This is a genomic window from Burkholderia sp. BKH01 (genome assembly GCF_025685725.1).
GTDB classification, from domain to species: Bacteria; Pseudomonadota; Gammaproteobacteria; order Burkholderiales; family Burkholderiaceae; genus Burkholderia; species Burkholderia pyrrocinia_C.
Genome location: NZ_JAOTQT010000006.1, coordinates 112,237 through 169,907, shown reverse-complemented (window position 1 = coordinate 169,907; position 57,671 = coordinate 112,237). Strand labels below are relative to the sequence as shown.

Genomic DNA, 57,671 nt, shown 5'->3' with positions numbered 1-57,671 from the left:
GTTCAGTCCCGAAATCGCACGCACCGTCTATCTCGACACAAATAAAATGCCAGACGCCCGTCTTGCAATGGGTCACTTTTCCCGAAGTACACTGGCAAACAGGTATCGAAATGCGCAATTACTGACCTTTCTTCGAGAGCCGCAGACTCGCCTCCTATCCCACTGGGTATACTGGCGAGCCACACCTGGCGAACATCTTGCGCTCTGGGGAGGCTGGCGCGACTGTGTCGAGATATCGCACGGATCCCTCAAAGCGTTTCTGACAGATCCACGCATTGCATGCCAAACAGACAACATCGTGACACGCATGCTGCTTTGGCCCGATCAACGCTTCGGCAATGACGCGTTTATCACGCCGAATCAGGACGCCTCACTCCTGAAAAGTGCACTCAAGCAACTCGATACCTTTGCTTATTGCGACATCATTGAAAACGCGTCATTTCGAGATGGTTTGAGTAAGTGGCTGGGCGCCGACTTACCCATGGAACATCTCAATTCCACTGAGCGTGTACCAAGCAACCTCAGATTGCGTCTCGACAAGGAACTCGATTCCGGGACAATGGCACTGCTTAACGCTCGATGCAGGCTGGATACATGTCTCTGGTCCGCTCTGGCCAAGCGACGGCTCAAAAGTATAGACATTCGCTCGCTTGAACGGCAGACCGCCATGCAAGCCATCGCACGATATGGGGCGTTGCTGGCGCCGTGATCGCAGTATCAGTGCGCGACCGCGTTGTTCCCAAAGGACAGTCCGCACGATGATCGACATGCGTTGGGATTGCACTATCTCCGCGCGACGCCCGTCGATGAGGATGATGCCGATACGCTTTGCAAGAGAGGCGCAACCGTCGACTGATACTCCGGCACCCAGCGCCGCAAGTCGCGCCGCACTTCGTCGTCGCTCAGCACGCGGTGCTGCATCAGCCATGGCAGCAATTCATCGAGCAGGTTGTCCGGCACTTCGCGCGCGCGCGCGATCCGCAGTTTCGGATGAGGCGTGCGCGTCGTCGCCTCGTCGTCCGCGAGCAGTTCCTCGTAAAGCTTCTCGCCCGGCCGCAACCCGGTGAACTCGATGCGGATCTGCTCTTCCGAGAAACCGTACAGGCGGATCAGGTCGCGCGCGAGATCGACGATCTTCACCGGTTCGCCCATGTCGAGAATGAAGATCTCGCCTCCATGCCCCATGCTCGACGCCTGCAGCACGAGCTGCGACGCTTCCGGGATCGTCATGAAGAAACGCGTGATCTCCGGGTGCGTGACCGTCACCGGGCCGCCCTTCGAGATCTGCTGCTGGAACTTCGGGATCACGCTGCCCGCGCTGCCGAGCACGTTGCCGAAGCGCACGGTCTCGAACTGCGTGCGCCCGCTCGTCTGCTGCAACGCCTGGCAGGCCATTTCGGCGAGGCGCTTGCTCGCGCCCATCACGTTGGTCGGATTGACGGCCTTGTCGGTCGAAATCAGCACGAAGTGACGCACGTCGTGACGGATCGCCGCGCGAGCCACGCGATACGTGCCGAGCACGTTGTTGCGCAGCGCCTGCCATGCGTTGTGCTCCTCCATCAGCGGCACGTGCTTGTAGGCGGCTGCATGGAACACGATATGCGGTGCATGGCGCGACATCACCTGGTCGAGCAGCAGCGAATCCTTCGCGTCGCCGATGATCGGCAGGACCGGCAGGTCGGGGAAGCGTTCGCGCAGTTCCTCGGTCAGCCGGTACATCGCGTACTCGGACAGGTCGAACGCGACAAGCTGCGCCGGTGCGAAGCGCAGGATCTGCCGGCACAGCTCGGAGCCGATCGAGCCACCCGCGCCCGTCACCATCACGACGCGGCCGCGCAGCAGCGCCTCGACGTGCGGCGTGTCGATCGTCACGGCGTCGCGGCCGAGCAGATCCTCGAGATCGATGTTCCGCACCTGCGACAGGAAGCCCTGCCCCGGCATCAGCGCGGTCAGCGAAGGCAGCACCATCGCCTTCACGCCGGCCCGCACGCACAGCGTCGCGACGCGACGCTGCGTTTCGACGGAGGCCGACGGAATCGCGATGATCGCGTACTCGACCTTCATCGCGTCGGTCCAGTACTTCAGGTCGTTGAACGAGCCCAGCACCTTGTAGCCGTAGATTTCGCGGCCCTGCTTCGTGACGTCGTCGTCGAGCAGGCCGACGAGGCGCCATTCGCCGGAGCGCGACAATTCGCGCGCGAGACTCGCACCGGCAGTACCGGCGCCGAGCACCAGCACCGGCTTGCCCTTCCCGACCAGGCCGCCGTAAAGGTAATACTCCTTCGTCGCGCGATACAGCGCACGCGCGCCGCCCATCGCCAGGAACAGCATCAGCGGCTGCAGGAGCAGTACCGAGCGCGGAATGATCGGCGCCGGCTGGAACATCACCGCGCCGATCATCACGATCACGCCGCCGCCGACCACCGCCTTCGCAATGCGCATAAGGTCGGGCAGGCTCGCGAACACCCACAGCCCACGATACAGGCCGAACCCGTGGAACATCAGCGCGTACACAGGCAGCACCCACGTCAGCGCCATCAGTGCGCCGCTCAGGAAATCATGCGGAACGCTGCCATTGAAACGAACGAGATAAGCGAACAACCATGCAGCGACAACCGCCGTCAGGTCGAACAGGAAAGCACTCAGTGACAGCCAGGATGCCTTGGATCGCAACATCTGCGGGAAACCTCAAGAGTTGTTTTCGGCGGCCGACTGAAACCGGCGCCAACGCATGTCGATCAACCATCCGAACCATGCCAGGACGCCATACCATGCGAAGAACGACAGCCATTGCTGCAGTTCGGGGCGGCCCTTTGCCCACACGGCGACAATTATGCCCGCGAGCATGATGAGGTACCAATAAAGAGCGGTCCGACGGTGACCTACGCCCGATCGGACCATCCTCTGATAATAGTGCTCGCGATGCGCCTGCCAGAACTTTTCTCCGCGTAACAAGCGTCTCGAAAGTGTTACAGATGCGTCGGCAATAAAGGGGGCGAACACCATCGCGGGAAACCAGATCGGCCAGACGCCGGTACGCCAGCCCCAGTAGCCCAGCGCGCCGGCCAGGAATCCCAGCGGAATCGAGCCCGCATCGCCCAGGAACAGCCGGGCCGGATGGAAATTGAGCAGCAGGAAGCCCAGCGCCGCGCCGGCGACCGCCGCGCCCGCCACGACGAGATCGGGCGACGCCTGCGCGCCATTCAGCGCCGCGACCGCGTACCCGCCGAAACCGAACAGCGCCATGCCGCCCGCGAGGCCGTCGGCACCGTCCATGAAGTTGTACAGGTTCGTCAGCCAGACCATCGCGAAGCCCACGCCGGCGAGCAGCCACCAGGGCGCGTCGGCCGGAAAGACGACGATCAGTGCGACGACTGCCGCGAGGTGTGCCGAGAACCGCACGCGGGCCGGCAGCCCGCGCCGGTCGTCGATCTGCGACATTGCGGCCAGCCCCGCGGCGGCGATGGCGATCAGCCACAGTCGCGGCGCCAGCGCCAACAGCGCAACGACACATACCGGCACGATGCCCCATCCGCCGACGCGCGGCGTCGGCAGCGAATGGAGCGAACGGTCGTTCGGAATGTCGGTGGCGAGGCGCCAGGCGAGGCCGGTCGCGAGCAGCATGCGCAGGATGGCCGTCGATGCGATGGCGGCGACCAGCGCCACCACGACCGCAGCAGGCCATGTGGAAATCGGGAAATGCATGTCGACTATTGTTGTGTATCGCGCGAACGATACCATGCGGCGGTCGCTTCGAGGCCCTGGCGGGTCGTATAGGGCGGATGCCAGTCGAGCACGCGCTTGATCCGGCCGGTATCGAGTTGAAGGCTGCCCGTCAGGCGATCGATCGCCGCGCGGCGGCCGGTCAGCTTCCCGAGCGCACGCAAGAAGGCCGGTGGTACCGCGATCAGCCGCGCCGGCCTACCGAGCGCGTCGCCGACGAGACGCAGCAGGCCCGTGACCGACGGCGCGTCGTCGTCGGCGACGTGAAAGCATTCGCCGGCCGCGCGCGGGTCGAATGCACAACGCAGCAGCGCATCGGCGAGGTTTTCGACGTAGACGATGCTGCGCCGCGCGGGGACGGAACCGAGCGGCAGCGGCATACCGCGCGCAACCGCGTCCATCATCCGCAGGAAATTCGCGCGCACAGCCGGGCCGTAGACGAGCGGCGGACGAACGACAACGACATCGAGCCCGGCCGATGCGCCGAATCGCGCGAGTTGCTGCTCCGCACGCAGCTTCGAGCGGCCGTAGGCATCCTGCGGATCGGGTTCGAAAGCTTCCGACAGCGGCACACCGCCGTCGCCCTCGCCGACCGCCTTGATGCTGCTCGCGAACACGATGCGGCGTACACCGTGGTTGCGCGCCGCCTCGGCGAGACGCAGCGTGCCCGTGACGTTGGTCGCGTCGAACGCCGCGTCGGGATCGGGCGACTCGTCGCGCATCACGTGCACGCGGGCGGCCAGATGAATGACGCAATCGGCAGCCAGGTCGGCAGGCCATCCTTCGTCGAGGCCATCGAAATCGGCGCCGCCGTGCACCCATTCGCGCACGCCGTCGACGCAGCCGCCCGGACGTCGCACCAGTGCGGTGACGGTGTGCCCGGCATCCAGCGCGCGACGGCAGACGGCACGGCCGACGAAGCCGTTCGCGCCGGTGACGACGAGATGACTCACCACAGCCTCCAGCCGAAGCGGTTGTAGAACTTGAAGGCCGATGCGGCGAACATGCGGATGTGCGCGAAACCCTTGCGGGAAGCACCGCCGCCGTGATGGATCACGCGGACCGACGGGACGTAGGCGACGCGGGCGACGTCATGGGTGCGCAGGCTGAGGTCGTAGTCTTCGAAGTACAGGAAGTAGCGCGGGTCGAAACCGCCGAGTTTCTTCAGGACGTCGGTGCGGAACAGCATGAAGCAGCCGCTGACGATGGGTGGATCCCAGACGATATCGCGGTCGTTGATGACGTCGCGCATTTCGTAGTTTGCAAGACGACCGGCAAACCATCGGCGCATGCGTGCGGGCAGGAAACCGCGGACGAGCAGGTCGAGCAACGCTGGATAGCGGCGACAGAGATATTGCTGATCGCCCGTGTCGTGGCCGATCCACGGCGCCACCAAACCGGTATCGGGGGACGTGTCGAAGAATTCGCAGCCGATAGCGAGCGCTTGCAGGTCCAGATCGATGTCCGGGTTCAGTATCAGATGGAAGCGCCCGGTAGTTTGCCTGATGGCGAGATTGTGCCCGCGACCGTAACCTATGTTGCCGTGCCCCGTCAGCAACCGGCAATCGATGCCATGCTCACGCAGCCGATCGGTCATCACGCGCACGTCGCCAAGGCCGCCATTGTCGACCAGGAACAATTCGACCGGGCGCCCTGCCGAGACGGCACGCATGCGTTCGCACGCGGCCCCCAGGCTCGCGAGCGTCTGCTCGAGCAAGGCGATATCGGGTTTATAGACGACGAGGGAAACCGACAGTCCGCAATTGGAAGGAGGCGACGCGCTTGTATGGTTCATGCAGGCTTCGATTGCGCGCTGGCGTTGGATTGGCCAACGTTAGAGATATCAGGGATTCGTTGCAGACCGATGTGACCCGGGTTCCGGCTCCGGATCACGCGGGCGCGCGCGCCAATTGTAACCTTCGCCGGCCCATCGCTGCGGAACAGCGCTTCTTGGGTGATAGAATTCGTCCGATGCTGCCGGCTGGACATTCGCTGTCCTGACGCAGGCGAGCGCCGGTCGCTGCTGTCGACTCGACGCGTTCCCGAAGCAGGTACGCGCTCCGGTATGTAGCGGTGTACCGAAACCTTAATACACGAACCAACCGAATATCAAATGACTGTTGCAATTATCACCGGCATTACAGGCCAGGATGGGGCTTACCTCGCACAGCTTCTCCTTGAGAAAGGCTATACCGTGTATGGCACTTATCGCCGTACGAGTTCGGTGAACACTTGGCGGATCGAAGAGATCGGCGTTGCCGGCCATCCCCAGCTTCACCTCGTCGAATACGATTTGACCGATCTCGGATCCAGCATCCGCCTGCTTCAGACCACGCAAGCAACGGAAGTCTATAACCTCGCGGCGCAAAGTTTCGTCGGCGTCTCGTTCGACCAACCCACGACCACCGCACAGATCACCGGCCTTGGTGCGCTGAACCTGCTCGAAGCAATTCGCATCGTCAATCCTGCGATTCGCTTCTACCAGGCCAGCACGTCCGAGATGTTCGGCAAGGTCCAAGCCGTCCCGCAGACGGAAACCACCCCGTTCTATCCCCGCAGCCCGTACGGTGTCGCCAAGCTTTATGCACACTGGATGACGGTCAATTACCGCGAAAGCTACAACATCTTCGGCGCCAGCGGCATCCTGTTCAATCACGAATCGCCTCTGCGCGGGCGGGAATTCGTCACGCGCAAGATCACGGACAGCCTTGCCAAGATTCGCCTCGGCAAACTCGACGTGCTGGAACTCGGCAACCTCGACGCCAAGCGCGATTGGGGGTATGCGAAGGAGTACGTCGAAGGCATGTGGCGCATGCTCCAGGCCGAACGCCCCGATACGTACGTGCTCGCCACGAATCGCACCGAGACCGTTCGCGACTTCGTGTCCATGGCTGCCCAAGCGGCGGGCTTCGAGCTTGCCTGGCAAGGTAGCGGCGAACAGGAAACCGGTGTCGACGCGCGGTCAGGCAAGACGATCGTCAGGATCAGCCCGAAGTTCTACCGGCCGGCCGAAGTCGATTTGCTGATCGGCGATCCGGCCAAGGCGCGCGAGGAACTCGGCTGGGAGCCGAAAACGACGCTTGAGCAGCTTTGCCAGATGATGGTCGAGGCGGATATTCGCCGGAACGAAGCCGGGTTCTCCTTTTAAGCAAGCATGGCAAAAGTCTTCGTAACAGGGCTGGATGGATTTACCGGCCGCTACCTGGCGGAAGAGTTGACTCAATTCGGCCACGACGTGTGTGGTGTCGTTCGGTCGAAGAAAGTGGATATGCCATGGCGAGCGCACGTATGTGATCTGCTCGACCGCGAAGGCCTTGCCCAGACGCTGTCCGCCGAAAAACCCGACGCGGTCGTGCATCTTGCGGCGATCGCATTCGTGCAGCATGGCGACGTCGGGGGGATCTACCAGACCAACGTCGTCGGCACCCGCAACCTGCTTGATGCGCTCGAGCATGCCGGGTGCCGCCCCCGGTCGGTATTGCTCGCGAGCAGTGCCAACGTCTATGGCAACAGCGATCGGGAAATACTCGATGAAAACGTCCCGCCAGCGCCGGTAAACGATTACGCGATCAGCAAGTACGCGATGGAACTGGTTGCGCGGATGTGGGCGGGAAAGCTTCCGATCGTCGTCGCAAGACCGTTCAATTACACGGGCGCCGGGCAGGACGACAAATTCGTGCTGCCGAAGATCGTTCGCCATTTCCGCGACAAGGCACCCCGAATCGAGTTGGGCAATCTACACGTCATTCGCGATTTCTCGGATGTTCGCTCGGTGGTGTCCGCGTACCGCCGGCTGATTGAAGGCGATTTTGCCGGACGCACTTTCAACGTTTGCTCCGGTGTCGGACATTCACTTCACGATGTTCTGTCCATCATGCAGGAGTTGACCGGACAGGCTCCGGAGATATGCGTCAACCCGCAGTTCGTGCGAGAAAACGAGGTTATCAAGCTGATCGGAAATTGCGCGGAGCTCGAGCGAGCGATCGGACGCGTCCAACCCATTCCGTTGAAGACGACGCTGGCATGGATGCTCGAGAATTCACCGGGATAATCCGGTAAGGGCTGCGGCGTCGACAAGGGGGTGAGCCGCATCCCGTGGCTCCGTCCCGGCATGCCACGTCGTGATCCCGCGCCATCCAGCCTTCGGCGCTTCCCCGCCAAGGCCGACGTCGGCCGGCCGGAGCGCGACGTTGGCGCCCGTCTCTTGAACTGCCTGGTGATCGCGGGCGCGACGACACACGCACCGCCCCGGGAAAACTTCAGGCATCCGCAGGATCGAAATGAGAAACACACAACTTGATGGCCTCAGAGGTTGGGCCGCGTTATCGGTGGCGATTTATCACGGCATCAATATTCCGTCGAAAGCCGCTCACGAAGCACTGATGCTGCCCATGCAGGCGCAAACTTCCGCCCATGCCGTTGCCACCAAGTTGCTCGTATCGACTTTCAACGGAAGCCTCGCCGTCGTCATCTTTTTTGTGTTGAGCGGTAAAGTATTGCTCGAGTCGCTGATGCGGTCTCGGAAAAGCATCCCCGAGAGTTCAATCGATTTTATGATCAAGCGAATTCTCCGCATCTATCCCCCGCTCTGGGTAGCACTCGCCGCCTATGTGCTCATGTTCTTCGTCATGGATAGATTCGCGGGTTGGGGGATGGGGCCGGACCTGCACCTCGTCCTGGTCAACGCGACTTTGACCAAGATCACGATGTACGGCGTGGCCTGGACATTGATTGTCGAACTATTGGCTGCCCCGCTGATCTTGATCGCCGCATGGTCTTACAGAAAACATGGAGCTCAGGCGCTCGTCATCCTGCTTGCCCTGCTCCTGCTATTCAAAGACAGCCCGATTCTCGGCTTTCTGCCATATTTTTCGACGTATGCGTTTCTTTTTGCACTGGGCTTCCTCACTTGCACCAATTTCGGAAAGCAACTGGCCAAGGACGTACCGGGTGTGAACGCTTCGATCGTCATGCTGCTGATGATCTACGGTGTCTTGTTTACTCAATACGATTCGCCCAATGTCGTCATCTTCCAGGGAATTACTGCGTTCCTGCTTATCGCCCTGATATCCGAAGACAAGGATACCTGGCCAAAGCGCTTCTTCAATCTGCCGGTATCTCAGTTCCTCGGAGATATTTCATTCAGTCTCTACCTGCTGCATCCGCTGGGCCTCGAACTGCTCGAGCATTGGGCTGACCGACTCACCGGAAACGGCTTCCGAGAGCACTATCTCGCCTCCGGCATTGTCATTGGAATCCTGACCCCCGTGCTCACGATCCCGATTGCCGCACTAATGCACCGATACGTCGAGACACCGAGCATAAAGCTCGGGAAATTCACATCGGAGAAGATTTGTGGCGTCTTGTTTGGAAACAGCATCAAGACGACAAACAACATGCAATGACTCCGGATACGGAACGCGCTGAATCGACTCTCCAGCAGAGCACGCTGCGATAATTCTGCAGAAGCGCGTTCCAGATCGCTATGCGTGCGACGGAGACGAGCATGCCGATCCAGCGCTGCTCTCTTCCCCACGCCGCCGTTCGCGATTCCAGGAAACGTGCCCTCAAGCCCGCCTGGATATCGTCATTGGGTTGAGGGTGATTACAATCGGCAACGCCTGCATACCTCGATCGACCACCTTACCCCGTCGACCAAGAGGCCAGGTTGATCGCGCATGAGTTGCTGTACGTGAAAACAAGGCAGGGACACCCAGCCCGTGGTCGACGCTGCGCAGAGCGACGACGAGCGCCGCTTGCCCCAGCCCCGACCATCAAGCCAGATCAACTCCTTAGCCGACGCACTCCGCGATTCGCGCCTCGATTGCCGAGCCGTAATCGGCCCAACCGAAGATCTTGCGATCGAGCGCAGCTCGCGTCAGGCGGCGACGCAACTCCGGCTGCGCGGCCAGCTGCTCCATCGCCGTTGCGAGCGCATGTTCGTCAAGCATGTTCACGGTCATGCAACCGCCCCCTTCCGCGAGTTCGGCCATGACCCCCTCGGAATGGCACAGACTGGGTGTGCCCATCCAAAGGCTCTCCATGATCGGCAACCCGTAGCCCTCCACAATCGACGGATAGACGGTAAAGGCGGCGCGACGAAACTCATCGGCGAGCGCCTCATCAGTCAGCAAGCCGGTCCATTTGATACTTGGATCTTCTTCCATCATATGCTGGAGCCATGCAATCAGGTCGTCCGCTTCGGCGAAACGATGACCGACCAGAACGAGTTGCAACGGCAGATCCGGGCGACGCGCTCGCAGCAACCGATAGGCCTCCACCAATGTACGGTGGTTCTTGCGAGGTTCGATGCTGCAGACACAGAGGATCGTCAGCACCCCGTCACCGGGCTCGTCGGCGAATGCCTGCACACGCGGCCTGGCGCCGAACTGGCCCGGCAGATAAACGGCGTCTCCCGACGGGCATGGAAGTCCGACCCGCGCGGCATAACCCTGGAATTCCTTGAGACTCTCGCGCGAAATCGACCAGATGGCATCGAACGAAGCCAGTGCCTCCAGGTAGCCGGGAAACTTCTCGACGACCTCTCGCGCACAAAACGGGGGATGCGAAATCGGGATGACATCGTACAAAATGCCACTGACAACGAAATTTCGCGCGCGCGCCCATAAAACCCGCTTGTGGACCGTACCGTCCAGCGCGACCTCGGGGAAAAAGAATACGGGCGCCGCCTTGCCTTCACCGTTACCGAACACCTTCAGGTAATTTTCGACAGTTCCGAACACGTCTCGCAACGAGACGTGCGCCGGGCCGTCGTAGGCCGCCAACGTTTCCCCCTCGCCATCGGTGAGCAGTCGATAGCCTTCGATGCCCGGATCCCAGCGCACGAATACCGGCATCACCCCGACTGAACCCTGAAGCGCTCGGCACAAACGCCGTGTGACGCGAATCACGCCAGGGTTGGCAGGATCGATCGAAGAATTGCTGCAATCCACCAGCACCAGTCTCGGCGTTGCCGCCGCGGCGGATTCCGCAGGACGCGTTTCGCCCGCCGGCTGATCCGCAATGCGCGCCAGTGCCGACAAGTATTGGTCAAGCGTCGCTTTCCAACCAAAGGACGCACGAAACCGCTCGAACCGCGCCTCGGTCAGATGAGACGGCACGCCCTGCGTCAAAATGCGCACGGCCTTGTAAACCATGTCGTCCGGTTGACCACAGAGTTGCCACGGATCCGCAATGACCTCCGGGTGGGCGCCCAGGCTGAATGCAAGTACCGGGCGACTCAACCACTGCATTTCCGCCAATGGCAAATTAAAGCCTTCCCAGAGCGACACGGTCATGCCCAATTCGCACTGGCGCATGATCTCGTTGAGTGCGGCATCACCGACGAAACCGAGAAATACAACCGCATCGGCGATTTTCTCGGGCACCGCGAATTCTCCCTCGCGCGCCAGCACCAGCAGCCTCGCTTCAGGAACGCTCTCGTGGATACGTTCGAATACCTGCAGACCGACCGGGCCATTCTTGTAGCCCAGCGCCTCGAAACGCCCAAGCAGCATCACCGGCTTGAAACCGGTCGCGACGAGCGTCCGTACGCGACTCAATGCCGCGTCATCGACATGACCGCCGTCAGGCGCGCCGAACAGGGAGCTCTGAAGGTGATCGGCGCCAAGCAGGATCGTCTCCACGCCCTCCGCGCTGCCCCTGTCCGGCAGGGTCTGGGTTTCGCGAATGAACGCGCTGATCGGCAGGACCGCGCTGAATCGGGGGAGTTCGCGCGCCCGGATGCGCCGCAGTTCGCGCTGCGTCGGCAGCGCGCCCTCCGGCATGCCGTCCTGAGGAACCGCGCCGGCGTCGATGAAGACGGACTTGGCGCCGCGCTCGGCACAAACCGACGCAGCCGAGAAAAAGGGCCAGCCGCCAACAATGACAACATCGGGACCCTGCTCGGCAAACATCTGATTCCAGCGTTCACGCAAATGCTCGGCCGCGCTCTCCTCCGCGGACACGATCGACAGACGCCCGACGTCGTCCCATACCTGCAACGCGGGCGAAACCTGTCGAACCGCGGCCTCGTCACAGCGCAGGCACACGAACGTAACAAGATGTCCTTGCCGCACCAGGCTTTGGCCCAGCACCAACAGGAGACGATCCACCCCGAAGCGCGGCAACAGGCGCTCGTTGCAGATAACGAAGTGGCGCCTCCGTACCTGATCTACTTTCGTCAAATTCATGGCCAAATGTCCGGGCAAGGGATATGGAAGGACGCTTGCGGCGCGATTGCCGCAAGCATGTCGGCGGCGCCTCGCGAATTCCACGCACGAGGCAATGCCGCAGGATCGACCGCGACGCTTGCCAGCAGGCCCCGGACGTCGGCAACGGACGCGACGGCACGAACGCCACCGAACTTGTGTCCTACCATCGCCAGGGGTTTGCATTCGGCGGAGACAATGATCGGCAATCCCCAGCGGATGGCCTGCAATGCCGCCGCAAACTCGATGTCCTCGCTCCAGTTCCAGAAGGCGGCAGCGTCGGCCCACGCGTCCGCCGGCAACCAGTCGTGCCACAGCAAGCGCACGCGTCGCCCTGCGCCAACCTCGTCTTCCGTCTGATGGAGCGACTGCACCGCATCGACGGTTTCACTGCCCGGCGCGCCACCCGCGCACAGCACCACCGGTTCGTCGGGCAATGAGCGCGGATTCGCCAGCACGTCCTCATAGACGTCAAGCAAGCGTGCGACTGCGGCTTCTTCCGCATATCCTTCGCGACGAGCCACGTTCCTTTGGCCCTCTTCGCGCGCGCGCTCGGGGGCGTCGATGTATGCCTGCATGGCTTCGGCAAGCCGGTCCGGAGCCGATGGCGGCACGAGCATCCCCGTCTTTCCCGGCTCGATCAACGCGCCGATGCCACCCACGTCCGTCGCCAGTTGCGCCATCCCTGCCGCCATCGCCTCAAGAAGCGATACAGGCTCGTTCTCGGGCCACCGCGAAGGCAACACGATCACGTCACTGGCGCCCATCAATTCAATGATCCGGTCGCGCGGCACGCGCCCCAGGCACTGGACGGTCTCGCTGAGCCCCAATTCGGCAATCTGACGCCTGATGTCTTCGAGCAAGTGGCCGTCACCCGCGATGGTGAGCGACCAGCGCCCTTTCAACGACACGTCACCAGCCAGACGTTTCGCCGCTTCGATGAGATCGGGAATCCCCTTGTGCTCCCCCATGTAGGCGACGCACAGAAAGCGGGTCGCCGCAGAAGGCACGCGCTTCATTTCCCGAAACGGGCGGAGATCGATGCCGTTCGAAATCACGAAGGTTCGCTCGCGCTGGGCCGCGCCCGCTCGCACGTATGCGTCGGCGAGGGAAACGCTCGGTGACACGAGCGCCGAAGCGTGCCCGAGACACCAGTTGACATAGTCACGCCGCAAACGCATCGGCACCGGGTGCGCCAGATCATGCGGGCGAATCGATGCGCTGCAATGGGTTCCGCACTCTTCCGTGTTGCCGCAGATCGAACCGTCGTCGCGAAGCTTCGTGCCGCGGTAGCAAACCCCCCACAGGTCGTGGAGCGTGACCACCACCGGAATGCCTCGACGACGCGCCAATGGAATGAGATGCATCCCGAGACCGGCCATATTGTGAAAGTGGACCAGGTCTGGCTGCTCCGAATTCAATATGGCCCTGAAGTGCTCAGCAACGCGGTCGTTCCTGAAATTGTCGTTGGCTTCGAACGATGTCACGCTGGTGCGCCACACCACCATCCCGTCGTCGTCCTCCCGATCGAGACGTCCCCGGGCATCTGCGTTTTCCGCAATTCTTCCCGCAAATACGACCACGTCGCAACCGCTCGCCGCAAGGCCGAGCGCCTGTCGCCGAGCCACGACCTCCGCGCCGCCCAACACGTGGGGCGGAAATAGATTGCTGACGATAAGGATTCGCCTGCGGCGCTTCTTGATATCTGAAAGCACGATTGGATCTTCTAATGACGGGTACGCATGCCGGTTGCGATTCAGCACGCCGGCTTCCCGTTGGCACTCATTGATGTTCGTCCATCGATCCCAAGCGGATCGCGGACAGCTCGAATTCGAAGCACTGGCCGTTGCGGCGACCACGAACAGGCACTTCGACCTGCCCGAATCCGGATTCTTCGAGCAATTTCGTGAGACTTTCGGGTGTCAACAGGTTGAAATGGAAATCGCCGTTGTAATCCTGACTTCCGAACAATACCTCGCGGAAGTCATCGAACGAGTAGCTTCCTGCCGCGACCCCCTTGAGCATCGCGTCGCCATCGGGCACGATCGCGCGCAAGCGTCCACCGGGTTTCAGCATGGACCGCCAGTGCGGCAACAATCGCCGACGCAATTCCTCTTGCGGAAAATGCTCGACGAGATGCGATGAAAACACTTCGTCGACACTCCCCTTGTCGAAAGGCAGGCCGCCGACATCGGCCACCACGTCCACGCCCGGAACCTCACGGGCGTCGACATTGATGTACTCCGGCATCGCGATGTGACCACACCCCAGATTGACCTTGAAGCTACCCGCGGCCCTGGCCTGTTCCACTTTGCCCGGCGCCAACACCTTCGCGACGACATCACTCGACACGGCGCCCGGGCTGGCGTTGCGTCCGGCGCCGTAACTCAGTTCGTACATCATTTCGCGACGCACGAATTCGACGCGATCGAGCAAGTAGCGCAAGGTCTCGTCGACTTGGGCACTGCGCTGCGCCATGTCTTGTCGAAGACCGTCGATCGACTTCGCAGAGCTGTTCGCCACTGATTCAAAGCGCTTTTCGACCGCCGTCGCGATAACCGGGTCGAGCCGCGCTTCGATGTCCGACAGATGCGTGAGCCGATTGTCGATTCCGCTCATGTCATTGCGCACCCGCAACCAGACCTTGGTCAGGTCGTCGATCGTCCGCTGGCTTCGGCCGCACTCCTGCTTCAGGCGATCCGTGGTCGCAAGCGACGATCGAAGTTCGTTCTCGATATGCTGGAGCCGAGGCTCGATCAAGATCAACGGCCGATTCAAGCGAAACAGCAACGGACCCAGTAAAGGTCGCGCAAAGCGTTTCACGGTTTGCTTCAGTTGGTCCACAGTCATAAGGTGCTCCGAATTGCGTTTGAGATGTTGGCAGGGTATCAATTTACCCCTTCAAGCGATCTCGACAGGAACTTCGCAAAATCAATTAAATGAACGTCATGCGTTCACGCGACGAGATGTTGAACCGACCGGTTCTCAATCTCGTGACGACCGTTCGGCTCGACGTTTCGCCCAAAGCACTTCAAGCCGGTCACGCATCGCCTCGCCTACAGGAACGGAACCGTAGCTGCGCAAGATGCGGTCGCGCGCAATCCTGCCACGCCGGCGCCCTTCCGACGGATCTGCAGCGACCTGCCGCATCACGTCAACCGCAGTATCCTGATCGGGTTCGGCCCAGTACTGCCCTTCAGACCACGGATATTCGTTTGGCGCCAACGGCCGCAACTGGTACGGAATCGGATAGCCTGTCTCGGCAGTCAGGAAATCGGTACAACCGGAATAATCGGTACCAATGACGATACGCTCGAACGTCATCGCTTCCGCCATGCCAAGACCGAAACCCTCGGCACGGTGCAACGACACGTAAGCGTCCGACGAACGGATCAGGCCAAGCATTTCGTTGCGCTCCATGTTTGAGTCGAACATAAGGATCCGGGGATCCTGTCGCATTGCATCGCTAACGACAGCCTTGATATCGGGGAAGTGATCGGGAGCCCCGGTCGACTTGATCACCAGCCCGACATTCTCATCGCCGAGCGGGAAGGCTTCCCGGAATGCATGCAGGACACCGAGCGGATTCTTCCGGAATGGCGACGAATAGTAATCGAAGCTGAACATGAAATAGAAACGCTTCTCGTCCATGCCGAAGTGCGCCCGTCCCGGATGGTCCCCGCCGGTATCGTCCATCGCGGGCGGCATGACGGTGATCGGTCCGTCGAAGATGTGCGCGAACGCGTCGGCGATGAACGTGTTGGGTGCCCATATTTCGTGAATGTGGGCAAGATTTCCACGCCAGGCCTCCGGAGCCTTCGAAAGCTCCCAATAAGGGCAAAGGATGTTGTAGGACTGCGCCAACAGTCGTGGGTCCAGCTCCCGAAACACGGCGGGGACCTGGTCGCAGGCGACCTCGATCACGTTGACGTCATACGGATGCTTCTTGTCGTACCGATGGGGCATGTATTCCCCGATCAAGCGGCTTTCGATCCCCACTCGGAACGGGTAGACGGCAAACGGCAAATCAACCGCTTCGGCCGCCGTCAGGTTTGCACGGAATGCCTGCCCCAATCCCAATGCGCCTTCGGCGTATCCGATAAACAGGACGCCATCCCGCAGTTCCAGCGGTTCGCTCGTGAAACGGATGGGGAGAACCGGCGCCTGCTGATCCGATGCCTGCCCTTCGCCCGTGATGCGCTGCCTGAGCCACTTCCCCCGTGTCCGGAAAAACGGAGCGACCAGTTGCTTCGAAGATGCGGCGAGCGCTTGCTTCCAACCCTGTTGCTCCAGACGATCCGCAAAGAAGGTCGCCAGAAAGCCGCCACGTCGGAGCCCTCGCACGACAACGCCTTTCCATCTCATGGACACGCCCGCACCGGCCGGCTGCCAGCCTGCCCCGCCAGGCGACGGCGTCCGTTTCATTCCGCCCACGCCACGCGCATTCGCCGACGTCTTCGATCGCGCTGTCGACGCCGCCAATTTTCCTTCGTTTTCCTCAATCAGCGCTCTACGGATCGACAGACTGCATTCGCGCCACGAAAACTTCGCGCGAATGGCTCGAACACCCGCCTCCGAAAGAAGCCGGTATCGCGCCGCATCCATGTCGTTTGCTTCCAGCAGCAACGTTGCCAGATGTTCAACGGAAGGCTCCCACCAGGTCCCGATCGTGCCGAAACCCTTGTCAGAGTAGTCAGCCGGGATCTCGGTGCCATTCAGCAACAACGCATCGGGAATCGCAAAGTCGGCCATTCCGCTGAAATTCCCGAAAATGGCTGGCGTACCGCACGCCATGGATTCGGCAACACCGAACCCGAACCCTTCCGAGCGGGACGAACAAACCGTGAAATCCACGCTGCGATAGAGGCTTGCCAAAAACTCCTCGTCCATGCCTGCGACGCTTTCGTAAACGGCGATCCCTTCCGAAAGATACTCGGCAATCCGAAAATTCCTCCAGATGCGCGAGCTGTCGGGGCTCGGCATGGCTTTCAATATACCCGTGCCCATCAGGATCAGCCTGGCGTCAGGCCGCATTCGATGAAAGGAGCGCCATGCCTTGACCATGACGTCGAGCCCCTTTCGATACTGATTGCTGGCAAACCACAGGAAGGTTTTCCCGTCCGCAAAGCGCATCGACGGCCCCCACGGCTGAAAGACATCGCTTTCGATGCCGAGAGGGGCGTAATGAACGCGATCGAAACCGGCACGCTTCAGTACCTCCACTCCCCAACGGGAAGAGGTCAGCACCATTTTGTAGTCCTCTTTGAATGCCAGCCACGGCTCGGGTAAACGCGTGGTTTCCCAAACCGTATAAAGACAGTCGAAAGGCTTTGCGCCCGGATGTGAAAAGACAAGCTCCGGCGCGGCCGGATGAACGAGGCCATAGCGCCTCAAATACGGATGAAGATTCTTGTTGACGATGTTCCAGGAATTCGTCTCTTTCGAGTGATGATTCCGGTGGGAAACATAGTGTCCAAGAAACTTCTGCGCGAACAGCTGCTTGTTCTTCGCGAGATAGTTGAGCTTGAATTCGCTCGGCTTCTCCGCAACGGTCGAACTCGTCCAGTGCTCGATCTGCGAGTAGGTCAGATACGCGCAGGTGTATCCGGCTTCCCGCACGCGAAAGCCAAAGTCCGCATCCTCGTGATAGAACCCATACTCGTTGTCGAGAAAACCGATCTTGTCGATGACCGACATGCGCACGCCCGCAAGGGTCAGCTCGCAAAAATCGGCTTCGAGACGTTTCGTATCGCCTGGAGGCAGGACGAAATCGTGAGTGAAAGTCAGCCTCTCGAGATCCCAGTAGGCCCGGTAAGCCAGCTTTCTCTGCGTGGCGGTCTTGTCGATGAGGATCTGCGCCGGCGCCACGATGCCGAGGTCGGGATCCGTCAAAAGCTCCGCGAGGAGCTCGCGCATCACGTCGGTCGTAAACGTGATGTCGTTGTTGGCGACAAAGACAAAATCACACCCGCGCTCCCTGGCCATTTCCGCGCCGATGTTGCACGCCTCGGTATAAGTGTGCGCTCGCCCAAGCTGTCGCAGGCCGACACCTGCCCTGCGACATACTTCTTCAGTATTGTCCGCACTCCCCTGATCCAGCACCACGACCAGTTCGCCAGGAATCCGAAGCGTAGGCAGCATCCGCTCCAGAAGCTTGGCGCCGTTGATCGACGGGATGACAAGCAGGGTTTTTCTCAGTGCAGTTTCAATAGTCATGTTTGCTTTACGTTGGCAGCCGGGGAAGACCCTCGTCCCAACCTTGGCTACGTTCATTTCCAGACCGGCGGACAGCGGCTCCGTTCATGGGCAGCATGCATGCCCGGACACCGCCTTTCCGCCTTCGCCACCGGGCTTTCGGTTACCGGCACGCGTCCATGACGAGCCTGCCGGAGGTTATCGAAAGCCTCAGCGATTCACGTGGCGTCTACGACGACGCAACAACTCGCCCGTAGTGATCCTCGAAGCGGACGATGTCGTCTTCGCCGAGATAGGACCCGGATTGGACCTCGATCAGTTCGAGCGGAATCTTCCCTGGGTTTTCCAGGCGATGCGTCACGCCGAGCGGAATGTAGGTCGACTGGTTTTCACTCAGCAGCGTCACCTGATCGCCATTGAAAACGCGTGCCGTACCACGCACGACGATCCAGTGTTCAGCGCGGTGATGATGCATTTGCAGACTCAGCGACGAGCCCGGATTCACGATGATGCGCTTGACCTGGAAGCGCTCGCCCTGGTCGATGCTTTCATAGGAGCCCCAGGGCCGAACGACTTTCCGGTGCGTGACCGATTCATGCCGGCCCATCGCGCTGAGCCGCTCGACGATCTTCTTCACGCGTTCCGACTCGTCGCGATGCGTGACGAGCACCGCGTCCGCGGTTTCGACGATGACGAGATCCTTGACGCCGATCGCCGCGACCATCCGGTGATCCGCGCGAATGTAGCTGTCGGTCACTTCGTCCGTCAGCACGTCGCCCAGCACGGTGTTGCCGTCCTCGTCCGAGGCGGAAATCTCCGCTAGCGCCGCCCACGAACCGATGTCGCTCCAGTTGAGGCCGGTCGTGGCAACCATCACTGCGCGATCGGTCTTCTCCATCACCGCATAGTCGATCGAGATGTTCGGGCTTTCCTGGAACGCGGCGGAATCGAGTCGCACGAAATCGTCGTCGCGCTTCGCCTGCGCGAGCGCCAGTTCGACCTGCTTGAGAACAGCGGGCTCGAAACGCGCCAGTTCCTCGAGGTACACGGACGCCTTGAGCATGAACATGCCGCTGTTCCAGTAGTAGCCTCCGTCCGCGAGAAACCGCTCCGCCGTGGCGCCATCCGGTTTCTCGATGAACGCGTCCACGCCGTAGGCGCCTTCATGCGATGCCAGTGCGCCGCTGCTGCGAATATAGCCGTAACCGGTGTGCGGCTTTGTCGGTTCGATACCGAAGGTCACCAGGTGACCTTCGTTCGCGATGTCGCGGGCGGTCGACGCGATTCGTGCAAAGACTGCGTCGTCGAGAATGACATGGTCCGAAGGCAGCACGAGCAGCAACGCATCCGGCGTCTGTTCCAGTGCGAGCAGCGCGGCGGCGGCCACCGCCGGCGCCGTATTCCTTCCCACCGGCTCGAGCACGACTGCCGAAGGCGCCACTTCAATGCTGCGCAACTGATCGGCAACGAGGAAGCGCTGCTCCGTATTGGTGATCACGATCGGAGGATTCACATCCGCCATACCGTGCAAACGCCGTACCGTTTGCTGCACGAGCGTGTGACTGCCCGTCAGCCTCAGATATTGCTTCGGGTACCCGCCACGTGACATCGGCCAGAGCCGGGTACCGCTGCCACCACACAAGACAACCGGATATACGTTCACGTCAACTCCGCAAAATGATGAATCTCTAAGAACTGCATGCACGAGAAGCTCGGCACCAGCGGCTATGCGGGCACTTCCACCCGCGGCGGCCATGCCAAGCCAAAGTCGTCACGCGCCAAAGTCAGATTTGGGCTGTAGCAAGGATCATGCTCCAAGCGGTCCTCCCAACGTCGCTTCATGTACTCGAATTCGCGATCGAAGCGCGCTTTCCTGACCGGATCGTCGTCACGTCCGCGCGTGGCCGACTCGTGGTGATACAACTCTGCAAATGGGGTCCAAACGTTTCGATACCCGGCCTCACCGACGCGAAGGCAAAAGTCGACATCGTTGTAGGCGATCGCCAGATCCTTCTCGTTCAACCCGCCCACCTCTCGATAGATCGACGTGCGCACGACAAGACAAGCCGCAGTGACCGCCGAGAAGGCGTTGATGAGGCCTGCCCTGCCGAAATATCCACGCGCCGCGCGTGGCAGATGTTTGTGGGCGTTCCCGGCTACGCCTAGAATGCCCAAGACTAATCCGGCATGCTGAATTGTATCGTCCGGGTAAAGAAGCTTCGCCCCCACTGCCCCGACGTCCGGTTGCAACGCCAGCGCGACCATTTCAGATAGCCAGTCCGGCGATATGACCTCGATATCGTTGTTCAGCAGCGCGATCAGCTCACCGTTCGCATGTTCGACGGCGGCATTGTTCAACGCGGAATAATTGAACGGCCTGTCGTCGCGCAAGACCCGAATACGGGGATCCCCGGCTATCGATTCAAAATAGCGCAATGCCTCCGGATCGTCGGAACCGTTGTCGATCAGGATGACTTCATAGTTCGCGTACGTGGTCTTCTCGAAAATGCTGCTGATGCACTGGCGCACCAGTTGGGCGGCATTGCGTGTGGGAATGATCAGGCTGACGAGCGGCTGCGTCGCCGGCAACGCGTACCGGGCACGATAGCCGTAGCCGATGTACTCGACCTTGCAGTCCACGCCCCGCCGCTCGAAATGCTCGTTGAGCGCCCGCTCTCCGGCGACCGCGGCATAAGGTTTCGCATCCGAGCTGAAGGCGGTGCTCCGCGAATGAACCCGCCAGTGATAAAGCACGTGTGGAATGTGATGGATCGCCGCGACATCCGTGCGTTCGCTGCAGCGCAGCGCCAGATCGTAGTCCTGCGACCCTTCATACCCGACGCGGAACCCTCCCACTTCATTCATCAGCGCTCTTTCGTAGACGCCAAGATGACTGAACATGTTGTGCGAATAGAACAAGTCGGGGTTCCATGCGCACTTGAAATAAGGGTCGTGGCGCACGCCCGACTCGTCGATCTTGTCCTCGTCGGAGTAGATCATCCGCACGGAAGGATTCTGCTCGATGACGTTCGCCACATGGTAAAGCGCATGTTCCGGCAGCAAGTCGTCGTGATCGAGAAGTGCGACCCATTCGCCCGTCGCCAGCGCCAGCGCGCTGTTCGAGGCGGCAGAAATATGCCCGTTCTCTTCGCGAAATACGGCCTTGATACGCCGGTCCTCGCTCATGTAGCGCTCGATCAACCGACGCACGGCCGGATCAGTCGATACGTCGTCGGCGATGCATAATTCCCAATGCGGATAAAGCTGGCCGCGTACCGAATCGATCGCCGCGGCAAACCATTCGGGCTTGGGGTTATAGACCGGCATGACCACGGAAATCAACGGCAAACGATTGAAACCGGCAATGTGCTGCCGAATGGCGTCCCGCGTCGCATCATCGACCTGGTCATAACGACGCACCCAATCGACATAGTCGTCGCGACCAATGATTCCGGGCGCGCCGGCCCGCAGCCAAACGAGCTTGTGCATCACGCCGGCGATGCCCTCGCGGCGATATACGCCATATGCCTTGCGCAGGACAGCGCGGAGGCCGCCACCTCCGGCTGCCCGCTTCGCCAGCGAATGTATCTCCAACAGTTTCAATTTGCCCCACACCTTGCCGTGTCTTCCGGCGCCCTCGTTGCAGCGCCCTCGACCCGACGATTCTCTATGTTGCGCCGGACCTTCCCGCAGCCGTCGCGCACGCATGCTTCACAACGAGCCCGCGAACGGCCGACGCGGCATGCACCGGCTCGGCCGCATATGGATGTTGCTCAGGCCGTTGTGGCCTCGTATGCCGACACGACCTCTTCCGTCGGCCCGAATGCCCGTACGCTTCCGCGCTCCATCCAGAGCACCTTGTTGCACACCTTACGAATTTCCGAGTTCGAATGCATAGCGAGCACGACGACTTCCGCACGACTGTGCAGATCCGCCAGTCGTGCCTCGGCCTTGTGCATGAACGATGCGTCGCCAACGCCCATCACTTCGTCGAGCAACAGGATTTCGGCGTCGACCGCGGTCGACACCGCAAACGCGAGTCGCACCTTCATCCCGCTGGAGTACGTGCGAATGGGCAGGTCGAGATAATCGCCGAGCTCGCAAAATTCGGCGATTTCGCGTTGCTTCGAGCGAACCTCCGAATCGGACATGCCGAGCAGCAGCCCCCGGAGCCGGATATTCTGCATACCAGTCGAGTTCTCGTCCATGCCGAGGCCAATATCGAGCAGCGGCACGACTTTCCCGTCGCGCGAGACCGTGCCGGCCGTCGGCGGATAGATGCCCGCCATCGCTCGCAGCAACGTCGATTTCCCCGCACCGTTATGCCCGATCAGGCCGACGCGGTCGCCACGCTCGAAACGCAGGTTCACGTTATCGAGCGCGCGCACGACGATCACACCGTCGTTATCCTCGGCGATCCGGTTGCGCCGCCCCATGCGGAGCACTTGTTTCTTGAGCGACCGCCCCTGCACGTCGAAGATCGGCAAATCGAGCGTTACGTTCTTCAGTTCAATGTATGCCATGTTACGCACCTCAAACCCAGTACGGAATGCGCTTGAGATAGCGCCCGGTCATGAACAGCGCGACAGGCCATCCAATCAGCGCCATGCCGATCGTGACTGCCCATGTCGTCGTGCTCGGCATCTGCCCGATCAGCGGGCTGCGCACCACGTCAATCAGGTATGCGAGCGGGTTCCATTCGACGATGAACGAAAAGCGGGTCAGCGAGTTGGGACGGAAAATAATCGGCGTCACGTAGAACGCAACCTGGAGCAATGCGCCGACGATCTGCGGGAGGTCGCGGAACCGTGCCGACAGCAAGCTGATCGTCATTGCGATCCACATCGCGTTGATGACATAAACAAAAAGCGCCGGAATGAAGATCGGCAACGTTTCCCAACGCTTTACGCCGAAGATCGCCAGCAAAATGATGACGATCACGAAGTTATGCGCGAGGACGATCAGGTTCCGCCAGACGACTTGCAGGATATAGATCAGCTTCGGGGTCGCCATCTGACGGATGTAGGACGCGCTATTGATGTATGCGACGCTACCTTCCTGGATGGTTGCCGAAAACATGCCCCACAGCACCAGACTGCACGCCAGGAACGGCAGATACTCATTCATCTTCTGCCCGAACAACGTGCCGTAGACCACGCCAAGCGATGAAATCATCACGCCCATACTGATCGTGAGCCAGAACGGCCCGACCCGCGAGCGCGCATAGCGCTGCCGGATTTCGAGCCAGCCGAGCAGCGTCCACAACCGCCATGACGCAATGCTCTGTTTGAGGTCAGCAAGTGAATGAGTCAGCATGCAAGCTTTCTAATTGAGTGAAAATTGAAAAACAGGCCGTTCCCGTGCGTCAGAGCGCGCCAGTCCGACCGGTCAGTCCGTGCCAGATCCCCAGCAGCGACAACCGCAGGTGTGCGACGCGAGGCCGCATGAACAATGCATAGATCACCAGCCGGACCGGCATCTTGACGAGTTCCGTCGACTTCCAGCTCCATGGCACATAGGCGCGCCGGATCAGCGCGATCGCATTGCGGAACAGATAATAATGCCGAACCGGGCTGTGCCCGGGGTAGCTTCGTCCGAAAACCTTCACCGGCTCGCCACCCAGTTCGTGCGTGAGTCGCAACGCCGGCGCGCCGAGCACCGAATAACCCTTCGAGCGAGCCCGGACGCACCATTCGAGATCGACGAAATCGATGAACAGCTCATCGTCCATCGGGCCGATGTCGCGCCAGACCTCGAGATTCACGCACGACCCCGACGTAATCAGAAAGTCGACGTCGACCGGCTTCACGCCGTCCGGCTGCACTCGGCGCAACTTCAGGTAACCGAAGCGAACGAACGGCGCGACTCCACCCAGCCGCGCATCCTCGTACGCCGGCCCGACGAGCGCCACGCGACGATTGCTCATGCGCTCGGCCGCCAGTGTCCGGGGCAGTTCGACCAGCAATTCGTCCGAGGGCTCGCTGTCCTGATCGAACAGCAATACCGACGTGCAGCCCGCCGCGATCAGCCGCTCGATACCCTGGTTGAGCGCCGTTGCGATACCGAAGTTGGCGCCGTTCGGGACATAGTCGATGCGCGAATCCAGCCCAAGCGCTTCCGGCGTGGACACGCTCTCCGTATTGTCGATCACCACGCACGGCCACACCGTGGCGAGCCGATTCGCGCGCGCCACGCAGCCGTGATCCGGTCGATAAAACACGATCACGACACCGGTTCGTTCCTGATGCGAGGGAGATGGGGTCAAGTTACTCACTCAGGCACAGCTTCAACGCATCGGCCCAGTCCGGCAACCGCAACCCGAATGCTGCGGTCAGCTTGTCGTGCGACAGTCGCGAATTGGAAGGACGCTTGGCAGGCACCGGATAGTCGCTCGCCGGGATCGGCACGACCTTCGGCGCACGCTCGCCCATCGCGTTCGCAAAGATGGCTTCGGCAAAGCCGTGCCATGACGTCGCGCCGGCCGACGTGAAGTGGTAGACGCCCGAATGCCGCGCCCACCAATCCGATCCATCGGCCGCCAGCGCTTGCGCGACGATGTGCGACGTAGCCGTGGCGATGGTCTTGGACCAGGTCGGCGCGCCGATCTGGTCCGCGACTACGCGCAGTTCCGGACGCTCGCTCCCGAGCTTCAGCATCGTCAGCAGAAAGTTCTTGCCGCGCCGCCCGTACACCCAGCTCGTGCGCAGGATCAGGTGCGCACATCCCGTCGCTGCGACAGCCTGCTCGCCTTCGAGCTTGGTCAGCCCATAGACGTTCTGCGGGTTGGTCGCATCCGTTTCGACATAGGCGCCCTCTTTGGTGCCGTCGAACACGTAATCGGTCGAGTAATGAACCAGCGCCGCGCCGGTGCGCGCCGCTTCCTCCGCGAAAACACGCGGCACCTCGGCATTCAGGCGACGCGCGGCGTCGACGTCCGTCTCCGCCTTGTCGACAGCCGTATAGGCAGCCGGATTCACGATGATCGACGGCTTCAACGCGCGCACGACACCGCGCACACGCTCGAGATCGGACAGATCGAGCATCGAGCGGTCGCACGCCACCACACGTCCCAGGCCTTGCAGCGAGCGCAGCAGTTCGAATCCGACCTGGCCGTTCACGCCCGTCACGAGGATCGTCGGTTCAGGTTTCACACCCACCTCACGCATAGACTTCGGCTTCGCTCAAACGCTTGCCGGCCGCATCCTTCGCCGCCAGCAGCGGCGCGAAATCGATCGGCCATTCGATCCCGATCGCCGGGTCGTTCCACACGATGCTGCGCTCGTGTTCGGGGAACCAGTAATCGGTCGTCTTGTACAGGAACTGCGCGGCATCCGACAGCACGACGAAACCGTGCGCGAACCCGGGCGGCACCCACAGCTGGCGATGATTGTCGTTCGACAGGACGACACCCACCCACTTGCCGAAGTTCGGCGAACTCTTGCGAATATCGACTGCAACATCGAACACTTCGCCTTCGACGACACGAACGAGCTTGCCCTGTGCGTGCTGCACCTGATAGTGCAACCCGCGCAGCACGCCCTTCGACGAGCGCGAATGATTGTCCTGCACGAATTCGATGCCCGGTTCGACCTGTTCGGCGAATTCATTCCCGTTGAAGCTTTCGTAGAAGAATCCGCGCGCATCGCCGAATACCTTCGGCTCGATGATCTTGACTTCGGGCAGCTCCGTCGCCGTTACTTGGATGGCCATGCGACTTGATCCGTGAGAATGTTCTTGAGGTACTGCCCGTACGCGTTCTTCGCGAGCGGCTGTGCAAGCTTCAGCACTTGCTCCGCGTCGATCCAGTTGCGGCGGTAGGCGATTTCCTCCGGGCACGCGACCACGAGCCCTTGTCGCCTCTGCAGTGTCGCGATGAAGCTGGCCGCCTCGATCAGCGAATCGTGCGTGCCGGTATCGAGCCATGCGTAACCGCGCCCCATGATCTCGACATTGAGCGCGCCATCCTTGAGATACCGCGAGTTGACGTCGGTGATTTCCAGTTCGCCGCGCGGCGACGGCTTGATGTCTGCCGCGATATCGCACACGCGATTGTCGTAGAAGTACAGGCCGGTCACCGCGTAGTTCGAACGCGGCTTCGCGGGCTTCTCTTCGATCGACAGCGCGCGGAACGACTTGTCGAACTCGACGACGCCATAACGCTCCGGGTCATGCACGTGGTACGCAAACACCGTTGCGCCGGTTTCCTGCGCATGCGCACGTTCGAGCTGCTTCGCGAGATCGTGGCCGTAGAAGATGTTGTCGCCGAGGATCAGCGCCGACGGATCGTTGCCGACGAATTCCTTGCCGATGATGAACGCCTGCGCGAGGCCGTCAGGCGACGGCTGCACCGCGTACTGGATGTTCATCCCCCACTGGCTGCCGTCGCCGAGCATCGCTTCGAAGCGCGGCGTGTCCTGCGGCGTCGAGATGATCAGCACATCCCGGATGCCCGAGATCATCAGCGTCGACAGCGGATAATAGATCATCGGCTTGTCGTACACCGGCAGCAGCTGCTTCGACACGACATGCGTGATCGGATACAGCCGCGTGCCGGAGCCGCCCGCGAGGATTATGCCTTTACGTGCCATCGCATCGCTCCTCAGGTACGTTTCGCGTAGTTGGTTTCGACCCACTTGCGGTACTCGCCCGACGCGACTTCGTCGGCCCAGGCCTGATTGTCGAGATACCAGTCGACCGTCTTCGCCAGCCCGGTCTCGAACGTTTCCGCAGGCTTCCAGCCGAGCTCGCGCTCGAGCTTGCGCGCATCGATCGCATAACGGCGATCGTGACCGGGACGATCCGTCACGTAGGTGATCTGATCGCGGTACGAACCCGCGGCCTTCGGGCGTGCCTTGTCGAGCAGATCGCACAGCGTATGCACGACTTCGAGGTTCTTCTTCTCGTTCCAGCCGCCGACGTTGTACGTCTCGCCGGGCACGCCGCGTGCGAGCACTTCGCGAATCGCGCTGCAGTGATCGCCGACATACAGCCAGTCGCGCACGTTCTGGCCGTCGCCGTACACGGGCAGCGGCTTGCCGCCGAGCGCATTCGCGATCATCAGCGGAATCAGCTTCTCGGGAAACTGGTACGGGCCGTAGTTGTTCGAACAGTTCGTTGTCAACGTCGGCAAACCATACGTATGGTGGTAAGCGCGCACCAGATGGTCCGAGCCGGCCTTCGTCGCGGAATACGGGCTGTTCGGCGCGTACGGCGTCGTCTCGGAGAATTGCGGGTCGGTGGCGGACAGCGAACCGAACACCTCGTCGGTCGACACGTGCAGGAAGCGGAATGCCGCCTTGTCCGCATCGTTCAGGCCGTTCCAGTATTGACGGGCTGCCTCGAGCAGCGTGAACGTGCCGACGACATTGGTCTGCACGAAATCCGCGGGGCCGTGAATGGAACGATCGACGTGGCTTTCAGCTGCGAAATGGAGCACCGCACGCGGCTTGTGCTCGGCGAACAGCGCATCGAGAGCATCACGGTCGCAGATATCGACACGCGCGAACACATGCTTCGGGTTCCCGTCCAACGACTGGAGCGTGCGGAGGTTCCCTGCATACGTCAGCTTGTCGACGTTCAGCACGGCCTCGTCGGAATTGCGCAGCCAGTCAAGTACAAAGTTGGCACCGATAAAACCTGCGCCGCCCGTAACCAGGATCATGAGGCTCCCTCTAGTAATGCGCGGCAGGCTCGTGGAACACCGGCCGCATCAGATTCGTAGCAAGCAACCATGGTCGCTGCGCCAAACCGGGAATTTTAACCGGTCAACATGGCCGCCAAAGTCATGAAATGCTAATTTTGTTCGGGAAAACGACAATTATAGGGAGCCGCCCGCCGCAAAAGCCATGCCGCTAACAACTTGATACAGCGCTCCGCACCCTTGGCGAGAATAAAATTTCTTGCCAGATCGATGGCATTTCGGGAAATTGCAGTTGCAGAATGCTGGCTGAAACCGATCATTTTTCTTGTTTGTTGGAAAACCGCAGGACTCGCCCTTCATGATCCGCCCCCCCATCGCCATCGGCGACATCCAAGGCTGTCATTCAGCTTTCCAGTCGCTGCTCGATCAGCTTTCGCCCGCCGCCGACACCCCGCTCTGGGTCGCCGGCGACATCGTCAACCGCGGGCCGGACTCCCTCGCCGCGCTGCGCGCGCTGGTCGACCTCGGCCCGCGTGCGACCGTGGTACTCGGCAATCACGATCTCCACCTGCTGGCCGTCTCCGCCGGCCTGCGCACCGAACGCCCGGGCGACACGATCGGCGAGATCCTCGACGCGCCGGACGCCGACGCGTTGCTCGACTGGGTCCGCCACCGCCCGTTCGCGCACTTCGAAGACGGAATGCTGCTCGTGCATGCGGGCGTGCTGCCGCAATGGGACGCCACGCTCGTGCTCGAGCTCGCCGACGAACTCCAGCGCGCGCTGCGCGCCCCCGACTGGCGCGAAACGCTGCAAGGCCTGTACGGAAACGAGCCGAACCAATGGAACCCGAACCTGAAGAAGCGCGACCGGATGCGCGTCGCGTTCAACGCGTTCACGCGCGTGCGCTTCTGCACGCCCGACGGCACGATGGAATTCAAGGCGAACGGCGGCCCGGACAGCGCGCCGCCCGGCTACCTGCCATGGTTCGACGTGCCGGGGCGCCGCACGGAGGACGTGACGGTCGTGTTCGGGCACTGGGCCGCGCTCGGCCTGATGCTGCGCGAGAACGTCGTCGCGCTCGATTCGGGATGCGTATGGGGAAACCAGTTGTCGGCCGTGCGGCTGACGGCCGACCCGGCGCAGCGCACGGTCACGCAGGTGCAATGCGAAGCGTGCCTCGCGCCGGGCGGCGAATGACCGCGCGCTGAGTCGTACGACCGGGAAGCACCTTACCCCTCGCGCCCCGGCACCGGCTCGTCGGCCGCCCCGTCGCCTGACGCGCCGGCGCCGAGCTCGGTCACCGGATACGCATGCTTCGCCAGCTCCGCGAGCGACTCGGCCGACGGCTTGCCGACCTTCTCCTGCAGCGATGCGAGCGCGGCCGCGATCGCGTCGCGCGCCGCCGCGGATGTCGCCCGCCGGTCGCCGCCCGGCGCGATCGGTTCGCACACGTACAGGTGCGCAACGAGCGGGCCGCCGCGCAGCACCATGTCGAGCGACTTGCCGAGCGAGAGCTCGCCCGTGTAGGCCGGCGCGACCGACTGCCGCCGCTGCGCGTCCTCGTACATCAGACAGATCGGCTGCACCGCGCAGCCGGCCGATACCGCAGCCTGGAACAGGTTCGCATGGAACGGCAGCAGTTCCTGCCCGTCGGACGTCGTGCCTTCCGGAAACACGCACATCAGCCCGCCGTTGCGCAGGCGTTCGGCCATCTCGTGCATGATCCGCATCGCCTCGGTGCGCTTCTCGCGCTGCAGGAACACGGTGTCGAGCTTCTCGGCGAGCCAGCCGACGACCGGCCACTGCCGCACCTCGGCCTTCGACACGAACGGCGTCGGCCGCCACGCGTTGACCGCGTAGATGTCGAGCCACGACACGTGGTTGCCGACGACGAGCGCGCTCGCGTCGAGCCGCGCGCCGTCGTTGTGGACGACGATGCGCATCCCGCAGATCCGCAGCATCTTGAGCGACCAGCGGCGCGTCATCTCGGCGCGGCGCGCGGGCGTGACGTGCGAAAAACGCAGCGCGACGATCGCCATGCCGCGCAACAGATGAAAGACGAGACGCAGCTTGCGAATGGCAGTCATGGCGAGGGTCCGGCGTGGTTCAGTTGCGCTCGAACGCGATCTGCCCGGCGACGAGCGTCGTACGCACGCAGGCGGGCAGTTCGTAGCCGAGGAATGGCGAGTTGTGGCCTTGGCTCTTCAACGCACGCGGCTCGACGCGCCAGTGCGCGCGCGGGTCGAACACGCACAGGTCGGCCGCACCGCCTTCGGCCAGGCGGCCCGCCGGCAGCTGCAGCACGTCGGCCGGCGCGGACGTGATGCGGCGCAGCGCCTGCGCGAGCGGCGTGCGCGTCTCGTCCGCCCACTTCAGCGTCAGCGACAGCAGCAGCTCGAGCCCCGTCGCGCCGGGCGTCGCTTCGCCGAACGGCAGCAGCTTCTCGTCGTCGTCGACGGGCGTGTGGTCGGAGCAGATCGCGTCGATCGTGCCGTCGGCAAGCGCCGCGCGGATCGCTTCGCGATCGCGTTCACTGCGCAGCGGCGGGTCGAGCCGGAACTGCGAATCGAAATAGCCGATGTCGACGTCGATCAGGTGCAGGTGGTTCACGCCGACGTCGCAGGTCACGGGCAGCCCCTCGGCCTTCGCCGCGCGCACGAGCGCGAGGCCGGCCGCCGACGACAGCCGTGCGAGGTGCACGCGCGCGCCCGTCACGCGTATCAGTTCGAAGATCGTGTGCAGCGCGATCGTCTCGGCTGCGACCGGCACGCCGGACAGCCCGAGCCGCGACGCGAGCGCGCCGCTCGCGGCGACGCCGCCGCGGCCGATGAACGCGTCGAGCGGGCGCAGCCACGTGGTGTAGCCGTAGGTGCTTGCGTACTGCAGCGCGCGAAGCAGCACCTGCGTGTCGCGCACCGGCACGTTGGCATGCGTGAAGCCGACGCAGCCGGACTCGGTCAGCGCGACCATCTCCGTGATCACTTCGCCCTTGAGGCCGACGGTCAGCGCGCCGAGCGGATGGACGTTCGCCTGGCGCAGGTTGCTCGCGCGGAACTTGAGCATCTCGACGAGGCCCGGCTCGTCGAGCACGGGATCGGTGTCCGGCGGGCACACGAGGGTCGTGACGCCGCCCGCGACGGCCGCGGCCATCTCGGATGCGAGCGTCGCCTTGTGCTCGTAGCCGGGCTCGCGCAGCCGCGCGCACAGGTCGACGAGGCCGGGCGCGACGATCAGGCCCGACGCGTCGATGGTCTTCGCGGCGTTGAAATCGGCCGGCGCCGCCGCGCCGGCTTCGGCGATCGCGGCGATCTTGCCGGCCGCGACGAATACGTCGGCCTGCCGCTCGGTGCCGGCGACCGGGTCGATCAGCGTGCCGCCTTTGATATGAATCTTCATGCGCTGTCTGTGAATGCGTTGATTGCGTGAATAAGGATGCGCGAAAGCGGGCTCAGTCGTTGTTGCCGGCGACGATGCCCATCACCGCCATCCGCACGGCGATGCCGAACGTGACCTGGTTGAGGATCACCGACTGCGGACCGTCTGCGACCTGCGAGTCGATCTCGACGCCGCGGTTCATCGGGCCCGGGTGCATCACGATCGCGTCGGGCGCGGCGAGCGCGAGGCGCTCGGGCGTCAGGCCCCAGGTCTTGAAGTACTCCTGCGCGGACGGCAGCAGCGCGCCGCTCATCCGCTCGTTCTGCAGGCGCAGCATGATGATCACGTCGACGCCCTTCAGCCCTTCGTCGAGGTTGTGGAACACCTTCACGCCCATCTGCTCGAGACCGCCCGGCAGCAGCGTGCGCGGGCCGATCGCGCGCACTTCCGGCACGCCGAGCGTGGTGAGCGCGTGGATGTCGGAGCGCGCGACGCGCGAATGGAGGATATCGCCGACGATCGCCACGCGCAGCTTCGTGAAGTCGCGCTTGTAGTGGCGGATCGTGTACATGTCGAGCAGGCCCTGCGTCGGGTGCGCATGGCGGCCGTCGCCGGCGTTGATCACGTGCACGTGCGGCGCGCAGTGCTCGGCGATCAGGTACGGCGCGCCGCTCGACGCGTGGCGCACGACGAACAGGTCGGCATGCATCGCCGACAGGTTGTTGATCGTGTCGAGCAGCGATTCGCCCTTGCTCGTCGACGATGCATTGATGTTCAGGTTCAGCACGTCGGCCGACAGGCGCGTCGCGGCGATCTCGAAGGTCGTGCGCGTACGCGTCGAGTTCTCGAAGAACAGGTTGAAGACGGACTTGCCGCGCAGCAGCGGCACCTTCTTCACCTCACGGTCCGTCACGCTGACGAACTGCTCGGCCGTATCGAGGATGTGGTTGACGATCGAGCGCGGCAGGCCCTCGATCGACAGCAGGTGCTTCAGCTCGCCGTTTTTCGTGAGCTGCGGGTTGCCCTTCAGGAAACCGTAGCGGAACCGGTCGGGGCTCGCGGCCGCAGCGGGATTGCCGGTGCGGCCAGTGGTGTCGGTGGTCATGGTGTGCGTGATTCCAACTATGCAAACGGGCCGCGGTGCAAACCAGCGGCCCGGGATACGGTTTCGCGTGTCGTTCAGGCGCCGTGCGCCTCGATGCGCAGCGTGAACTGCGCGGCATCATCGCGCGCGAGCACGAGCGTCGCGCCGGCCGGCACGTCGAGCGCGCCGCCCGCGAAGCGCGCGGCGACCGGCAGCTCGCGGCCGCCGCGATCGGCGAGCACCGCGAGCTCGACCGCGGCCGGACGGCCGTAGTCGAACAGCTCGTTGAGCGCCGCGCGCACGGTGCGCCCGGTGTACAGCACGTCGTCGACGAGCACGATGCGCGCGCCGTCGACATCGAACGGCAGCGACGTCGGGCTGGCCTGGCTGTGCAGCCCCTTTTTCGCGTAGTCGTCGCGATGCAGCGCGACGTTCACGACGCCGAACGCCGGCGCGCCGAGATCGCGCGCGAGGCGCTCGGCGAGCCACGCGCCGCCGCTGTAGATGCCGGCGAGCCGCGGGCCGCCCGGTTCGGCGAAAGCCGTGCCGTACGCGGCGCGGATCTGGTCGAGCAGGACGCGGTAAAGCGCCTCGGCGTCAATGGTGCTCATGGTCGGACAATTGATCGAGATACTGTTGAAGGATGACGCGCGCGGCCTCGGCATCGAGCATCTCGGCGCGTGCGCGGCCGCGCACGTTGCGCTCGCGCAGCCCGGCCTCGGCCTCGACCGACGAATAGCGCTCGTCGACCCACGTGACGGGCAGCCCGAAGCGGCCGTTCAGCTGGTTGCCGAAGCGCTTGGCCTGCTGCGTCATGTCGTGCGGCGTGCCGTCCGGATGCATCGGCAGGCCGACGACGAGCGCGTCCGGCCGCCATTCGGCCAGCAGGTCGCCGACTGCCTTGAAGCGGTGTTCGCGGTTCAGGTTCTGGATCACGACGAGCGCGCGGGCCGAGCGCGTCAGCGCATTGCCGATCGCGACCCCGATTCGCTTTTCGCCGTAGTCGAACGCCAGGAGCGTCGCATCGCGCGCGCTCGCGCCGCTCATGCGTGCCCTGCTTCGCCGGACAGCATCGACGAGCTGACGCCGAGCAGGCCCAGTGCGGCTTCGAAGCGCTCCTCGGCCGGCGTGTCGAACACGATGCGCGGATCGGCGGCGACCGTCAGCCAGCCGTTGCGGGAAATTTCTTCCTCGAGCTGCCCTGCGCCCCAGCCCGCATGGCCGAGCGTCAGCAGGAAGCGCTTCGGGCCGGTGCCCGTCGCGACCGCCTCGAGCACGTCCTTCGACGTTGTCATCTCCAGCCCGCCGTCGACGGACATCGACGAGTTGTAGCTCGCGCCCTCGACCGGCTCGTGCAGCACGAAGCCGCGCTCGGTCTGGACCGGGCCGCCGAAGTACACGGGGATGTGCAGCAGCGGCTCGATGTCGAGCTTCAGGTCGATGCGGTTGAACAGCGATTCGAGGTCGATGTCGGTGGGACGGTTGATGACGAGGCCGAGCGCACCGCGCTCGCTGTGATCGCAAAGGTAGACCACCGTTCCCGAGAACGTCGGATCGGCCATGTTCGGCATGGCGATCAGGAACTGGTTGGTGAGGTTGATGCGATCGGAAGGCTTTGACATGGTTTGAATTTTAGCAAAGACGCCGCGGCCTGACCGGGCCGCGATCAACAAGCAACGCCGCGCCGCGCTGGCAACGACGCGCGCGGATCACACGGCACTCTAACACGCGCGCGGGCACTGTCGGCAGCGTGTTGCGGGCCCGTGCGGCAAGGGCCGCCGCCGCGTGTCCGTCCCTTGTTCGTCAGGTCCGGCCGAGCGCCGCGCCGAGTGCTTCGGACGCCGCGGTCAGGTCCGGCGGCGCCACGCCGGCCGCGATCTTCAGCAGCGCCGCGCGCAACATGTCAGACGCGTGACCGTGCGCGTCGAGGCCGCCGTCGGCGAGCAGCACGCCGTGCGCGGCACGGCGCCACGCGAGGCCGAGCGTGTCGGCCAGCAGCGCCGCGTGGCCGAGCCCGAGCGCGCACGCGGCCGTACCGACCCGGTAGGCGGCGCCGGACGCGCGCCACGCGGCACTCGTGTCGGCCGCGGCCGGATCGGCCGCGAGGTCGGCCATCGACGCATCGGCGGTCTGCAGGAAATCCTCATACGCATGCGCATTGACGGTCACGACGCCGAGCGCGCGGGTCGGCGCGACGGCCACCGCGTCGTGCTCGGCCCGCGCGGCATCGGCCTCCCACAGCGCTTCGGATGCCGGCGTGCCGGCGACGTGCCAGTCGACCGTCAGCCCGTAGTCGTGCAGTACGTCGACGAGCGCGACGTCCTCGGCCGCGGCGCCGAACAGCGCGAAATCGCGCCACAGCAGCGCCACCGTCTCGCGCACGAGCTCGGGCGGCGCGCTGCGCCGGCCCTGCGCGTGCTCGCCGAGCAGCAGGTTCGTCCGTGCGAGAAAGCGCTTCAGTTCGGGCGCGCGGCTCGCGCGCAGCGCGCGCAGGCATGCGGCCGCGAGCCGCCAGAAATCGTACGGCGCGTCGTCGGCCAGCGCGGCCTGCATCGCATCGAGTTCATCGAACGCCGCGTCGGGCGCGCCGGGCTGCGCACGCAGCGCGGCGAGCAGCGCCTGCTCGTAGCGGGCGCGTACCCGGGTCGCGAACGCATCGGGCAACGCACGCAGCGTGGCCGGCGGCACCGCGCGGCCGACGAGCGCGAGCGCGTCGAGCGGCGTGTTCGCTCGCAGGTCGGCGGCGCTTTGTGCGCGCAATGCACGGAAATGCTCGAAGAGAACCGGCGAGCAGGCGAGCTCGCGCAGGTTGTGGCGCCCGACGGCCGCGCGGAAATCACGCAGCGCGGCACGCCAGCCGGCCGAAGTCGGCTCGACGGCGACGAGCGGCGCGGCGGCCGACAGTTGCCCGGCGAAACGCGCGGCCGGCAGCCAGCCGGCTTCCGCCAGCACGGCTGCCGCCGCGGACAGCGGCGCGACCGCGTCGTCGCGACGCTCGAATGCGTCGGCGGCCGCCGCGAGCCACGCGTCGGCCGCGCGCACGGCCCCGCCGCGCGGGTTGGGCAGTGCGTCAGGGAGGGGAACGTTCGCCGGATCGGACGTCATGGACACGCGCGCCTGTCATCGTCAAGCCGCTCGCACGAACCTCGGCGCGCGAGCGCCGGGCCGATGCGAGGCCGGAGCGGGGTGTCCGTGGGCTGAAGGTCCGGTCAGATCTGGACCATCTCGAAGTCTTCCTTGCGGGCGCCGCATTCGGGACACGTCCAGTTGATCGGGACGTCCTCCCAGCGCGTGCCCGGGGCAATGCCCTCTTCCGGCAGCCCGGCTTCTTCGTCGTAAATCCAGCCACAAATCAGGCACATCCAGCTCTTGTATTCCATCTTAAGCCGCGTCGGGAAAGTCGGTAAATTCGGGAGCCATGATGGTACCGTGTCGGGGCCGGACTGCCTAGCAATCGCGCTGGAGTACGACGACTACGTTGCGCTGCGCTAAAAAATCCGTCGTGCGGGCAGAATTCCGCCGCATAATGGCTGAAAAGTGCGGCCTGCCGGGCAACACAGGGCCGAAAAAGCCCATTTCGCCTCGCCGTCCGCATCTCCGTCGCTTTCCCGTTTTTCTCTTGCCCCATTTTTACATGTCCAGCAACGCCCCTCCGATCGTCCTCACCTTCGGCCTGTCCGATCCCACCGGCGGCTCCGGCCTCCAAGCCGATCTGATGACCCTGGCGAGCATGGGCTGCCACGGCGTGTCCGTCCTGACGGGCTACACCGTGCGCGACTCGGCCGCCTGCGACGAAGTGACCGGCCTCGATCCCGACGTCGTCGCCGCCCAGGCGCGCATGCTGCTCGAGGACATGCCGGTCGCCGCGTTCAAGATCGGCGCGGCGACGCGCGCGGAAGTCGTCAGCGCGATCGCCGAGGTCGTCGCCGACTACGACGGCGTGCCGCTCGTGCTCGCGCCGGACTTTACGCTCGACGACGAGCACGTGCTCGCGGCCGACGACCTGCGCGAGTCGATCGCCGACCTGCTGGCGCCGCAGACGACGCTGCTGGTCGCCGACTACGCGACGCTGATCGCGCTCGCGCAGCCGGACGGCGACGCCGAGGCGCCGAATCTCGATGCGGCCGTATCGCACCTGCTGTCGCAGGGCTGCGAGTACATCCTGTCGTCCGAAACGGGCTCGCACCGGCTCGTCAACACGCTGTACGGCGAGGAAGGCCAGCTCCGCGAGGACATGTGGGATCGCTCGCCGCACCGGTTGATGGGCATCACCGATACGCTCGGCGCGGCCATCGCGGCGCTGCTCGCGAACGGCCAGGAGCCGCCGGAGGCGGTCCGCGAAGCGCAGGAGTACCTGTACCAGGCCGTGCGCGACGCGTTCCGGCCCGGCATGGGCGCGTACCTGCCCGACCGGTTCTTCTGGGCGCGCAGCAACGACGACGCGGACACGCCGCCGGCCACGAAGGTCGAACCGGTGCCGAGGACGTCGCACCGGCACTGAGTCGGGCGTGGCGGGGATGCCCGCCGCCGCACGAGGCTCAGTCATCGGGTGCGCCGCCCGGCCGGCCTGCTCACGCTTCCGATTTCCGCGCGCACATAAAAAAAAACCCGCATCGCTGCGGGTCCTTTCTTTTGGCTGGAACGCGCATCGCTGCGCGTTCCGGACACCATCGACCGAAGTCGATTACATGTCCATGCCCATGCCGCCCATGCCGCCCGGCATGCCGCCCGGCATCGGTGCATCTTCCTTCGGCAGTTCTGCAACGGCTGCGTCCGTCGTCAGCAGCAGGCCTGCAACCGAAGCTGCGTTCTGCAGTGCGGTGCGCGTGACCTTGGTCGGGTCGACGACGCCGGCTTCGACCATGTCGACGTACTCGCCCGTCGCTGCGTTGTAGCCGTAGTTGCCCTTGCCTGCAGCAACTGCCGCCACCACGACGCTGGCTTCTTCGCCGCCGTTCGTGACGATCTGGCGCAGCGGCTCTTCCATTGCGCGCAGCACGATCTTGATGCCGGCGTTCTGGTCGGCGTTCAGGCCGGTCAGGCCTGCGATCGCGGTGCGAGCGCGGATCAGCGCGACGCCGCCGCCTGCCACGATGCCTTCTTCCACAGCTGCGCGCGTTGCGTGCAGTGCGTCTTCGACACGTGCCTTCTTTTCCTTCATTTCGACTTCGGTCGCAGCACCGACCTTGATCACTGCCACGCCGCCGGCCAGCTTGGCCACGCGCTCTTGCAGCTTTTCACGGTCGTAGTCCGACGTCGCTTCCTCGATTTGCGCGCGCACTTGCTTCACGCGTGCTTCGATGTTCACGGCTTCGCCTGCGCCGTCGATGATCGTCGTGTTTTCCTTGCCCACTTCGATGCGCTTCGCCTGGCCCAGTTCTGCCAGCGTTGCCTTCTCGAGCGTCAGGCCGGTTTCTTCCGCGACGACCTGACCGCCGGTCAGGATCGCGATGTCTTCCAGCATCGCCTTGCGACGATCGCCGAAGCCCGGCGCCTTGACCGCGACGGTCTTCAGGATGCCGCGGATGTTGTTGACGACCAGCGTTGCGAGCGCTTCGCCTTCGACGTCTTCAGCGATGATCAGCAGCGGACGGCCAGCCTTCGCGACTTGCTCGAGCACCGGCAGCAGATCACGGATGTTCGACACCTTCTTGTCGTGCAGCAGCACGAACGGGTTGTCGAGGACGGCGACTTGCTTGTCCGGGTTGTTGATGAAGTACGGCGACAGGTAGCCGCGGTCGAACTGCATGCCTTCGACGACGTCGAGTTCGTCGGCCAGCGACTTGCCGTCTTCGACGGTGATCACGCCTTCCTTGCCGACCTTGTCCATCGCTTCAGCGATGCGATCGCCGATCGACGAATCGCTGTTCGCCGAGATCGAGCCGACCTGTGCGATTTCCTTGTTCGTCGTGCACGGCTTGCTGATCTTCTTCAGCTCTTCGACAGCCGCTGCGACTGCCTTGTCGATGCCGCGCTTCAGGTCCATCGGGTTCATGCCCGATGCGACGTACTTCATGCCTTCGCGAACGATCGATTGCGCGAGGACGGTTGCCGTCGTCGTGCCGTCGCCTGCGTTGTCGCTGGTCTTGGAAGCGACTTCCTTGACCATTTGCGCGCCCATGTTCTGGAGCTTGTCCTTCAGCTCGATTTCCTTCGCGACCGACACACCGTCCTTGGTGACCGTCGGGCCGCCGAAGCTGCGCTCGAGCACCACGTTGCGGCCCTTCGGACCCAGCGTGACCTTGACTGCGTTGGCGAGAATGTTCACGCCTTCGACCATCTTCGAACGGGCGGAATCGCCGAATACGACGTCTTTAGCTGCCATCTTCTAACTCCTTGAATTCTTGGGAATATGTACCGTCGAAGGACGCTTAGTTAGCGTTGACCACGGCCATGATGTCTTCTTCGCGCATGACCAGCAGTTCCTGGCCGTCGACCTTCACGGTCTGGCCTGCGTACTTGCCGAACAGGACGCGATCGCCAACCTTCACGTCGAGCGCGATCGGGGCGCCCTTGTCGTCACGCTTGCCCGGGCCGACCGCGAGGATCTCGCCTTGATCCGGCTTTTCAGCAGCGGCTTCGGGGATGACGATGCCCGAGGCGGTCTTGGTTTCTTGATCCAGACGCTTGACGATCACGCGATCGTGCAAAGGACGAAGGTTCATATTCACTCCTCTCTTGACTGAGATTGAAGAACGCTTGGGGAATCTGCCCGGCGGAACGCCCGGCAGAGAATTGTTAGCACTCTCGTGCAGCGAGTGCTAATTATATGGACGGGGTTTGACAAATTCAAGAAGGGAAATCGGACGAATTTTTTGGAGCGGCACGGTAGAGGGAAAACGCTCAAAAACCACAAAAAACCCTTTCAAAACAAAACCCTGACGAACGCTGACCGGCCTGACCGGCAGGCCCGAGGGGCCCGCGAACCCCATCCAGCCCCGTTTGGACATCGGGTAAGCACGGAGTTCCTGACGCCGGCGACATCGCATCAAAAAAACCGCGCCGGCGCCGATCCGGCATGCTGCAGCGCCACCTTCGCGCACGCCGGACGCCCCTTGCGCGCCCTCCCCGCCGATGCATCGATGCCGATCCGACGTGTTCGTACGCGTACGCGTGCCGGGACACCGGTGTCCGGCCGTCGGCGAACACGTTGCGCTCGTCGTCGACGGTGCGGTGATGGCGTACGCGCGCTGAGCGGCGCGGATCGCCGTCACGCGCCGTCACACGTCGTTACGTATCGGCGCAGCCCGCGCCCGACAGCGGCCGGAAGGTCCGGCCCTCCGTCTCGACCGCCGCGCCCAGCAACCGCGCAAGCCCTTTCGCGCCTTCGCGCATCACGACGTCGTGATTCCATCGGAACAGCGGACGCGCGATCGGCTCCAGCCAGTTCATCCACTTCAGTTGCGTGCGGATGTGCCAATCGTAGCGCACGACGGTGCATGCGCCGTCGCCGGTGAACGACCAGCATCCGTCGCCTTCGATCGCGCCGCTCGCGCGGCCTTCGAGCGCATGCGGCGGCTCGACGCGCCGCACGCGCATGTCGAAGGTCAGCCGGTACGGCAGTGCGCCCTTCCACGTATATCGGTGCAGTGCGCCCACGCCGCGCGCGTCGCCCTGCTCGATCTCGACGGTGCGTACCGCGCCCTTCCACCAGTCGGGCCAGCGGTCGACCTGGTAGATCGCGTCCCAGACCACCGCGAGCGGCGCGTCCACACGCCAGATCGTCGAGAACCGGTATTCCGCCATGCAGCCTCCGGCATGCGCGTCAGGGACATGAATCGGCGCACCGTTCAGGGCGCGAAGAAGCGCTCGGGAAACGCGACGTCGATCTCGATATTGTCGAGCGTCACTGTTTCGAGCGGCACGTCGCCATCGTCCGCGAAGCTGACGACCTTCAGCGGGAAGCCGTCCTCGGCGTCCAGCCACAGCCGGTAGCGGTGCACACCGTCGACCGCATGCGCAGGCGCGCCCGTGACCGACACGCGCAGCGCGGTCCGGCCGCCGACGGCCTCCTCGCCTTCGGTCACCGTCGCGCCGCCCTGCTGCAGCGCATGAACGTTGCGCAGCAGTTCGCCTACGTCGGACCGGTCGACCCGGTGGCCGCTGCGGTCGCGCACGAGCGGATTGGACGGCGACAGCATCAACGCGGGCGGCGCGTGCGCGCCGAACGGGCGCAGCCGCACCTTGCCGTCGCCGGGATCGTATGCGAGCACCGCGCCGTGATGAGGCGACACGAAGTCCATCCGGACGAAGCCCGGTTTCAGGTACGCGTAGCGGATTTCGGCGTGTTCGCCGCCCCGCGCCGACGAGCGGATCGTCGCGCGGTACGAGCGAACGTGGTCGAAGTGCGCCTGCGCGACGGTCACGGGATCGGCTGTCATGCTCGCTCCTATCAGGCTCGCAGCCAGCAACGCGGCGATCACGGCGCCGCCTCGACGTCGAGCACGCCTTCCATCCCGCGCTCGCGATGGCTCCTGAAAAACAGCAGCCGATGCGTGCAATAGTAGGCGAACCGGCCCGGCTGCGCCGGCGTGAAGCGAAGCTTCTTCGGCGTCGTGGCCAGTTCGGTGTGGACCGCGATGCCGGCCTGCGGCGCATCGATTTCGAAACTGTGCGGAACCACGCCGGGCTCGGCCGACACGGTCAGCTCGACCGGCACGTGCGCGCGCACGATCACGTGGTTCGGATGGAAGAAATAGCTGCCGCCGACGATCGCCACCCGCTGCACGCCGTCGGCGTCGACCGGCACGCGCACCGGCGCATCGCTGTCGGCCCGCGCGAGCGTGGCGCCCGCGGCGAGCGCCGCCAGCACCGGCATCAGCACGAGCGCCGTCGTCATCTTCTTCGTCATCTTCATCGCCTGCTCCCTGCCGACGCCGCGCGCATCATCCCTTCCACGCATCGGTCGAGCCGCCGAGCGCACCGCACGCTTCGATCGCGAGCTCGCGCAGGCGCCGTTCGTCGCCGCGGCCGGACAATGCATAACCGATGCCGCGATCCGACCAGAAATACGTGTAGCGGCCGTCGGCCGACATCGCCTGCGGTGCGAGGTGCCGCGCGTCGTACGCGGTCATGTACAGCGTCACGCGCTCGCCGTCCGCACGCTGGTACATGAACTGCGCGGCCGGCCCCGCTTCGCCGGGCAGCAACCGGCCGCCCAGCAGCACATAGCCGTATTCGTCGAGCGACGGCGCACGCACGGACCGCCCGACGCGTGCCGACAGCCACGCGGCAAGGTGCGAGGGATCGCCCGCGCCGACCTCGACCGGATGCTCGCGATCGGGTGCGTACACCGCATACGCGACATCCGCGCGCGCGGCGAATGCCGGTTCGCTGCCGAACACGGCCCAGCCCGCGTGCAGCGCGACGCCGATCAGCAGCCCGGCCGCCAGCCCCGCGAATGCATACGCGAACCCGCGCCGGCGCGGCGCGCGGCGCTGCACGAACAGCGCGGGCGCGGCGCCCGGCAACGGAAACAGTGCCTGCAGCGCGTCGCGCTGGGCGCGGTAATGCGCGAATCGTTCGGCTTCCTTCGGATCAGACTGCAGGCGCTCGAGCATCTCGTTCCGCTCGTGCCCGGACAGCTCGCCATCCAGCAATGCGGACAGCAGTTGCGCCGACGCATCGTCGTCCCGATCGTTCGAAGGCTTGTGCGGTTCGTCCATCATGTCTTCCTGATTACCCGTAACGCGGCCGTGCCGTGTGCCGACGGCTCGTCCGACAGCAGTGCGCGCATCTGCCCGCGCGCCCGCGCGAGCCGCGACATCACCGTTCCCACCGGCACGCCGAGCACCTGCGCGGCGTCGCGATAGCTCAACTCCTCGAGCGCGACCAGCAGCAGCACCTCGCGCTGTTCGACGGGCAGCCGGTACAGCGCGCGCTGCACGTCGCGCAGCACCAGCCCGCCGATCTCGCCGGACGGCGCGGCCATCGTCTGCCACGGCGCCGTCGCATCGTCGACCGCGATCTCGTGCCGCGCCCGCAACTGGTCGATGAAGCGGTGCCGCAGCAGCGTCAGCAGCCACGCGCGCAGGTTGCCGCCGTCGCGCGGCGGCCGGTTCAGCGCACGCTCGAGCGTGTCCTGCACGAGATCGTCCGCCCAGGCCCGGTCGCCCGTCAGCGCGCGCGCATAGCGCGTGAGATGCGGCAGCCATACCAGCAGGTCCGATTCGTAGCTCATCGATGCCTCGCGCGTCGCCGCGCCGTTACGGACGCGCAACGTGCCACATGCCGCCGATCCCGTCGCCGCCCGCGTCGCCGGCCTTGTGGTCCATCTTCCAGCGATACAGCGGGCGTCCGTGGTACGCCCATTGCTTCTTGCCGTCGCTGCGCGTGACGAGGCTCCACGCGCCCGACGCCTTGTCGTACGCGTCGGCGATCGCGGGCGGCCAGTTGGCCGCGCACGCGCTGTCGCACGCGCTCTTGCCGGGCGCGTCATGATCGAACACGTACAGCGTCATGTGATCTTCGTCGACCAGTTTCCCGTCGGCGACCTGTGGCGGTTCCGCGGCCGCCGGCCGCACGATCGCCGCCATCATCGCGGCGGCGAGGAGCATTCGTTTCATTCCCGTTCTCCTTTTGACATGGCATCGCGACATGGCGGCGCCGGACGGGATGATCGGCTTCGTCGAGACCATTATCCCGCCGGGCGGTCGTGCCGGGACTCGGTATGTAAACGGACGAAAGCGGCCGGTTATTCCATGCCGCCCGACGACGACCGGCGGCGGCCCGGCATCGGCCATTCGTATGACGAAATAAAGCGGGAAACCCAAAGACAACGCGGCATGACATCCCTGTCATGCCGCGTTGTGCGGCCTGTGTTGCACGACCGTTTCGCATGGCGGCCGATACGGCGCCGCTGGGCGTTTCCGGCTCGTTACCTCGGCAGCGCGCCCGTCAGCGACTGGAGCAGCGTCGCCACCGGTGCGAGCGGGTTGTTCGGCGAGCCGTTGCCCGAATGCGGCGTCACCGACAGGCCCGGTGCGGAACCGAGTGCCGTGCCCATTGACGTGCCGACCGCATTGACAACCGTCGCCGTCGAGTTGGCACCCGTCGTCAGCAGCGAGCCGACCGCGCCGGCCGTGCCGCCGGCCGCGTTCGAGCCCGAACCGAGCAGGCTGCCGCCTGCCGCTGTCGTCGAACCGGCTGCGCCCGACAGCGCGCCGGCCGCCTGGCCTAGTGCCGCCGGACCATTCGAGAGTGCCCCCGTCACCGAACCGAGCGCACCGGTCAGTGCGCCGGCCGGGTTGCCGCCGCCCGTCAGGCCGTTCACGAGGTTCGCGATCGGTGCGATCGGGCTGTTGCCCGCCGCGCCCGTCAGCGTGCCGACGACGTGGTTCACGACGCCTTGAACCGGCGCCAGCGGGTTCGACCCGCCGAGGTTGCCGAGCGCGCCCGTCACCGAGTTCAGCGCGCCAGTCAGCGCACCGGCCGGATTGCCGCTGCCTAGCGTACCGACGACCTGGTTGACGACACCCTGCACCGGCGCGAGCGGGCTCGTGCCGCCGAGCGCGCCGAGCGCGCCCGCGACCGAGCCGACTGCGTTGCCAAGTGCGCCCGTGGCCGTGCCGAGCGCGTTGCTCAGCGTCGCAGCCGGATTGCTGCCGCCGAGCGTGCCGACGACCTGGTTCACGACGCCCTGCACCGGCGCCAGCGGATTCGACCCGCCGAGGTTGCCGAGCGCGCCCGTCACCGTGCCGAGTGCGCCGGTCAGTGCGCCGGCAGCGTTGCCGCCCGTCGGCAGCGCGTTCTGCAGGCCGTTGACGAGGTTCGTGATCGGCGTGATCGGGCTACCGCTGCCTGCGCCGGACAGCGTGCCGACGACCTGGTTCACGACGCCCTGCACCGGCGCGAGCGGGTTCGACCCGCTCAGCGCGCCCGTCACCGAGTTCAGCGCGTTCGTCAGTGCAGCGGCCGGATTGTTGTTGCCGAGCGTACCGGCGAGTTGCGTGACGACGCCTTGCACCGGCGCGAGCGGGCTTCCTGCGCCACCGACGTTGCCGAGCGTGCCCGTGATCGTGTTGACCGCGTTGCTCAGCGCGCCGGCCGGGTTACCGCTGCCGAGCGTGCCCGTGACCTGATCGACGACGTTCTGGATCGGTGCCAGCGGGTTCGACCCACCGCCGACGTTGCCCAGTGCGCCCGTCACCGTGCCGAGTGCGCCCGTCAGTGCGCCTGCCGGGTTGCCGCCGCCGAGCGCGCCCGTCACCTGGTTCACCACACCCTGGACCGGCGCCAGCGGGTTCGCGCCGCCGCCGATACCGCCGAGTGCGCCCGTCACCGTGCCGAGCGCGCCCGTCAGCGCGCCTGCCGGGTTGCCGCCGCCGAGGGCGCCCGCCACTTGATTCACCACACCTTGAACCGGCGCCAGCGGGTTCGACCCGCCGCCGACGTTGCCCAACGCACCCGTCACCGTGCCGAGGGCACCGGTCAGTGCACCAGCCGGATTGCCGCCACCGAGCGCGCCCGTCACTTGATTCACGACGCCTTGAACCGGCGCCAGCGGATTCGACCCGCCGCCGATGCCGCCCAGTGCACCCGTCACCTGATTCACCGCACCCTGCACCGGCGCCAGCGGATTCGACCCGCCGCCGACGTTACCCAGTGCGCCGGTAACCGTACCAACCGCATTGCTCAGCGTCCCCGTCGCCGTATTGAGCGCCCCCGTCAGCGCACCAGCCGGGTTGCCGCCACTCAGCGCACCCGTCACCTGATTCACCACGCCCTGCACCGGCGCCAGCGGCTGCACCGTGCCGCCGCCACCGCCGAGTGCGCCCGTCACCGCTCCCACGGCGCCCGGCAGCACCTGACCGGGATCGCCGAGCGACGTCTGGATCGCGCCCGATCCGCCCGCCGTCACGATGACCGAGCCCAGCGGCGACGTGCCCGTCGCGACCAGCCCGACCGACACGCTGTTCGTCGGCGGATTGACGATCACTTGCGGGATCGGCAGCGAATCGAGGGCCCCCGCCAGCACGGAACCCGAAGCCAGCACCCCGAACACCGTCGCGACCGACAGCGCTACACCCGTCAATTTGAAATTCTGTCCCATTCTTATTTACCCCATCTCGGTTGGCACTACGTTGATAAAGCATGGGGACGGATTGCACGAAGCGTGCCAATTCAAAAAACCGATTGATTCATCTGCCAATTTCCTGGCAATAAACCTTTTTATGGATTTCAGGCGAAATGCGCACGTTGCGGAGCCCGAATCATCTGATGAAAATGGCAGTCGGAACGCGGATGTAACGTAACGTTTGCGAGCCCCGCAGTAACGTGTTCCGGTACATTCTGCATAACGCCGGAACGCCCGGTCGCGATACCGCCGCACATCGTCATGACCGACTACTCACTGCGCATTTCATCGATATGAAAATGCATTGATAAATCGAGAATTTTCTTATTTTATTTGTTGCGCGATTTCTTTCTCGGCGATTACGCAGATCATTTCCGATTGCCGGGTTTTCGATAGTTCGGATAGCCGAATGAAAAATTGTTGCGGCCGCATCGCAGCCGGAGAACGCCATGCAACGCGCGTGGTGGCGGCCCGGGCTTGCGCCGCATCGCCGCGCCGCCGGCTCAGTCGAAGCGCGCGGGCCGGTACGGATGGGGATCGATATAGGTCGGCGCGCCCGTCATCATTTCGGCGAGCAGGCGCCCGGTCGCGGGGCCGAGCGTGAGCCCGTGGTGGCAGTGGCCGAACGCGAACCACAGGTGGCGATGGCGCGGCGCGGGCCCGATCACCGGGCGCATGTCGGGCGTGCACGGCCGCATCCCGAGCCACGGCTCGCGATCGAGCCGTTCGCCGATGCCGAACGCGTCGCGCGCCAGCGGCTCGGCGCGCGCGAGCTGCACGCCGGTCGGCGGCGCACCGCGCAGCGCGATCTCGACGCCGGTCGTGAGCCGCAGGCGGCCGCCTTCCATCGGCGCGACGACGAACCCTTCCTCGGTATCGCACACCGGCACGTTCAGCAGCGTGCGCGTCGGCAGGTAATGCATGTGGTAGCCGCGCTTCGCGCGCAGCGGAATCCGGTAGCCAAGCGGCGCGAACACGTAATCGGACCATGGCCCGAGCGCGACCACGGCAGAGCGTGCAGAGATCGGCCCATGCCCGGTACTGACGCGCCAGCCGCCATCCACCTGCATGAGCGTCGTCGCGTCGCCGAGCACGAACGTGCCGCCGTCGCGTTCGAACAGCCGCGCGTACGCCTTGGTCAGCCCGCCCGGGCTCGACACGGTCTTCGGGTCCTGCCAGTGAAACGCGCCGCAGAATGCGTCGCCGATGCCGGGCTCGCGCTCGCGCAGCGCACGCGCGTCGAGCACGGTCATCCGCAGCCCGTGCACGTCGGCCACGCGCTGCTGCGCGCGCGTTTCCGCGTCGAACAACGCGGGCGAACGGAATGCCTCGATCCACCCGCCGTCGTGCACGAGCGGCTGCGCGTCGGTGCGCGCGAGCAGCGCATCGTGCTCGACGACACTCGCCGCGACGAGCGGCAGCAGGTCGCGCGCGGCTGCCGCGAGCCGCTGCGGCGACGATTCGCGCCAGAAGCGCGCGAGCCAGCCCGCATACGCGGGCAGCGCGCGATAGTCCCAATAGAGATCGACCGAGCGGTTGCGCGCATAGCGCAGCAGCGTGCCGAGCCGGCGCGGAAACGCGTACGGCATGACCGACGAGCGCTCGATCAGCCCGGCATTGCCGTGGCTCGTTTCCTCGCCGGGCGCGCGCCGGTCGACGAGCGCGACGCGCAGCCCGCGATCCTGCAGATGCAGCGCCGACGATACGCCGACGATGCCGGCCCCCAGAACGATGACGTCGAAATCCATGCTTCCCCGCCCAGCGTCGAGATTCGATGCGACACGCGCCGGCACCGCGGCTGGCGCGCGGCCGTGCTTACTTCGCGACGATGTCGCGCTTGAAGTACTTCTGCGACAGCGCGCCCAGCGTGCCATCCTTCTTCAGTGCGTCGAGCGCGCCGACGATCTTCGCCTGCAGCGCCTTGTCGCCCTTGCGCAACCCGAAGCCGGTGCCTTCGCCGAGCGTCGCAGGATCCTTCAGCGGCTCGCCGACGATCTGGTAGTCGCGGCCGGTCGGCTTGTCGAGAAAACCGTCCTGCGCGGTCTGCGCTTCCTGCACGGCCGCGTCGAGACGCCCGGCGACGAGATCGGCGTAGATCTGGTCCTGATCCTGATACGACACGACGGCCACGCCCGCATCGGCCCAGTGCGCCTTCAGGAAATCCTCCTGCGACGAGCCCTGCAGCACGCCGACGTGCTTCCCACGCAGGCTCGCGACGTCGGGCCGCAGCGGCGAGCCGCGCCTGGCGACCATCACGATCGGCACCACGTAGATCGCCGGCGTGAAGTCGATGCTCTGCTTGCGCTTCGCGGTGATGTTCATCGCCGAGTTGATCGCGTCGAACTTGCGCGCCTGCAGCGCAGGGATCAGGCCGTCGAACGAATTCTCGACCCACACGCATTTCATGTTCAGCTTCGCGCACACCGCGTTGCCGATGTCGACGTCGAATCCCTGCAGCTGGCCGGCCGGCGTCTTGCTCTCGAACGGCGGATAGGCGGCTTCGATCCCGAAGCGCAACGTGGTCTGTTCCGCGTGGGCCGTGACGGCCGCGCATGCGAGCGCCGCGACGGCGCAGAGGGAAAGCTTCCAGTTCATGACAGGTCCTTCGGTTCCGGATTGAGGCGATGAAGATCGGTCGCGCGGCGCCCTCTTCCGGGCGCCGGATCGGCATTCGATGCAGCCGGCCGCCGCACGGCGACACGTCTTGTCCTGCACGCGAAATATAGACTATAAGTCTATTATGGACTATAGGGGATACGAGAATCGCGCCCCCGTGGCGCCACATCGGAATTGCATCGACCAGTCAAAACGCCGTTGATTTTCCAGTGTTTTCCACAAAGCCAGCGACGACACAAAGTCTCGAAAAGAAAAATTCTCCAGATTACGTTTGTCTATATTAGACTTTTCGTCCATCACGAACACCGCCGGACACCGTCTTTCGAGACATTCCTGTCCGGCCCCGACCGGAGATGTCCCCATGACGCAAACCGTCCCGCCCCTGCCGCTGACCGTCGACGAAGCCGCGGTGCGCGCGGCCCTGCCGTCGCTCGACGTGCTCGGCACGCTGCGCCGCATGTTCGCGTCGCTCGCGTCGGCGCGCGCGGTGCAGCCGCCGCAGACGCTCACGCTGTTTCCCGACCAGGCCGGCGACTTCATCACGTATCTCGGCGCGCTCGCCGACGAGCAGGTGTTCGGCGCGAAGCTGTCGCCGTACGTCGTGACGGGCGGCAAACCCGACGGGAAACCGATCGTCACCGCCTGGACCGCGCTGATGTCGATGCGCACCGGCCAGCCGCTGATGTGGTGCGACGCGGGGCAGCTGACCGTCGAACGCACGGCAGGCACGACCGCGCTCGCGGTCGACTGCCTCGCGCCGCGCGACGCGCGCCATCTGGCGATCGTCGGCGCGGGCGCGGTCGGCCTCGCGCACCTGCGGCACACGGCGGCGCTGCGCGACTGGGAGACGATCCGCGTGTACTCGCCCGCGCTCGCCGGTGACGCGGCGCTGCAGGCGACGCTCGCCGGGCTCGACCCGCGCACACGCGCGGCTGCGAGCGTCGAAGCCTGCGTGCGCGACGCGGACGTCGTGATGCTGTGCACGTCGTCGGGCACGCCCGTGCTCGGCGACGGGATGCTCACGCGCCCCACGCTCGTCACGTCGATCAGCACGAACGTCGCGCGTGCGCACGAGATTCCACCTTCATGGCTGCCGGAAATGGACGTGTACTGCGACTACCGGCACACGACGCCCGCGAGCGCCGGCGAGATGCAGATCGCGGCGGCCGACCACGGCTGGGACGCCGGGCGGATCGTCGGCGACCTGCCCGCGCTCGTCGCCGGCACCTGCGCGGCGCCGTCGCGCACGCGTCACGTGTTGTTCCGCTCGATCGGCCTCGGGCTCGAGGACATTGCGATCGCGCATGCGCTGTACGCGCACCTGACACGCGCATGAGCATCACGCGGGCGCGGGGCCGATACAATGGCGCAACCGCCGCGGCGGCCGCGCGCGGGCGCACGGGCATGCCGGCCACCAGCGCGCCGGCACGCCGGCCCGATGCGCCGCCCGGCCCCCGCCCACCCGAGATGGCGACACCGATGCGCAAGAAGAAATCCCCCGTCAAAGACCTGCTGCTCACCCGTTACGCGCCGATCGCCGACGGTATCGCCGCGCTGTTCTTCCCGTACGCGGAAGTCGTGATCCACGACCTGCACGACCAGACCGTGCTGTATCTCGCGAACAACCTGTCCAAGCGCGAGGTCGGCGACGATTCCGCGCTCGAGGAAATCGATCATTCCGCGCGCGAGCGCGTGATCGGCCCGTACGAGAAGCTGAACTGGGACGGCCGGCGGATGCGCTGCGTCAGCAACGTGCTGTTCGACGACGAAGGCCGCCCGGCCGGGATGATGTGCATCAACTTCAACATCGCGGTGTTCGACGAGGTGCGCGCGACGCTCGACCTGTTCATCAAGGGCGCGGGCGTCGTCGCGCAGCCCGACGAGCTGTTCCGCGACGACTGGCAGGAGCGCATCAACACGTTCCTGCACGGTTGGCTGCGCGAGCGGCAGGTCGGGCTGAACGGGCTCACGCGCGAGCATCGGCGCGAGCTCGTCGAGGCGCTTCATGCGGAAGGCGCGTTCCGCGGCAAGAGCGCGGCGAACTATGTCGCGAACGTGCTCGGGATGGGGCGCGCGACGGTCTACAAGCACCTCAAGCACCTGAAGGAAACGCAGGGCGACGTGTAAGCGGCAAGCGGCAAGCCCCGCGGGCCGGTTCGCCGCGCTCCGCCGCCGCATTCCGGCTTCCGGATCGGCATCGGCAATCGCTGTCGGCCCGTCACTTCCGCGTCCACGCTTCGTGATACGTCGGACGCGGGCCCGTTCCGCACGGGCCCGGCCAGGACCAAGCGTCGAAGCATAAAATGATATAGTCCCGGTTACATTTTTTTGCTGCCCCGGACCGCCCATGACGACCGCTCCCGCCCCGACCGCCCGCCCGACCCTGACCGTAGAAATCTGGTCCGACCTGATCTGCCCGTGGTGCTGGATCGGCAAGCGCCGCTTCGACGAGGCGCTCGCCGCGTTCGCGCACGCCGACCGCGTCGACGTCGCGCTGCGCGCGTACCGGCTGATGCCCGGCCAGCCCGTCGAGCCGGTCGAGGCGATGCTCGCGGGCAAGTACCGAATGTCGCCCGCACAGGTCGACCAGATGCTGCGCCAGGTGACCGACGCGGCCGCGAGCGTCGGGCTGCGCTACGACCTGCCCGGTACGCTCGTCGGCGACACGCTCGACGGCCACCGGCTCGTGAAGCTCGCGGAAGCCACAGGCCGCGCGCACGCGCTGACCGAGCGGCTGTACCGCGCGTATTTCTGCGAGCACGGCTCGCTGTTCGATCATGCGGAACTGACCGAATTCGCGGTCGAAGCGGGGCTCGAGCGCTCGGCCGTCGACGACGTGCTGCGCAGTGACGCGTACCGCGACGAAGTCGAGGCCGACATCGCGCGCGCCACGCAGATCGGCGGGCGCGACGTGCCGCTGTTCGTGTTCGGCGGCCGCTACGCGGTGTCGGGCGCGCAGCCGGCCGACGCGTTCGCGCAGGCGCTCGACCAGGCGTGGCGCGACGGCATCGTCGAACTCGCCGGCAGCGACGCGGCCGCGTGCGGCCCCGACGGCTGCGAACTGCCGGCGCGCTCGTAACGCACACGACGCCCATCCCGCGCGTCCCGCCCGGACGCGCCACTACGCGTCGCTGCTGCCATAAACCGACAGGAAGCCCGCGCCGATGACGTCTACAATGCATCCTTTCGAATAACTATCGAAAAGGCTGCAGGCCCATGACTCACGGGATCCACGGCGAGAAGCGCTGGTACGCGCTGATCGTGCTCTGCCTCGGCGTGCTGATGATCGTGCTCGACAGCACGATCGTGAACGTGGCGCTGCCGTCGATCAGCACCGACCTCCATTTCACCGAGACGGCCCTCGTGTGGGTCGTCAACGCGTACCTGCTGACGTTCGGCGGCTGCCTGCTGCTCGGCGGCCGGCTCGGCGACCTGTACGGCCAGCGGCGCATGTTCCTCGCGGGCCTCGTCGTGTTCACGCTCGCGTCGCTCGCGTGCGGCCTCGCGCAATCGCAGGCGATGCTGATCGCCGCGCGCGCGGTGCAGGGGCTTGGCGGCGCGGTCGTGTCGGCCGTCTCGCTGTCGCTGATCATGAACCTGTTCACCGAGCCCGGCGAACGCGCGCGGGCGATGGGCGTCTACGGCTTCGTCTGCGCGGGCGGCGGCAGCATCGGCGTGCTGCTCGGCGGGCTGCTGACGAGTTCGTTGTCGTGGCACTGGATCTTCCTCGTCAACCTGCCGATCGGCATCGCGGTCTATGCGATGTGCGTCGCGCTGCTGCCGCGCATGCGCGCGCCGGCCGGCGCCGCGCGGCTCGACGTCGCGGGCGCGATCACCGTGACCGCGTCGCTGATGCTGGCCGTCTACGGGATCGTCGGCGGCAACGAGGCCGGCTGGCTGTCGACGCAGACCGTCGCGCTGATCGGCGCGGCCGTCGCGCTGCTCGCGCTGTTCATCGCGATCGAGGCACGCGCCACGCATCCGCTGATGCCGCTGACGCTGTTCGCCGCGCGCAACGTCGCGCTCGCGAACGTGATCGCCGTGCTGTGGGCGGCCGCGATGTTCGCGTGGTTCTTCCTGTCCGCGCTGTACATGCAGCGCGTGCTCGGCTACGCACCGCTGCAGGTCGGCCTCGCGTTCCTGCCGGCGAACCTGATCATGGCCGCGTTCTCGCTCGGGCTGTCGGCGCGCATCGTGATGCGCTTCGGGATCCGCGGCCCGATCGCGGCCGGCCTGCTGATCGCGGCCTGCGGCCTCGCGCTGTTCTCGCGCGCGCCGGCCGACGGCGGTTTCGTCTGGCACGTGCTGCCCGGCATGACGCTGCTCGGCATCGGCGCGGGCGTCGCGTTCAACCCGATGCTGCTGGCGGCGATGAGCGACGTCGATCCGGCCGATTCCGGGCTCGCGTCGGGGATCGTCAACACCGCGTTCATGATGGGCGGCGCGCTCGGCCTCGCGGTGCTCGCGAGCCTCGCTGCCGCCCGCACCGACGCGCTCGCGGCCGCGCAGGCCGCGCCGCTCGACGCGCTGAACGGCGGCTACCACGCGGCATTCGCGTTCGGCGCGGCGTTCGCCGCCGCGGCTGCGCTGATCGGCCTCGCACTGCGCATGCGGCCGCAGAACGGCGTCGAAGGCGTCGGCCCCGCGATGCACTGACCGCCGGCAGACGAAGCCCGTTGCCGGCATCGAACCACGGAGGGCGCGCACTGTCGCGCCCTTTTTTGCGCGTGCCGGGCGGGCACGGCGCGCATTCCCGGTTCGTCGTACCTTTCGCGCCGATGACCACCATCGGCCCCGCCTTCGCTCAAACGCCCGTTTCACACCCGTCCGGCCGCCCGCCGCACGGGCCTTCGCGGCCGATTTTTAACGCAGTCGTACATCCACCCGCCACTTTTGCGACAATGGCGGACTTTGACGCGCGCGCAGCGGCCGCGCGCCGCCGCCGCCGAACGCCGCATAACCGCCTGCTTCCGATGTCGCTTCCCCATATCGATCTGCTGTACTCCCTGTCCGGTCTGTTCGTCGGCATCCTCGTCGGCCTGACGGGCGTCGGCGGCGGTTCGCTGATGACGCCGATCCTCGTGCTGCTGTTCGGCGTCCACCCCGCGACGGCGGTCGGCACCGACCTGCTGTACGCTGCCGCGACCAAGGCGACCGGCACGCTGGTCCATGGTCTGAAGGGTTCGATCGACTGGCGCATCACGGGCCGGCTCGCGGCGGGCAGCGTCCCGGCCGCGGCGCTCACGCTGTGGTGGCTGCACACGCACGGGATGAACGCGCCGGGCACCGCTCGGATGATCCAGCTCGTGCTCGGCATCGCGCTGCTGCTCACGTCGCTTGCGCTGATCTTCCGGCCGCAGCTCACCGCGTTCGCCGCGCGCAACCCGCTCGCGCCGAGCCCTGCGCGCACGCTGTGGTCGACCGTGCTGACGGGCGCCGTGCTCGGCGTGCTCGTGTCGATGACGTCGGTCGGCGCCGGTGCGATCGGCGTGACCGTGCTCCTGCTGCTGTATCCGATGCTCGCGACGACCCGCATCGTCGGCTCCGACATCGCGCACGCGGTGCCGCTCACGCTCGTCGCGGGCATGGGCCACTGGCTGCTCGGCTCGGTCGACTGGTCGATGCTGCTGTCGCTGCTGCTCGGCTCGCTGCCCGGCATCGTGCTCGGCAGCCTGCTGTCGGCGCGCGCGCCCGAGCGGCTGCTGCGCAACCTGCTCGCCGCGACGCTCGTCGCGGTCGGCGTGCGGCTCGTGCTCGCGTAAGCGGCGCTGCCGCCCTTTCCTCCGTCATTACGCCCTGCCCGGCCGGCGCACGACGCGCCGACCCGTCGCCCGCTGCAAAAAAACAGCCCGACCGGCCTGCGCCGATCGGGCTGTCGTCCATCCGGGGCGGCACAAAGCCGCCCGCCGCGCTTACTGCCCCTGCTGCTTCAGTTGCTGCTGCTTGAGCTGCTGCGTGCGCGCCTGCAGCTTCAGCACGCGCTGCAGCGCGGTGCGGTTCGCGAGGATGCCGTCGTAGAAGTTGGCGAGATCGCCCTTCAGCGCGGTCCGCGACGCGTCGTTCAGGTAGATCATGTGACCCGACGGGTAGTTCTTGATCGTCAGGTTCTGCGCCTTGAGCGTCGGGTCGAGCGGCATCTGCGCGAGCGTCAGCTCCGTCTGGTGGAACGGCGTGACCGCATCGAAATAACCGTTCGCCGACAGCACCTTCAGGTCCGGGTTCACGCTCATCGTCGACGCGAGGTCGCCGGCCGTGTACAGCGTATTGCCGCCGCCCCGGTTCGCGCCGGTCGGGTCCGTGTGGCTGAAGTCCCAGTTGTTGAAGACCTGGTCGTTCAGGTCCACGAACGACGACGTCGACGTGTACTTGAGGTCGGTGTTGATGTAGCTGTTCCACAGCACCGTGTACGCGCCGCCGACGTTCGTGATCGACGGATCGTTGCTGCCCGAGTTCGGCAGGATGTACGGCGCGATGCCCTTGCCCGTGAAGTTCGCGCGACCGTCGTACTGGCCGATCTGCGTGCCCGGCACGAGCGTCAGGAAGAACGTGTACGGCGGGTTGTCGTTCGACGACGGCACGTTGCCGAGCGCGGCCGGGTTGCCGAAGGTCTGGATCAGCGACGTCGGATCCGTGCCGATGTACGAACCCATCTGCTGTGCCGTCTGCAGGTTCAGGTTCAGCCGCACGTTCACGAAGCCGCCGTCCTGCGGGTTCGGCTTCTGCGCGAGCGGCGCGAGCGTGTTGTCCGCGTACGCGCGGGCCTGGACCATGTACGCGTCGAGATCGGTCGGCGTCGGGTTGACCGTCGTCTTCTTCCAGTAGAACGCGTCGGCCGCGAGCGTCGGGAACGTACCCGGCGCGGACAGCGCATTCGCGTAATCGAGGATCGACGACTGCAGCGTGATCCCGTTCAGGTCGATGCCGTCCTCGTGCAGCACCCACGACACGACCGCGCTGCGGGCGGTGCCGTACGACTCGCCGAACAGGAACTTCGGCGAGTTCCAGCGCGAGTACTTGGTCAGGTAGCGTTGGATGAAGCGGTCGATCGAGCGCGCGTCCTGGTCGGTGCCCCAGAAGTCCTTGTTCTTCGCCGGGGCGATCGCCGCCGAATAGCCGGTGCCGACCGGGTTGATGAACACGAGGTCGGTGCGGTCGAGCAGGCTGTCGGGGTTGTCGAGCAGCTTGTACGGCGCGGGCGGCGTGAAGTTCGGAAACGACGACTGCAGGCGCCTCGGCCCGAACGAGCCGAGCAGCAGGTAGACCGACGATGAGCCCGGGCCGCCGTTGTAGAAGAACGTGACCGGGCGCGGCTTCGACGGATCGGGATTGTCCTGCGTGTACGCGACGTAGAACATCTTCGCGTTCGGCGCCGACGTGATCGGATCGATCGTCGTCAGGTGGCCCGTGGTGGCCGTGTAGTTCACGGTCTTGCCGCCGATCGTGACCTGGCGGTGCACGACCGCGGCGCCTTCCGTCGAATCCGTGACCGCGTCGTTCGGCCCGGTGCCGTACACGTCGTTGTCGACGTACGGCTGGTCGGCCGCGGCGGCGGCCGTTGCGTTGGAGCTGGCCGTCGTGCTGCCGTTGGACGTCGTCGCAGCCGCGGTAGCGGCCGATGCGGACGGGCTCGGGCCATCGTCGCCGCCGCACCCCGTGACGAGCAGCGCCGCGGCCGCGGCTGCGGCGAGCGGCATGCTCAGTGTCGTTCCGAATAGCGCGAAACCGTCTTTCAAGGACTTCCGTGTCGTCATTATTGCCTCTCGAACAGAACGATAAATACCGCCGGCCGCAAAGGATCATTTGCGCCGGCGCTCCGCACCGGGAATGCATTCGTTATGCGACGCACTCCGAGTTTTTTACCGGATCGGCGAATACCGATCGGCACGATTTACCCCACCCATGTTTTTTGCGACTGCACAATGGAATCAATTCCATTGCAAACGACAATTCAATAATCCGCAGCAATACGAATGCATTTCGTATATCCGCATGCGCACAAAATCGGCAGCAAAAGCATGCCCCCGCGAAGCCCGCCCGATAAGGCGGCCTCGCTGAGAACAGACGAACAATCCCCCTCGGCGAAATGCCGATTAATCGCAAAACGGCGATCAATCGCAGTTCGAGCCGATTTAATAAAATCGAAAGGATCGATTAATAAAGCGGAAAGGAATATCTCGTATCTGGAATTTATTAAATTAAGTGAAAATACCGGCGCATAATAGGTTCCGGATTTACCGCCGTAAAGTAACAATTTGTTACGGCGCTCGCCATTCGAATAGATGGCGGCGCGGGACCGATTCCAGCGACGAAAAAAGAAAAAGCCGGACGGCTGTCCGGCTTCGTGATGACGATACGGCGGGCGCCGTCAGAGCGGCACGTCGATCGCGCCGGCGCCGGTCGTGATCGTGTTCGCGCCCGGCGCGGCCAAGATTGGCGGCAGGTTCGCACTCGTCAGCGCGGGCGCGGCGCCCGGCGTGCCGCCGCGCGGCACCGTGCGGATCACCTGCGACGGCGGCAGCGGCGCGCCGTTCTTCAGGTGCTGCCACATCAGGTTCAGCGCCTGCAGGTTGTAGTAGTGGACCGGCACGAAGCGCGTGTCGAAGCCCGCGACCGGCAGGAACGCGTCGAAGTGCTGGCCGTTCGTCACCTCGTAGAACACGAGCTGGCTGCGCCCGCCCTCGCTGATGCCGTTTTGCGCGACGTACGCGCGCGATGCGTGGTTCACCGGCACGAGCGCGTCGCTGCGGCCCTGCACGATGATCGCCGGCTTGCCCTGCAGGTTTGCGTTCACGCGCACCGCGTCGACGTTCGCGGGCATCCCGAGCATCCCGTTCGTCCAGAGCTGGCGCAGGCACAGCGCGCCCGCGAAGCTCGCATCGGGTGTCGCGAGCCGATGGTCGACGCCCGCACCCGTGTTGAACACGAGGTTGATGCCGGCCGTCGGCGGCACGCCGTTGCCGACGCCGAACACGGCCGGCATCGGCGACGCGGCGGGCGGCGCGACCGCGCCCGTCGCCGCGTTCGTCGTCGCGAAGCTGAAATTGCACAGGTTGTCGGTGACGCGCGAGCGCGTGTACGCGTTCGCATAGGTGACCGCGATCGCCGGAATCGCCTGCGAATCCCACATCGGCGCCTGCAGCAGGTCGGAATCGGTCAGATAGCCGGCCGCGTGGAGTTGCGCGAGCGCGTCGGCGGCCTGGCTCTGCGTGTCGGCGCCCGACACGAGCCCGGCCGCGGCCAGCGTCGCACAGCGCTGCGTGCGGATCGACTGCGTGGTCGCGGCCGGCAGCGCGCTCAGGTACGGCGCGTCGGCGAGCGACGCCGATGCGGCCGCGCACGGCTGCAGCAGGTTCGCGAGCGTCGCGTAGTCGGCCAGCGGCCGGCCGAACGACGGCACCGGCTGGCCGCCCGTGCGCACGATCGCGTTCGGCGCCATCCGCACGTTGATCTGCGGTTCGCCGACCACGACCGCGGTAATCCAGCCGCGGCTGTCCTGCTCGGCCGCCGCGAGCGACGCGCCGCCGCCGTTGCTGACGGACGCGGCGATCGTCGTGATGTCGCCCGCGCGATAGCGCACGCCGTGATGCGAGCCGTCGATCAGCGGTCCGAACTGCTCGTTGAGCGCCCAGTACGCGAACTCGACCGCCTGCAGCGTCACGCGCCCCCAGTCCTGCTCGGGATTCTGCTGCGAATGCGCGTGCTTGAACGCATAGCGGTTCGGGAAACGGCTGTTGAACGCGGCGAGATCGCCG

At 65.0% G+C, this 57,671-nt stretch carries 49 protein-coding genes and 1 pseudogene (2 of these 50 only partly in view); 12 read left to right on the top strand and 38 right to left on the bottom strand.

What is annotated here, in order from left to right:
- Positions 1 to 709: the 3' portion of a hypothetical protein gene (locus OEJ37_RS12670; protein ID WP_263344452.1), read on the top strand. 215 nt of this gene lie to the left of the window's left edge; 709 of the gene's 924 nt are visible here — the last part of the coding sequence; the start codon falls outside the window, past its left edge; it ends in the stop codon at positions 707 to 709.
- A gap of 74 nt (positions 710 to 783) precedes the next feature.
- Here the strand turns inward: OEJ37_RS12670 and OEJ37_RS12665 are convergent, their stop codons facing one another.
- The 4 genes from OEJ37_RS12665 to OEJ37_RS12650 are packed head-to-tail and all read right to left on the bottom strand — an operon-like array spanning position 784 to position 5,518.
- A complete protein-coding gene (locus OEJ37_RS12665) occupies positions 784 to 2,676 on the bottom strand; it encodes a polysaccharide biosynthesis protein (RefSeq protein WP_174420061.1) in 1,893 nt (630 codons plus the stop codon).
- Positions 2,677 to 2,688: 12 nt separating this feature from the next.
- A complete protein-coding gene (locus OEJ37_RS12660; protein ID WP_254624645.1) occupies positions 2,689 to 3,705 on the bottom strand; it encodes an MraY family glycosyltransferase in 1,017 nt (338 codons plus the stop codon).
- A gap of 5 nt (positions 3,706 to 3,710) precedes the next feature.
- Positions 3,711 to 4,676 carry a UDP-glucose 4-epimerase family protein gene (locus OEJ37_RS12655; RefSeq protein ID WP_174420059.1) on the bottom strand — a complete coding sequence of 322 codons (966 nt, stop codon included), beginning with the start codon at positions 4,674 to 4,676 and terminating at the stop codon, positions 3,711 to 3,713.
- The gene (locus tag OEJ37_RS12650; protein WP_175918997.1) at positions 4,673 to 5,518 is read right to left on the bottom strand and encodes a glycosyltransferase family 2 protein; all 846 of its coding nucleotides are present in this window, start codon (positions 5,516 to 5,518) and stop codon (positions 4,673 to 4,675) included. The genes OEJ37_RS12655 and OEJ37_RS12650 overlap by 4 nt, the downstream gene beginning before the upstream one ends.
- Before the next feature lie 318 nt (positions 5,519 to 5,836).
- On the opposite strand from OEJ37_RS12650, the gene gmd reads away from it, so the two are divergent.
- From gmd to OEJ37_RS35120, 4 genes and pseudogenes are all read left to right on the top strand, one after another.
- Positions 5,837 to 6,871, top strand: coding sequence for a GDP-mannose 4,6-dehydratase (gene gmd, locus OEJ37_RS12645; RefSeq protein ID WP_152863488.1), 1,035 nt, complete (start codon positions 5,837 to 5,839; stop codon positions 6,869 to 6,871).
- 6 nt (positions 6,872 to 6,877) lie between these two features.
- Positions 6,878 to 7,774 carry an NAD-dependent epimerase/dehydratase family protein gene (locus tag OEJ37_RS12640; protein ID WP_174420056.1) on the top strand — a complete coding sequence of 299 codons (897 nt, stop codon included), beginning with the start codon at positions 6,878 to 6,880 and terminating at the stop codon, positions 7,772 to 7,774.
- A 229-nt stretch (positions 7,775 to 8,003) separates the two neighbouring features.
- Complete coding sequence (locus tag OEJ37_RS12635) at positions 8,004 to 9,128, top strand: acyltransferase family protein (RefSeq protein ID WP_174420055.1); 1,125 nt, start codon at positions 8,004 to 8,006, stop codon at positions 9,126 to 9,128.
- 151 nt (positions 9,129 to 9,279) lie between these two features.
- Positions 9,280 to 9,400, top strand: a pseudogene (locus OEJ37_RS35120) (IS3 family transposase); the annotation flags it as partial.
- A gap of 115 nt (positions 9,401 to 9,515) precedes the next feature.
- On the opposite strand, the gene OEJ37_RS12630 reads toward OEJ37_RS35120, so the two are convergent.
- The 13 genes from OEJ37_RS12630 to rfbB form a co-directional block, all read right to left on the bottom strand.
- A complete protein-coding gene (locus OEJ37_RS12630; RefSeq protein WP_263344451.1) occupies positions 9,516 to 11,915 on the bottom strand; it encodes a glycosyltransferase family 4 protein in 2,400 nt (799 codons plus the stop codon).
- Complete coding sequence (locus OEJ37_RS12625; protein ID WP_263344450.1) at positions 11,912 to 13,696, bottom strand: glycosyltransferase family 4 protein; 1,785 nt, start codon at positions 13,694 to 13,696, stop codon at positions 11,912 to 11,914. The genes OEJ37_RS12630 and OEJ37_RS12625 overlap by 4 nt, the downstream gene beginning before the upstream one ends.
- A 19-nt stretch (positions 13,697 to 13,715) precedes the next feature.
- Positions 13,716 to 14,783 carry a class I SAM-dependent methyltransferase gene (locus tag OEJ37_RS12620; protein WP_174420052.1) on the bottom strand — a complete coding sequence of 356 codons (1,068 nt, stop codon included), beginning with the start codon at positions 14,781 to 14,783 and terminating at the stop codon, positions 13,716 to 13,718.
- 135 nt (positions 14,784 to 14,918) lie between these two features.
- The gene (locus OEJ37_RS12615) at positions 14,919 to 18,149 is read right to left on the bottom strand and encodes a glycosyltransferase (protein WP_263344449.1); all 3,231 of its coding nucleotides are present in this window, start codon (positions 18,147 to 18,149) and stop codon (positions 14,919 to 14,921) included.
- A gap of 208 nt (positions 18,150 to 18,357) precedes the next feature.
- Positions 18,358 to 19,791, bottom strand: a complete 1,434-nt coding sequence (locus OEJ37_RS12610; protein ID WP_174420100.1) for a mannose-1-phosphate guanylyltransferase/mannose-6-phosphate isomerase — start codon at positions 19,789 to 19,791, stop codon at positions 18,358 to 18,360.
- A 62-nt stretch (positions 19,792 to 19,853) separates the two neighbouring features.
- Positions 19,854 to 21,617, bottom strand: coding sequence for a glycosyltransferase family 2 protein (locus OEJ37_RS12605; RefSeq protein ID WP_263344502.1), 1,764 nt, complete (start codon positions 21,615 to 21,617; stop codon positions 19,854 to 19,856).
- A gap of 284 nt (positions 21,618 to 21,901) precedes the next feature.
- Positions 21,902 to 22,651, bottom strand: coding sequence for an ABC transporter ATP-binding protein (locus tag OEJ37_RS12600; RefSeq protein WP_175919003.1), 750 nt, complete (start codon positions 22,649 to 22,651; stop codon positions 21,902 to 21,904).
- A 10-nt stretch (positions 22,652 to 22,661) separates the two neighbouring features.
- On the bottom strand, positions 22,662 to 23,444 hold the full coding sequence (locus OEJ37_RS12595) for an ABC transporter permease (RefSeq protein ID WP_152863468.1): 783 nt from the start codon (positions 23,442 to 23,444) through the stop codon (positions 22,662 to 22,664).
- Positions 23,445 to 23,493: 49 nt separating this feature from the next.
- Positions 23,494 to 24,354 carry a glycosyltransferase family 2 protein gene (locus OEJ37_RS12590; protein ID WP_174420097.1) on the bottom strand — a complete coding sequence of 287 codons (861 nt, stop codon included), beginning with the start codon at positions 24,352 to 24,354 and terminating at the stop codon, positions 23,494 to 23,496.
- Between the two features lie 40 nt (positions 24,355 to 24,394).
- Entirely contained in the window at positions 24,395 to 25,294 is a 900-nt protein-coding gene (gene rfbD, locus OEJ37_RS12585; RefSeq protein WP_174420050.1) for a dTDP-4-dehydrorhamnose reductase, read from the bottom strand.
- Positions 25,287 to 25,838, bottom strand: coding sequence for a dTDP-4-dehydrorhamnose 3,5-epimerase (gene rfbC / locus OEJ37_RS12580; RefSeq protein ID WP_263344448.1), 552 nt, complete (start codon positions 25,836 to 25,838; stop codon positions 25,287 to 25,289). Before rfbC ends, rfbD begins: the two co-directional genes overlap by 8 nt.
- The gene (gene rfbA, locus OEJ37_RS12575) at positions 25,823 to 26,716 is read right to left on the bottom strand and encodes a glucose-1-phosphate thymidylyltransferase RfbA (RefSeq protein WP_263344447.1); all 894 of its coding nucleotides are present in this window, start codon (positions 26,714 to 26,716) and stop codon (positions 25,823 to 25,825) included. Before rfbA ends, rfbC begins: the two co-directional genes overlap by 16 nt.
- Before the next feature lie 11 nt (positions 26,717 to 26,727).
- On the bottom strand, positions 26,728 to 27,789 hold the full coding sequence (rfbB, locus tag OEJ37_RS12570) for a dTDP-glucose 4,6-dehydratase (RefSeq protein WP_263344446.1): 1,062 nt from the start codon (positions 27,787 to 27,789) through the stop codon (positions 26,728 to 26,730).
- Between the two features lie 337 nt (positions 27,790 to 28,126).
- Here rfbB and OEJ37_RS12565 point away from each other — a divergent pair, with 337 nt between their 5' ends.
- The gene (locus tag OEJ37_RS12565; protein WP_174420046.1) at positions 28,127 to 28,966 is read left to right on the top strand and encodes a symmetrical bis(5'-nucleosyl)-tetraphosphatase; all 840 of its coding nucleotides are present in this window, start codon (positions 28,127 to 28,129) and stop codon (positions 28,964 to 28,966) included.
- Positions 28,967 to 28,998: 32 nt separating this feature from the next.
- Here OEJ37_RS12565 and OEJ37_RS12560 read toward each other — a convergent pair whose 3' ends face one another.
- The 8 genes from OEJ37_RS12560 to OEJ37_RS12525 form a co-directional block, all read right to left on the bottom strand.
- A complete protein-coding gene (locus tag OEJ37_RS12560) occupies positions 28,999 to 29,856 on the bottom strand; it encodes a lysophospholipid acyltransferase family protein (RefSeq protein WP_174420045.1) in 858 nt (285 codons plus the stop codon).
- A 19-nt stretch (positions 29,857 to 29,875) separates the two neighbouring features.
- Positions 29,876 to 31,165, bottom strand: coding sequence for a dihydroorotase (locus OEJ37_RS12555; protein ID WP_175947595.1), 1,290 nt, complete (start codon positions 31,163 to 31,165; stop codon positions 29,876 to 29,878).
- Positions 31,166 to 31,217: 52 nt separating this feature from the next.
- Positions 31,218 to 32,249: an aspartate carbamoyltransferase catalytic subunit gene (locus OEJ37_RS12550; RefSeq protein WP_027807413.1), complete on the bottom strand. Its 1,032-nt coding sequence runs from the start codon at positions 32,247 to 32,249 to the stop codon at positions 31,218 to 31,220.
- Between the two features lie 74 nt (positions 32,250 to 32,323).
- Positions 32,324 to 32,839, bottom strand: a complete 516-nt coding sequence (gene pyrR, locus OEJ37_RS12545; RefSeq protein WP_175919007.1) for a bifunctional pyr operon transcriptional regulator/uracil phosphoribosyltransferase PyrR — start codon at positions 32,837 to 32,839, stop codon at positions 32,324 to 32,326.
- Positions 32,826 to 33,275, bottom strand: a complete 450-nt coding sequence (gene ruvX / locus OEJ37_RS12540; protein ID WP_027788201.1) for a Holliday junction resolvase RuvX — start codon at positions 33,273 to 33,275, stop codon at positions 32,826 to 32,828. Before ruvX ends, pyrR begins: the two co-directional genes overlap by 14 nt.
- The gene (locus OEJ37_RS12535; protein WP_006491354.1) at positions 33,272 to 33,850 is read right to left on the bottom strand and encodes a YqgE/AlgH family protein; all 579 of its coding nucleotides are present in this window, start codon (positions 33,848 to 33,850) and stop codon (positions 33,272 to 33,274) included. The genes ruvX and OEJ37_RS12535 overlap by 4 nt, the downstream gene beginning before the upstream one ends.
- Before the next feature lie 181 nt (positions 33,851 to 34,031).
- A complete protein-coding gene (locus OEJ37_RS12530; RefSeq protein ID WP_263344445.1) occupies positions 34,032 to 35,333 on the bottom strand; it encodes a hypothetical protein in 1,302 nt (433 codons plus the stop codon).
- 104 nt (positions 35,334 to 35,437) lie between these two features.
- The gene (locus tag OEJ37_RS12525; protein ID WP_004186709.1) at positions 35,438 to 35,608 is read right to left on the bottom strand and encodes a rubredoxin; all 171 of its coding nucleotides are present in this window, start codon (positions 35,606 to 35,608) and stop codon (positions 35,438 to 35,440) included.
- 254 nt (positions 35,609 to 35,862) lie between these two features.
- Between OEJ37_RS12525 and OEJ37_RS12520 the strand changes: the two genes are divergently transcribed.
- Complete coding sequence (locus tag OEJ37_RS12520; RefSeq protein ID WP_034182874.1) at positions 35,863 to 36,729, top strand: hydroxymethylpyrimidine/phosphomethylpyrimidine kinase; 867 nt, start codon at positions 35,863 to 35,865, stop codon at positions 36,727 to 36,729.
- Between the two features lie 183 nt (positions 36,730 to 36,912).
- Here the strand turns inward: OEJ37_RS12520 and groL are convergent, their stop codons facing one another.
- From groL to OEJ37_RS12465, 11 genes are all read right to left on the bottom strand, one after another.
- A complete protein-coding gene (groL, locus tag OEJ37_RS12515; protein WP_031402778.1) occupies positions 36,913 to 38,553 on the bottom strand; it encodes a chaperonin GroEL in 1,641 nt (546 codons plus the stop codon).
- Between the two features lie 46 nt (positions 38,554 to 38,599).
- A complete protein-coding gene (locus OEJ37_RS12510) occupies positions 38,600 to 38,893 on the bottom strand; it encodes a co-chaperone GroES (RefSeq protein WP_026044985.1) in 294 nt (97 codons plus the stop codon).
- A gap of 565 nt (positions 38,894 to 39,458) precedes the next feature.
- On the bottom strand, positions 39,459 to 39,974 hold the full coding sequence (locus OEJ37_RS12505) for an SRPBCC family protein (protein WP_175947327.1): 516 nt from the start codon (positions 39,972 to 39,974) through the stop codon (positions 39,459 to 39,461).
- A gap of 44 nt (positions 39,975 to 40,018) precedes the next feature.
- Positions 40,019 to 40,651 (bottom strand): LolA family protein, encoded by a 633-nt coding sequence (locus OEJ37_RS12500; protein WP_174421351.1) that lies wholly within the window; start codon positions 40,649 to 40,651, stop codon positions 40,019 to 40,021.
- On the bottom strand, positions 40,648 to 41,079 hold the full coding sequence (locus tag OEJ37_RS12495) for a quinol oxidase (RefSeq protein WP_411859262.1): 432 nt from the start codon (positions 41,077 to 41,079) through the stop codon (positions 40,648 to 40,650). The genes OEJ37_RS12500 and OEJ37_RS12495 overlap by 4 nt, the downstream gene beginning before the upstream one ends.
- A gap of 34 nt (positions 41,080 to 41,113) precedes the next feature.
- On the bottom strand, positions 41,114 to 41,896 hold the full coding sequence (locus tag OEJ37_RS12490) for an anti-sigma factor family protein (RefSeq protein WP_174421350.1): 783 nt from the start codon (positions 41,894 to 41,896) through the stop codon (positions 41,114 to 41,116).
- Positions 41,893 to 42,408 (bottom strand): sigma-70 family RNA polymerase sigma factor, encoded by a 516-nt coding sequence (locus tag OEJ37_RS12485; protein WP_174421349.1) that lies wholly within the window; start codon positions 42,406 to 42,408, stop codon positions 41,893 to 41,895. Before OEJ37_RS12485 ends, OEJ37_RS12490 begins: the two co-directional genes overlap by 4 nt.
- A 25-nt stretch (positions 42,409 to 42,433) precedes the next feature.
- On the bottom strand, positions 42,434 to 42,793 hold the full coding sequence (locus tag OEJ37_RS12480) for a hypothetical protein (protein WP_174421348.1): 360 nt from the start codon (positions 42,791 to 42,793) through the stop codon (positions 42,434 to 42,436).
- Between the two features lie 311 nt (positions 42,794 to 43,104).
- Positions 43,105 to 45,279, bottom strand: coding sequence for a beta strand repeat-containing protein (locus OEJ37_RS12475; protein ID WP_263344443.1), 2,175 nt, complete (start codon positions 45,277 to 45,279; stop codon positions 43,105 to 43,107).
- Positions 45,280 to 45,806: 527 nt separating this feature from the next.
- The gene (locus OEJ37_RS12470; protein ID WP_175919015.1) at positions 45,807 to 47,051 is read right to left on the bottom strand and encodes an NAD(P)/FAD-dependent oxidoreductase; all 1,245 of its coding nucleotides are present in this window, start codon (positions 47,049 to 47,051) and stop codon (positions 45,807 to 45,809) included.
- A 67-nt stretch (positions 47,052 to 47,118) separates the two neighbouring features.
- Complete coding sequence (locus OEJ37_RS12465) at positions 47,119 to 47,898, bottom strand: ABC transporter substrate-binding protein (protein ID WP_263344442.1); 780 nt, start codon at positions 47,896 to 47,898, stop codon at positions 47,119 to 47,121.
- Between the two features lie 382 nt (positions 47,899 to 48,280).
- Here OEJ37_RS12465 and OEJ37_RS12460 point away from each other — a divergent pair, with 382 nt between their 5' ends.
- The 5 genes from OEJ37_RS12460 to OEJ37_RS12440 all read left to right on the top strand — a co-directional run bounded on the left by OEJ37_RS12460 (position 48,281) and on the right by OEJ37_RS12440 (position 53,681).
- A complete protein-coding gene (locus OEJ37_RS12460; RefSeq protein ID WP_263344441.1) occupies positions 48,281 to 49,255 on the top strand; it encodes an ornithine cyclodeaminase family protein in 975 nt (324 codons plus the stop codon).
- On the top strand, positions 49,252 to 50,046 hold the full coding sequence (locus OEJ37_RS12455) for a transcriptional regulator (RefSeq protein ID WP_317891534.1): 795 nt from the start codon (positions 49,252 to 49,254) through the stop codon (positions 50,044 to 50,046). The genes OEJ37_RS12460 and OEJ37_RS12455 overlap by 4 nt, the downstream gene beginning before the upstream one ends.
- Positions 50,047 to 50,266: 220 nt before the next feature.
- The gene (locus OEJ37_RS12450) at positions 50,267 to 50,998 is read left to right on the top strand and encodes a DsbA family oxidoreductase (protein ID WP_263344440.1); all 732 of its coding nucleotides are present in this window, start codon (positions 50,267 to 50,269) and stop codon (positions 50,996 to 50,998) included.
- Between the two features lie 137 nt (positions 50,999 to 51,135).
- Positions 51,136 to 52,575: a DHA2 family efflux MFS transporter permease subunit gene (locus OEJ37_RS12445; protein ID WP_175947321.1), complete on the top strand. Its 1,440-nt coding sequence runs from the start codon at positions 51,136 to 51,138 to the stop codon at positions 52,573 to 52,575.
- Positions 52,576 to 52,892: 317 nt separating this feature from the next.
- Positions 52,893 to 53,681, top strand: a complete 789-nt coding sequence (locus OEJ37_RS12440; RefSeq protein WP_175919019.1) for a sulfite exporter TauE/SafE family protein — start codon at positions 52,893 to 52,895, stop codon at positions 53,679 to 53,681.
- A gap of 150 nt (positions 53,682 to 53,831) precedes the next feature.
- Here the strand turns inward: OEJ37_RS12440 and OEJ37_RS12435 are convergent, their stop codons facing one another.
- A complete protein-coding gene (locus OEJ37_RS12435) occupies positions 53,832 to 55,670 on the bottom strand; it encodes a S10 family peptidase (RefSeq protein WP_263344439.1) in 1,839 nt (612 codons plus the stop codon).
- Between the two features lie 614 nt (positions 55,671 to 56,284).
- Positions 56,285 to 57,671, bottom strand: the 3' portion of a protein-coding gene (locus tag OEJ37_RS12430; RefSeq protein WP_263344438.1) for a D-(-)-3-hydroxybutyrate oligomer hydrolase. It continues 701 nt past the right edge of the window; 1,387 of the gene's 2,088 nt are visible here — the last part of the coding sequence; its start codon lies off the right edge, out of view; it ends in the stop codon at positions 56,285 to 56,287.

Coding starts and splice junctions, on each gene's coding strand:
- OEJ37_RS12665 (WP_174420061.1), bottom strand. CDS start 2,676: ATGTTGCGATCCAAGGCATCCTGGCTGTCACTGAGTGCTTTCCTGTTC.
- OEJ37_RS12660 (WP_254624645.1), bottom strand. CDS start 3,705: ATGCATTTCCCGATTTCCACATGGCCTGCTGCGGTCGTGGTGGCGCTG.
- OEJ37_RS12650 (WP_175918997.1), bottom strand. CDS start 5,518: ATGAACCATACAAGCGCGTCGCCTCCTTCCAATTGCGGACTGTCGGTT.
- gmd (WP_152863488.1), top strand. CDS start 5,837: ATGACTGTTGCAATTATCACCGGCATTACAGGCCAGGATGGGGCTTAC.
- OEJ37_RS12640 (WP_174420056.1), top strand. CDS start 6,878: ATGGCAAAAGTCTTCGTAACAGGGCTGGATGGATTTACCGGCCGCTAC.
- OEJ37_RS12635 (WP_174420055.1), top strand. CDS start 8,004: ATGAGAAACACACAACTTGATGGCCTCAGAGGTTGGGCCGCGTTATCG.
- OEJ37_RS12630 (WP_263344451.1), bottom strand. CDS start 11,915: ATGAATTTGACGAAAGTAGATCAGGTACGGAGGCGCCACTTCGTTATC.
- OEJ37_RS12620 (WP_174420052.1), bottom strand. CDS start 14,783: ATGACTGTGGACCAACTGAAGCAAACCGTGAAACGCTTTGCGCGACCT.
- OEJ37_RS12615 (WP_263344449.1), bottom strand. CDS start 18,149: ATGACTATTGAAACTGCACTGAGAAAAACCCTGCTTGTCATCCCGTCG.
- OEJ37_RS12605 (WP_263344502.1), bottom strand. CDS start 21,617: ATGCACAAGCTCGTTTGGCTGCGGGCCGGCGCGCCCGGAATCATTGGT.
- OEJ37_RS12600 (WP_175919003.1), bottom strand. CDS start 22,651: ATGGCATACATTGAACTGAAGAACGTAACGCTCGATTTGCCGATCTTC.
- OEJ37_RS12595 (WP_152863468.1), bottom strand. CDS start 23,444: ATGCTGACTCATTCACTTGCTGACCTCAAACAGAGCATTGCGTCATGG.
- rfbD (WP_174420050.1), bottom strand. CDS start 25,294: ATGCGTGAGGTGGGTGTGAAACCTGAACCGACGATCCTCGTGACGGGC.
- rfbC (WP_263344448.1), bottom strand. CDS start 25,838: ATGGCCATCCAAGTAACGGCGACGGAGCTGCCCGAAGTCAAGATCATC.
- rfbA (WP_263344447.1), bottom strand. CDS start 26,716: ATGGCACGTAAAGGCATAATCCTCGCGGGCGGCTCCGGCACGCGGCTG.
- rfbB (WP_263344446.1), bottom strand. CDS start 27,789: ATGATCCTGGTTACGGGCGGCGCAGGTTTTATCGGTGCCAACTTTGTA.
- OEJ37_RS12565 (WP_174420046.1), top strand. CDS start 28,127: ATGATCCGCCCCCCCATCGCCATCGGCGACATCCAAGGCTGTCATTCA.
- OEJ37_RS12560 (WP_174420045.1), bottom strand. CDS start 29,856: ATGACTGCCATTCGCAAGCTGCGTCTCGTCTTTCATCTGTTGCGCGGC.
- OEJ37_RS12555 (WP_175947595.1), bottom strand. CDS start 31,165: ATGAAGATTCATATCAAAGGCGGCACGCTGATCGACCCGGTCGCCGGC.
- OEJ37_RS12550 (WP_027807413.1), bottom strand. CDS start 32,249: ATGACCACCGACACCACTGGCCGCACCGGCAATCCCGCTGCGGCCGCG.
- pyrR (WP_175919007.1), bottom strand. CDS start 32,839: ATGAGCACCATTGACGCCGAGGCGCTTTACCGCGTCCTGCTCGACCAG.
- ruvX (WP_027788201.1), bottom strand. CDS start 33,275: ATGAGCGGCGCGAGCGCGCGCGATGCGACGCTCCTGGCGTTCGACTAC.
- OEJ37_RS12535 (WP_006491354.1), bottom strand. CDS start 33,850: ATGTCAAAGCCTTCCGATCGCATCAACCTCACCAACCAGTTCCTGATC.
- OEJ37_RS12530 (WP_263344445.1), bottom strand. CDS start 35,333: ATGACGTCCGATCCGGCGAACGTTCCCCTCCCTGACGCACTGCCCAAC.
- OEJ37_RS12525 (WP_004186709.1), bottom strand. CDS start 35,608: ATGGAATACAAGAGCTGGATGTGCCTGATTTGTGGCTGGATTTACGAC.
- OEJ37_RS12520 (WP_034182874.1), top strand. CDS start 35,863: ATGTCCAGCAACGCCCCTCCGATCGTCCTCACCTTCGGCCTGTCCGAT.
- groL (WP_031402778.1), bottom strand. CDS start 38,553: ATGGCAGCTAAAGACGTCGTATTCGGCGATTCCGCCCGTTCGAAGATG.
- OEJ37_RS12510 (WP_026044985.1), bottom strand. CDS start 38,893: ATGAACCTTCGTCCTTTGCACGATCGCGTGATCGTCAAGCGTCTGGAT.
- OEJ37_RS12505 (WP_175947327.1), bottom strand. CDS start 39,974: ATGGCGGAATACCGGTTCTCGACGATCTGGCGTGTGGACGCGCCGCTC.
- OEJ37_RS12495 (WP_411859262.1), bottom strand. CDS start 41,079: ATGACGAAGAAGATGACGACGGCGCTCGTGCTGATGCCGGTGCTGGCG.
- OEJ37_RS12490 (WP_174421350.1), bottom strand. CDS start 41,896: ATGATGGACGAACCGCACAAGCCTTCGAACGATCGGGACGACGATGCG.
- OEJ37_RS12485 (WP_174421349.1), bottom strand. CDS start 42,408: ATGAGCTACGAATCGGACCTGCTGGTATGGCTGCCGCATCTCACGCGC.
- OEJ37_RS12480 (WP_174421348.1), bottom strand. CDS start 42,793: ATGAAACGAATGCTCCTCGCCGCCGCGATGATGGCGGCGATCGTGCGG.
- OEJ37_RS12475 (WP_263344443.1), bottom strand. CDS start 45,279: ATGGGACAGAATTTCAAATTGACGGGTGTAGCGCTGTCGGTCGCGACG.
- OEJ37_RS12470 (WP_175919015.1), bottom strand. CDS start 47,051: ATGGATTTCGACGTCATCGTTCTGGGGGCCGGCATCGTCGGCGTATCG.
- OEJ37_RS12465 (WP_263344442.1), bottom strand. CDS start 47,898: ATGAACTGGAAGCTTTCCCTCTGCGCCGTCGCGGCGCTCGCATGCGCG.
- OEJ37_RS12460 (WP_263344441.1), top strand. CDS start 48,281: ATGACGCAAACCGTCCCGCCCCTGCCGCTGACCGTCGACGAAGCCGCG.
- OEJ37_RS12455 (WP_317891534.1), top strand. CDS start 49,252: ATGAGCATCACGCGGGCGCGGGGCCGATACAATGGCGCAACCGCCGCG.
- OEJ37_RS12450 (WP_263344440.1), top strand. CDS start 50,267: ATGACGACCGCTCCCGCCCCGACCGCCCGCCCGACCCTGACCGTAGAA.
- OEJ37_RS12445 (WP_175947321.1), top strand. CDS start 51,136: ATGACTCACGGGATCCACGGCGAGAAGCGCTGGTACGCGCTGATCGTG.
- OEJ37_RS12440 (WP_175919019.1), top strand. CDS start 52,893: ATGTCGCTTCCCCATATCGATCTGCTGTACTCCCTGTCCGGTCTGTTC.
- OEJ37_RS12435 (WP_263344439.1), bottom strand. CDS start 55,670: ATGACGACACGGAAGTCCTTGAAAGACGGTTTCGCGCTATTCGGAACG.